Genomic DNA, 55790 nt, shown 5'->3' with positions numbered 1-55790 from the left:
ACCGCCCGGCGCGAGAGACCGCCCGTCATCGGCCGCCGGCCGCCCGACGCAGCCCCAGCTCGTCGAGAGCGGCCGTCTCCAGCCGCGCGGCTTCCTTGACCTGGGCCAGGCGGATGCCTTCGGCCACCTGCTCGTATTTCTTCTGCTCTTCGAAGGCCAGGGCCAGGGCGTCGCGCGCGCCGGCCTCCTCGACGGCGATGCGGTCGATGTCGGCCTGGATCATCGCCTTGCGGGTCCGCAGGCCCTCCCAGAAGCCGACCTGGTACCAGCCGGCCTCGGCGTCGTGGCGCGCGCGCTCGGCCTCGGCCTCGCCCTCGGCTTCGAGGAAGGCCAGCTTCATCTCCGACTGCATGCGGCGGTCGGCGATCTCGCCCAGGCGCTTCTGCAGGATCTCGACCTCGTAGGTCGAGAGTTTGATCAGGGACTGCGCCCAGCTCATGCGGCTTCACCGTTCAGGATGTGGGCGAGGATGTTGAAACTGTCGTCCAGGCTGGTGGCCTCGTCCTTGTCCTGGCCGAGGAACGCCTCGAGCGCGGGATTGAGGGCGATGGCCCGGTCGACCTGGGGATCGGCGCCGGCGCGATAGGCGCCGATGCGGATCAGTTCTTCCATGTTGGCGTAGGCCGACAGCGACTGGCGCGCCGACTTCACGATCTCCCGCTCGTGCGGCAGGTGGCAGCCGGGCATGGTCCGGCTGATCGACTTCAGCACATTGATGGCCGGGAAGCGCCCGCGCTCGGCGATCGCCCGCTCCATGACGATATGCCCGTCCAGGATCCCGCGCACGGCGTCGGCGATCGGCTCGTTGTGGTCGTCGCCGTCCACCAGCACCGTGAAGATGCCGGTGATCGGCCCGGCGGTCGTGCCGTCCGGCCGGATCGGCCCCGGCCCGGCCCGCTCCAGCAGCTTGGGCAGTTCGGTGAAGACGGTCGGCGTGTAGCCCTTGGTGGTCGGCGGCTCGCCGGCGGCCAGGCCGATCTCGCGCTGGGCCATGGCGAAGCGGGTGACGCTGTCCATCATGCACAGGACTTCCAGGTCCTGGTCGCGCAGGAACTCGGCGATGGCCAGGGTCATGTAGGCGGCCTGGCGGCGCTTCAGCGCCGGCTCGTCGGAGGTGGCGACCACGACGATGGCGCGCTTCAGCCCCTCCTCGCCCAGGGTCTCCTCGATGAACTCGCGGACCTCGCGGCCCCGCTCGCCGATCAGGCCGACGACCACGGCGTCGCAGTCCGACTGCTTGGCCAGCATCGACAGCAGCACCGACTTGCCGACCCCGGAGCCGGCGAACACGCCCAGGCGCTGGCCGCGGCAGCAGGTGGTGAAGACGTTCATCGAGCGCACGCCCAGGTCCAGGCGCTCGCCCACCCGGCCGCGCGCGTGGGCGGCCGGCGGCGCGGCGCGCAGCGGATAGGCGGCCATGCCCTGCGGCAGCGGCCCCAACCCGTCGATCGGCTCGCCGAAGGCGTCGATGATGCGGCCCAGCCAGGCCGTGGTCGGCCGCACGGCCGAGCCCTGCGGCTCGATGCGGATCTCCGCGCCCGGGGCTACGCCCTCGACCGGGCCGAACGGCATCAGCAGGGCGCGGGTCTCGCGGAAGCCGACCACCTCGGCGGCCAGCGGCTTATCGGCCCGCCGCTCGATCTCGGCGCGCGCGCCGACGGCCAGGCGCGTCAGACCGCCCCGGGCCTCGATCAGGAGGCCGTTCACGGCCGCGACGCGGCCCGACACGGTGAGCGGATCGATCCGCTCCACGGCGGCGACAAGACTACGCAAGCCCGAGAACCCCAGCGGCCAGATTCGACCAGCCGGCAGAATCCGCCCGGCGCCGTTAACTCCCGATGAAGATTCGGGGCCTGGTCACCGCAGCGCCGCCGCCAGCCGCGCGGTCTGGCGCGGATGCTTGGCCGCCAGCCTGGCGGCGGCGAGCGGCCGGCGCATCGCCGCGCCCAGCAGGATCGGCCGCGCGGCCCGCGCCAGGACCGGGCGGGCGTTGCGCGCCAAGGTCTCGCGGCCCAGGAACGCGGCGAGCCCGACCACCGCCAGCGCGCCCAGTCCCAGGGTCAGGCCCGGCCGCTTCTGGGCCTCGGCCGAGAGGCTGAACTTTCGGCCCGACAGGTGCTCGCTGTCGATCAGGCCGTCGACGCCCGGCTCATAGAGGTTGTCCCGCTCGACCTTGGGGCCGGCGCGCCGCGACAGGCGCGGCCCGACCCGGCCCAGCACCTTGTCGGTCAGCCCCGGAATGGTCGCCGCGCCGATCGTGATCGGCCGCCCGGCCGAGCCGACGCTGAGGTCGCGGATCGGATGCGTGGCGGCGTGCAGGATCGCGTCGGCCACCACGTCCGGCGAGTAGCGGGGCCGCGGCGCCGAGGCCGCCTTGTCCATCAGGTTGCGCGCGTGGTCGGCGAACGGCGAGGAGACGCTGCCCGGCTTGACCAGGCTGATCGAGATCGGCGCCTTGTCGCGCGCCAGCTCCATCCGCAGCGCGTCGGTGAACCCCTTCACGGCGTGCTTGGAGGCCGAATAGGCCCCCTGCAGCGGCGCGGCGAAGTCGGACACCGCGGCCCCGACATTGATCACCGCGCCCCCGCCGCCGCGATGGCGGAAGTGCTTCACCGCCTCCAGCGAGCCGTTGACCACGCCGAAATAGTTGGTCTGGAACAGCCGCTCGTGGTCCTCGGGCGCGGTCTCGGTCAGTTCGCCATAGAGCCCGACGCCCGCGTCGTTGATCCAGGTGTCGATCCGCTCGAACCGCGCCACGGCGGCGCGGGCGATCTTCTCGACGTCGTCGCGCTCGCCGACGTCGGCCACCACCGCGTGGGCGCGGCCGCCCTGGGCGTTGATGTCTTCGCAGATGGCGCGCAGGGCCTCGCCGTTGCGCGCGGCCAGCACCACGGCCGCGCCGGCCTTCGCGGCCTTGCGCGCGGTGGCCAGGCCGATGCCCGACGAGGCTCCGGTGATGACGATGACCTGGTCGGCGAGGGGCTTCAGTTTTACGGCCATGACGATCCTTTGAACTGCTGGCGCCTGAGGGGTTCCAGGTCCAAACGAGCCGCCGCCGCAGCCGTTCCTTGCCGCCGGATCGGTTAAGATCGACGGCGCGGCCGCAGCCGCCGTTCGCACCCCAAGTCCAATCACAAAAGATTCAACGGGCGCGCGACTCGCTCCGGGGTCCGGCGCTTGTCGGCGAATCCCGAACCGAGTTAACGATTCGTCCAAAGGCGCTTCACCATTAACCGGTCATAAATTAACTCGCTGGCAAGTTAACCGCGAGGATCGGGGCGGATTGCCCGAAATCGTAGGCTTAAGCGCTACCGTTCGAGGAGGAACTGATGCGCGTACTGTTGATCGAAGATGACAGCGCCACGGCGCAGAGCATCGAGCTGATGCTCAAATCCGAAGGGTTCAACGTCTATACGACGGACCTCGGCGAGGAGGGCGTCGATCTGGGCAAGATCTATGACTACGATCTTATCCTGCTCGACCTGAACCTGCCCGACATGAGCGGCATGGACGTTCTGCGCACCCTGCGGGTGGCGAAGATCAACACCCCGATCATGATCCTGTCCGGCACGGCCGAGATCGACACCAAGGTCAAGACCTTCGGCGCCGGCGGCGACGACTACATGACCAAGCCGTTCCACAAGGACGAGCTGGTGGCCCGCATCCATGCGGTGGTCCGTCGCTCCAAGGGCCACGCCCAATCGGTCATCAAGACCGGCGACATCACCGTGAACCTCGACGCCAAGACCGTCGAAGTGAACAACAGCCGCGTCCACCTGACCGGCAAGGAATACCAGATGCTGGAGCTGCTCTCGCTCCGCAAGGGCACCACGCTCACCAAGGAAATGTTCCTGAACCACCTCTATGGCGGCATGGACGAGCCCGAGCTGAAGATCATCGACGTCTTCATCTGCAAGCTGCGCAAGAAGCTGGCCGCCGCCGCCGACGGCAAGCACCACATCGAGACGGTCTGGGGCCGCGGCTACGTGCTGCGCGACCCGCACGAAAGCGCCGCGGCGGCCTGAACGGGCCCGACGCTTCACTAGACCGCCCAACGCCCGCCGCTCCTTCCGGCGGGCGTTTTCTTTTTGCGCACGTTCCGCGCTAGGCTCCGCCCAACAGGTTCGCGGGGAGGCGGCGTTGGGAAGAACTATCGCACTGGTCGTGTGCCTCGCGGTCGCGTTCCTGCTCGGTTGGGCGCAAGAGCGCACGCCCACGCCCCTGCCCGCCGACGCGCCCGCCACGGCGTTCTCCGCCGGCCGCGCCATGGCCGACGTCGAGATCATCGCCAAGGTCCCCCATCCCATCGGCAGTCCCGCCAATGCGGCCGTGCGCGATCACCTGGTCGCGCGGATGACCGCGCTGGGGCTGGAGCCCCAGGTCCAGCGCGCCCAGGTGCTGCGCCAGGAGCGGGGCTGGATCGCCGGCGGAACGGTCGAGAACGTCATCGGCGTCCTGCCCGGCCGCGACCGCGCCGCGCCGGCGGTGGCGTTGATGGCCCACTATGACAGCGTTCCCGGCTCGCCCGGCGCGGCCGACGACGCCGCCGGGACCGCGGCGGCCCTGGAGATCGTCCGCGCGATCAAGGCCAGGGGCCAGCCCGCCCGCGACGTCATCGTCCTGCTCACCGACGGCGAGGAGAGCGGCCTGCTGGGCGCCCAGGCCTTCTTCGACCAGCACCCGCTCGCCGGCCGCATCGGCTTCCTGCTGAACATGGAGGCCCGCGGCGGCGGCGGCCGCGCCCAGATGTTCCAGACCGGGGCGGGCAACGCCGGCACGATCGACCTCTTCCGCAAGAGCGCCGTGGCCCCGGTCGCCTCGTCGCTGACCGTCTTCCTCTACGAGCACATGCCCAACGACACCGACTTCTCGGTGTCCAAGGCCAAGGGCGTGGCGGGACTGAACTACGCCTTCATCGGCAGCCAGTTCGACTACCACGCCCCGACCTCGACGCCGGCCAATCTCGACCAAGGCTCGCTGCAGCACATGGGCGCCCAGGTGCTGGCCGCGACCGAGGCCGCCGCCTTCGCCGCCGCGCTGCCGGCCAAGGGGCCGAACCTCGTCTACGCCAACACCTTCGGCGACCATATCCTGGCCTATCCGCCGCCCGCCGGCTGGGCGGTGCTGGGGCTCGCCGCGGCCCTGCTGGCGGCCGGCGTCGCGCAGGCCCGCCGCGCCCGGGCCCTGCCTTGGCTCGACATGCTGAAGGGGGCCGGGGCCGGCCTCTACGCCCTGACCTTCGCCGCCGCCGCCTTCCGCCTGGCCCGCAAGGCCACCGGCGCGGATTTCGGCTTCCTGGAGCAGCACCACCTGCTGGCCCAGGCCGGCCGCTGGGAGGTCGCCCTGGCGCTGCTCGGCGTCGGCGCCCTGCTGCTGGCGGCGGCCGCGGCCGGGCGCGGGCGCATGCGCCTGGCCGGCGCGGTCCTGGCCCTGGCGGTCGGCGCCGCCGGCTCGGCCTTCGGCGCGCCCGACATGATCGGCCTGGCGCTCGGCGGCATCGCCGCGGCCCTGGCCCTGCTCAGCTTCGGCCGCCCGACCGGCCTGGCCGGCGGCTGGGCCGGAGTGCTGGCCAGCGGCCTGCTCGCCGCCGCGGCGTTGCAGGTCGCCGCCCCGCCCACCGCCTTCCTCGCCGCCTGGCCGCTGGCGCTCGCGGCCCTGGCCGCCGCGCTGACGGCGCTGGGCGTGCGGCGCACCCTGCCGTTCCTGGCGCTGCTGGCCCTGGCCGGCGCCCTTGGCCTCTCCTGGCTGCTGGCCTTCGCGCACGGGATCTACCAGGGCCTCGACCAGCCCGAGATGGCGGCCGCCGTGGTCTGGCTCGCCGCCCTGCTCCTCTGGCCGCTCGCCCAGCCCGGCGAAGGCCAGAAGGGCGCGCGCATGGCGGCGATGGCGGTGATCCTGCTGGGCGCGTTCGCCGTCGGCGTCGTCCGCCTCGACCCGCCCTGGACCGCGCGCCATCCGCAGGCGACCCACATCGCCTACTATGTCGAGCCGGGCCGCGCCTTGCGGATCAGCGATGCGCCCGGCCTGCCCGACTGGACGCGCGGCGTGCTCGCCGCCGACGGCGGCAAGGTCGAGAAAATCAAGCTTCCGGCCCTGCGCCGCAGCGCGCTCTGGGCGGCCAAGGCCGCGCCGGTGGCGACGCCGCCGGCCAGCGCCGAGTTCGCCCGCCAGCCCGACGGCTCCTATCGCCTGCATATCGCCCCGCCGCCGGGCGCGCGCACGATCATGCTGCGCCTGGACGCCAAGGCCAGGCTGGAGGACGCCGCGCTCAACGGACTTCCGATCGGGCCGCTCGCCGGGGGGACGGCCCGCATCGCGTGGGAGGCCCCGACCGAGGGCCTCGCCCTGACCTTCCGCGCCCCCAGCCCAGGGGCGATCGAGGTCGCCTATTCGACGGTGATCGACCAGTGGCCGGCCGACGCCAAGCCGCTGCCGGCCCGCCCCGCCGACATCATGGCCTTCGGAACCTCGGACGCGACCATCGTCGGCGGCGCCCGAAGGTTCACCTGGTAGAGCGCCCTACTTTTCGAAGGCGGCCGTGATCTTCAGGTCGACGTCGTCGCCGACCACCGGCAGGGCGTAGCCCAGGCCGAATTCGCTGCGCTTGATCTTGGCGGTGGCTTCGAAGCCGACCGTGGCGGCCTTGCTCATCGGGTTGGCGCCCGCGCCGGTCAGCTTGGCGTCCAGCACCACCGGCTTGGTGACGCCCTTCAGGGTCAGGTCGCCGGTGATCTTGGCGGTCTGGCCGTCGACCACGACCGAGGTCGAGACGAACTTGGCGGTCGGGAATTTCTCGACGTCGAGCATGTCCTTGCTGGCCAGGTGCTTGGTGAAGCCCGGCGAGGTGGTGACCGAGCCCGACATCGGGATGTCGATATCGACCTTGGCGGCCGACGGATTGGCCGGGTCGAGTGTCAGGCTGCCGGTCATCTCGCCGAACATGCCATAGAGGATCGAGAAGCCCATGTGGTTCAGCGACCACACGACCTGGGTGTGATGGCCGTCGACCTTGTAGGTCGCCGCGGCGATGCGCGAGACGTCCGGTACGCCGGGCTGCTGGGCGAAGGCCGGGGTGGCGATCAGCATCGCCATGCTCGCGGCCGCGAGAAGCTTCTTCATTGTCTGCAGTTCTCCGTAGTGGAAATGGCCCAGATCGATCCTAGATCGAGCCGCCCCTGCGATCCGTCAAGCACGGCCCGCCGTTTTCACAAGGCCGCCACGGGTCTGGCGCACCGCCCGGCGAACGCGCTATTGCCAGGATCAGTTCGCTTGCAAGGCCCGGAGGACGCCGCATGACCGCTCAGGAAGAGATCGTCATCTACCACAATCCGGCCTGCGGGACCTCGCGCAACACCCTGGCCCTGCTGCGCGAAAAGGGCCTGGAGCCCAAGGTGGTCGAGTACCTCAAGGAAGGCTGGACCAAGGAGCAGCTCGTCGCCCTGGCGGCCCGCATGGGCGTCTCCCCCCGCGCGTTCCTGCGCGAGCGCGGCACCAGGGCGGTGGAGCTTGGCCTGACCGATCCGGCCACCTCCGACGAGGCGATCGTCGCGGCCATGATCCTCGATCCGATCCTGGTGAATCGCCCTATCGTCGCGACGCCGAAGGGTGCGGCGCTGTGCCGTCCTGCCGAACTGGTCCTGGGTCTGCTCTAACCGGAGCCGTGGGCCAGATCGTCGGAATGGTTACCGGCGATTAACCATATCGGTAGAGAACGGTTAAGCCGTTCGCCAGCTACGACGCTTTTTTTGCTATGGCCCGGCAAGGCCATGCGGCATCGCCAGTACGGGGGCACGATGCAAGAGTTCGATCCGCGACGTCCGACATTCCGGCTGACTCCGCGCCTGGCCATCGCGGCCGCCGGCGTCGCCGCCCTGGGCCTGGGCTGGAAGCTCACCGCCGACGAGGTCGCGGCCCCGACCAAGCCGCCGCTGGATTCCGCCGCCATCACCGCCCTGCAGCATGCGGCCTTCACCCAGTCGGAGGCCCAGCCCGGCTTCGGCCGCCCGACCAGCGTCCCGGTCAAGGTGCTGCCCGGCGAGACCCTGGAATCCGCCGTCGCGCGCGCCGGCGTTCCGCGCGACGAAGCCCGCCGCGCCGTCGAGACCCTGGCCGAGGCCATGGACACCGTGCACATCAAGGCCGGCATGGCCTTCGACGCCGCCGTCGCCCTGCCGCGCGGCGAGCGCGGCCCCGCCCGGCTGGTCGGCCTGTCGATGCGCACCGGCCCGGCCCATTCCATCACCCTCTCGCGCACCTTCGACGGCGCCCTGCGCCTGCGCGAGATGGAAGAGAAGATCCGCGACGAGCAGATGATCGCCCGCGGCGAGATCACCGGCTCGCTCTACGAGAGCGCCTCGCGGATGGGGGCCAACCCCACGATCGTCGCCAGCATGGTCAAGCTGTTCTCGCACAAGGTCGACTTCGACCGCGACCTGAAGCCCGGCGACGAATTCACCATGGTCTTCGACCGCAAGGTGACCGAGAGCGGCCGCACCATCGAGACCGGCGCCCTGGAGTACGCCCAGATCAAGGGCGTGCAGTTCTACCGTTTCGAGCGCGCCAACGGCGACGTCCAGTATTTCGACGAGACCGGCAAGAACATCAAAGGCTTCCTGCTGCGCACGCCGGTCGACAACGCCCGCATGACCAGCCGCTTCGGCATGCGCCGCCACCCGATCCTCGGCTACAACCGCATGCACCAGGGCATCGACTTCGGGGCGGGCAGCGGCACCCCCGTCCTGGCCGCCGGCGACGGCGTGGTGGTCGAGGCGCGGCGCTGGGGCGGCTACGGCAACTGGGTGCGCATCCGCCATTCCGGCGGCTTCGAGACCGGCTACGCGCACCTCTCGCGCTTCGGCAAGGGCGTCAAGGCCGGCGCCCGCATCAGCCAGGGCCAGGTCGTCGCCTATGTCGGCTCGACCGGCGCCTCCACCGGCCCGCACCTGCACTACGAGATCTGGCAGAACGGCAAGCGCGTGAACCCGGTCGGCGCCAAGGTGCCGCAAGGCACGGTCCTGGCCGGCTCCGAACTGGCCGCCTTCCGCGCCCAGAAGGCCCGCATCGACAGCCTGGTCCGCGGCCAGGGCGCCGACGAGCCCGCCGCCCGCCTGGCGCTGGCGGACACCGACAAGGCCGCATCCACGGTCGCCGGCCTTCGACGATAGGTTGCCCTGAGGGAAGCCTCTCCACGGCTTCCAACCTGTCTCCCTGCGCACTAATGTGGCAGATCGAACCTCGTTCGCGCGGAGAGTCGCCTTGACCGCAGCCATCCAATCCAAGCCCCGCGCGCGCTACGCCGCCAAGCGCGACGCCATCATGGCGGCCGCCACCAAGGTGTTCGCCGACCAGGGCATGAGCGGGTTCACCCTGGCCGCCGTGGCCAAGCGGATGGACCTGCATCCGGTCAGCCTCACCTACTACTTCAAGCGCAAGGAAGACCTTGCCGCCGCCGTGCTGCGCGACACCATCGCCCGCTTCGCGCGGATGCTGGACGAGGCCGAGACCCACGCCACCCCGGCCGAGCGCCTCAGCGCCTTCGTCGCCGCCTATTTCGAGACCCGCCGCCGCATCGCCGTCGGCGAGGAGGAGGCCCTGGCCCCCTTCAGCGAGGTCTACCTGATCGAGGGCGAGCAGAAGCAGCCGGTCATCCAGAGCTTCGAGGCGCTCTATGTCCGCATCGGCCGCCTGCTGAAGTCCGACGACACCCCCTGGGTCAACGCGCCGCGCCGCCAGGGCCTGGCCCGCCTGGTCGTCAACCAGCTCACCTGGGCCGACACCTGGCTGCCCTCCTACGAGCCGCAGGACTATGGACGGGTGGCCGCCCGGCTCAGCGACATCATGATCGGCGGCCTGCCCGCCGCCGGCCAGCCCTGGCCCGACGGCCCGCTGCTGCCGCTGGGCGCGCCCAGCGCCGAGAACGACGAGGTGACCCGCGACCGCTTCCTGGTGGCGGCGACCAAGCTGATCAATCGCGAGGGCTATCGCGGCGCCTCGGTCGACAAGATCTCGGCCGAGCTCAAGGTCACCAAGGGCTCGTTCTACCACCACAACGCCGACAAGGACGAACTGGCGGTGGCCTGCTTCGGCGCCACCTTCGACCTCATCGACCAGGCCAAGCGCGAGGCCGCCAAGGCCGGCGCGAACTGGACCCGGCTGTGGCTGTCGGTGACCTCGCTGGGCATGCTCCAGGCCGAAAGCGGCGGCGGGCGGCTGCTGCGCCACCACGCCATGGCCGCTGTCCCGCACGCCATGCGCCGCCAGATGCTGGGCCGCTTCCAGCAGATCGCCCATTCCTTCGCGGGGATCATCTCGGACGGCGTCGCCGACGGCTCGATCCGGCCGGTCGACCCGCTGCTGGCCGCCCATGCGATGATGGTCACCTTCAACGCCAGCCTGCCGCTGGAGCCGCGCAAGCGCCCGGTGGTGACGGCCGGGGTGATGGAGGAATACCTCCGCCCGGCCCTGCTCGGCTACTTCGTGAAATAGCCCCCCGCAGCGGGGCGATGGCTCGCCTTTCCCGCCCCCGCCTCGCGGCCCACGAAAAAGCCCTCCCCGAGGGGAGGGCTTCCGACGTCTTGCGACGGCGAGGCTCTATCAGTCGAAGACGATGACCGAACGGGCCAGTTCGCCCTTCTTCATCTCGTCGAAGCCTTCGTTGACCTGCTCCAGCTTGATGCGCTGCGAGATCATCTCGTCCAGCTTCAGCTTGCCGTTCATGTACATGTCCACCAGGCGCGGCATGTCGACCGGGAAGCGGTTGGAACCCATCATCGAGCCCTGCAGCTTCTTTTCGCCCAGGAAGGCGAAGCCCGGCAGGGTGATCGACTGGCCGATCGGGATCATGCCGATGACGTTGGCGGTGCCGCCGCGGCGCAGCATGCCGAACGCCTGCTCGGCGGTCTTCGACAGGCCGATCGCCTCGAACGAGTGGTGCACGCCGCCCTTGGTCATCTCCAGCACTTCCTTGACCGCGTCGGTCTTGGAGGCGTCGATGAAGTCGGTGGCGCCGAACTGGTGCGCCAGGTTGCCCTTCGAGGCGACCATGTCGATGGCGATGATCCGGCCGGCGCCGGCGATCGCCGCGCCGTTGATCGCCGCCAGGCCGACGCCGCCGCAGCCGATGACCGCGACGGTCTCGCCGGGACGCACGCTCGAGGTGTGGATCGCAGCGCCCACGCCGGTCATCACCGAGCAGCCGATCAGGGCGGCGCGGTCCAGCGGCATGTCCTTGCGGATCGCCACGCAGGCGTGCTCGTGGATCAGCATCTGCTCGGCGAAGGACGACAGGTTCAGGTACTGCTGCATCGGGCCGGTGGTGGCCTTCAGGCGCGGCTCTTCCTCGGCGTCGCGCTTGGTGTCGGGCGACACGCACAGCGACAGGTGGCCGGTCAGGCAGAATTCACAGTGGCCGCAATAGGCCGACAGGCAGGTGATGACGTGGTCGCCCACCTTCACCGTGCGCACTTCCGAACCGACCTGCTCGACGACGCCGGCGCTCTCATGGCCCAGCACCGCCGGCAGCGCCGTCGGATAGGAGCCTTGCATGAAGTGCAGGTCGGAGTGGCAAAGGCCGGCGGCCTTGGTGCGGATCAGCACTTCGTGCGGACCCGGCTTGTTGATCTGGACGTCTTCGATCTGAAGCGGCTTGCCCACTTCGCGCAGCACTGCGGCTTTCATATACGGCGATCTCCCCAAGCGACGCCCGATCGGGCGGATTATCGAAGCCACGGTATGGCCGCGGCGCTCGTCACGCCAACCTTATCGCCGTTCAGGTGGCCGCGGCCAAGGACGTTTTTGGCCCGGGCCGCCCGAGCGGGCGCCGGGGAGCTCGCTTGGGGTTATCTGGGCGCCCAGACGTCGGCGCGGCTGGACGACGAGACGATGTCCGAGCCGGACGTGCTGAGGCTCGAGAGCGGGACCTGGGTGGTCTTGCCCTGGGACGACAGCGTCACCATTCCGCCGTCGACCTTGACGACGCGGCCGATCTCGGCGCCCGCGCCGTCCTTCACCGACGCGCCGGCCCGCAGATCCGACGCCTGGGCCGCGGTGTCCGCGGCGCGGCCGGTCTCGGCCATGGGCGGGGCTTCATAGTCGCGGGCCGGGCGGTTGGCCGAGGAGTCGATCGGCGGCGCGACGGCGGGACCGTGGTCGTAGGGCGCGGGCTGCTGGGCCACGGCGGGAACGGCGAGTACAGCCGTGGCGGCGGCGGCCAATAGGATTTTGGCGTTCATCTTGGGTCCTCCGGGATGCCCGCCCAGCGGCCTGCACAACCTGTCCCCGGCCCCGAAGTTCCCATCCCGGCCTCAATCGTGATCAGGCCCGCGCCGCGTCGCGCCCGATCCGCAGCCGCGGCCAGGCGAAGGCCGGCGGCTTGGGCCAGCGCAGGCGGAACGGCTTGCGGACCGGGATGCAGGCCTCCAGCGCGGCCAGCAACGGCTCCGCCGGCCCGTCGCTGATGAAGTGGTTGCCGCCGGCCACGCGCTGGAACCGGATCGGCCGGCGGGTCGGCGCCTGCAGGGCCAGGCGCTCGGCGATCTCGATGGGCGCGAAGTCGTCCTTGTCGCCGTGGATCACGTGCACCGGGATCCGCAGCCGGGCCAGGGCCGCGTGCAGCCCCCCGAGCTGCGCCGGCTGGCCGGAGACCTCCAGCACCGCATGGCGCAGGTCGCGCGGGATGATCTTCAGCAGCTTCGAGCCCAGCCTGACCAGCCAGCGCGCGGTCGGCCCGGCCTCGCCGAAATAGCCCGACAGCAGCACCAGGCCAGCCACCCGGCGCGGGTTCTGCTCGGCCATGATCGAGGCGATCGCCGCGCCGTACGACTGCCCGACCAGCAGCACCCGCTGGCCGGGCCGCGTGTGCAGCAGCGGCGCCAGGGCCTGGGCCTGCACCTGGATGTCGCCGACATACTCCACCGGCTCGGAGCCGGCGTAGCCGGGCCGGTCGACCACCACCATCTCGCGGTGCTGCGGCAGGGCCGCCAGGGCCGGCGCCCAGTATTCGGCCCAGGACGGCGCGCCGGTGACCACGACGATCTTCCAGGGCGCGGGCTTCTGCCTGGGCGTGGTCAGGGCCGAGATCTTCCAGCCGAACCCGCCGCCCGCCTCGAACCGGAAGCGGCGCACGATGCTGTCGGGATAGTCGTCGGACGTCGGCACATGCTCGGTGCGGCCGCTCGCAGCGCACGCGATGCACGCCCATCCCACGGACAATATGCCCCTGGGTCTCTTATGCGCCACGCTTAAGCTCCCAACTCGGATACCTGACCTGGGAGTGGAACGCAGAAGCGCGACAGCAGTTTCCGCCGCGCTCCCGCCGATCAGGCCGCCGCCGCGGCGATCCGGTCGCGCAGCTCGCGCTTCAGCACCTTGCCGGTCGGGCCGATCGGCAGCGCCTCGACGATCCGCACCTCGTCGGGCGTCCACCACTTGGCGACCCGGGCGGCGACGTGCGCCTTCAGCTCCTCCGGGTCGGCGCTCTGGCCCGGACGCAGCACCACCAGCAGCAGCGGCCGCTCGTCCCACTTCGGGTGCGGCATGCCGATCGCCGCGGCCAGGGCCACGGCCGGATGCGAGGACACCGCGTCCTCCAGGTCCAGGGTCGAGATCCACTCCCCGCCCGACTTGATCACGTCCTTGGCCCGGTCGGTCAGGCGCAGGTAGCCCTCCTCGTCGATGGTGGCGATGTCGCCGGTGTCGAACCAGCCGTCGCCCAGGAACACCTGCGCCCCTTCGTTCTTGAAGTAGGCCGACGAGACCCAGGGCCCGCGCACCTGCAGGGCGCCGACGCTGACCCCGTCGCGCGGCTGCTCCTTGCCGTCCTCGCCCATGATCCGCAGGTCGACGCCCCACAGGCCCCGCCCCTGCTTGAGCTTGCGGGCGTAGCTTGCCTCCTCGTCCTCGCCCGCGTGCCGGGGCAACGGCGTGTTGATGACGCCCAGCGGGCTGGTCTCGGTCATGCCCCAGATCTGGCGGACGGTCGCGCCGAGCTGGGTCTCGACCCGCCGCATCAGCGAGGCGGTCGGGGCCGAGCCGCCGATCGCCACGTTGCGCACGCTGGTCAGCTTCTGGCCGGTCTGGTCCAGGTGGTCGAGCACGCCGACCCAGATCGTCGGCACGCCCAGCAGGAAGCTCGCCTGCTCGGCCACCGCCAGCTCGCAGATCGAGGGGCCGTCCAGCAGCCGCCCGGGCAGCACCAGCTTGGCCCCGACCAGCGGCGCGGCGTAGGGCGTGCACCAGGCGTTGGCGTGGTACATCTGGGCGCAGGGCAGCACCGTGTCGCGGGCCGACAGGTCGAAGGCGTCCGGCGCCACCAGCGCCATGGCGTGCAGCACCGTCGAGCGGTGGCCGTAGAGCACGCCCTTGGGATGGCCCGTCGTGCCCGAGGTGTAGCAGAGACCCGAGGCCATCCGCTCGTCCAGCTCGGGCCATTCGAACCGCGGCGGATGGGCCGCGATCAGCTCCTCGTAGACCAGCGTCCCGGCCGGCGACTGCGGCGGCAGGTGCGCGCGGTCGGTCATGGCCACGAAGGTCTTCACGGTCGGCAGCTTCCCGGCCAGGTCGCCGACCAGCTCGCCGAAGCCGACGTCGAACAGCAGGATCGAGTCTTCCGCGTGATTGGCCACCCAGGCGATCTGGTCGGGATGCAGCCGCGGATTGATGGTGTGCAGGACCGCCCCGATCCCCGACACCGCGTAGTAGAGCTCGAAGTGGCGGTGCGTGCTCCAGGCCAGGGTCGCCACCCGGTCGCCGGGCTTCACGCCCAGGTCGATCAGCGCGTTGGCCATCTGCTTGGCCCGCGCCAGCGCGTCGCGGTAGGTGTAGCGATGGATCGGCCCCTCGACCGTCCGCGTCACGACCTCGCGGTCGCCGTGATAGGCCGCCGCATATTCGAGGATCGAGGGCAGGTTCAGCGCCCGGTCCATCATCAGGGCCAGCATTCCGCGGCTCCTCCCATTATCGTTGTTTAGCCTTTATCGTTGTTTGGGGAAGCCTAGTGCGCCGCCTGCCGGGGCGCCAGCCGTCGACGGGCCGGGTTTGTGGAAGCCCGCGCCGAGAACCTGACGATCAGGCCGCCATCCGCGCCTTGAAGACGCCGTCCGGCAGCTCGCCGGCCCGCTCCGGGTGGACGAAGAAATAGTCCTTCCACGGCGCCTCGACGTCGACGTCCGCGCACTCTTCCAGCCGGTCGCCGTTCAGGGCGAACATCCGGTAGCCGCGCGAGAGGAACACCTCCAGCACCGCCCCGGCCGTGCCGCCGAAATGGGCCTCCAGCATCAGCGGGTGGATCTCGATCAGCACGTGCGGGCGGTCGCGGTCGATGATCTGCTCGGCGCCCTTCAGGGCCTTCAGCTCCGCGCCCTCGATGTCCATGCGGATGAAGTCGACGCGGCCCAGGCCCTGGGCCTGGCAATAGCCGTCGAGGGTGGTGACCGCGGTCGGCTCGACCTCGGCGCCCATGTCCTCGAAGTCGGGGCGCACCGGGCTCTGCGGCCGCTGGGCCGCCACATAGGCATAGCCCCGCGCCTTGCGGCCCGAGGTCTTGATCGGCGTCACCAGCAGCAGGTCGCCGGGCACGTCGGCGACCGCGGCCTGGACCGGCGTCACATGCCCGGCGATCCCGTGCCAGGCCAGGCAGACCTTGAGCACCTCGAAGGTGAAGGCCGAGGGCTCGAAGGCGTGGATCTGCGCGGCCGGCGCCACCTGGGTCATGACGTAGCAGTGACGCCCGTCGCTGGCCCCCACGTGCAGGCACACCGGCGAGCCGCTGAGCAGGTCGGCCAGGTACGGGGTCTCGGGCTCGTGCTTCGCCCACGTCCTGTTGCGGCGCCAGGCGCGGTAGGCGTGACCGAGCACCCTGATAGAAGGCATGGGGACTTCCTCGTGGGCGGCCTCTTTACGCTGCGTCCCGCGTCACGGTCACCATGTAGTTGATGTCGCAGTCGGCCGAGCGCGACCAGCGGCCCGACAGCGGATCGAACGCCACGCCGAACGGTCCCTGCATCTCGACCGGCTCGCCGGCCAGGAAGCCGCGAAGCTCGTCGGGCTTGAGGAACTTGTTCCAGTCATGGGTCCCGGCCGGCACCCAGCGCAGCACGCACTCGGCCCCGACCTTGGCCAGGGCCAGGGCCTTCAGCGTGCGATTGAGCGTCGCCACGATCATCAGCCCCCCCGGCGCCAGCAGCCGCGCGCAGTTGCGCAGGTACTCGCCCGGGTCGGCGACGTGCTCGATCACCTCCATGTTCAGCACCACGTCGAACGGCGGCTCGCCGGCGGCCAGCAGGTCCTCGGCCGTGGTCGCCCGATAGTCGATCTCCAGCCCCTGCTGCGCGGCGTGGGCGCTGGCCGTGCCGATGTTGCGCTCCGAGGCGTCGACCCCGGTCACCTGGAACCCCAGCCGCGTCATCGGCTCGCACAGCAGCCCGCCGCCGCAGCCGATGTCCAGCAGCCGCAGCCCCTCGAACGGCCGGATGGCCTTGGGGTCGCGCCCGAACCGGGCCTGGACCTGCTCGCGGATGAAGGCCAGCCGCACCGGGTTGAACTTGTGCAGCGGGGCGAACTTGCCCTTGGGATCCCACCATTCGGCGGCGATGCGCGAGAATTGTTCGACCTCTTTCGGGTCGATCGAGGAAGCGGACGCGGTCGACATGCAACCCTTTTCCTACCGCGCGGCGCAGGGCGCCAGCCCCTATCGTCCGCCAGGCCCCGGAACGGGCGCCATCTTGCGCCGGGCGCGTCGTTTTCGCACCTGCACAGGCAGACATTGCCCCTGACCGCCTCCCCCGCTATTAGGCGCAGCCTTCCCTCTCAAGCGGAGCTCCTGCGCTGTCTCGGCTAGTGATGAAATTCGGCGGCACCTCGGTCGCCGACCTCGAGCGTATCCGGCGCGTCGGCCGGCTTGTGGCCGCCGAGGTCGCCGCCGGCCATAAGGTCGCGGTCGTCGTGTCGGCCATGGCCGGCAAGACCAACGAGCTGGTCGCCTGGACCGACGGCGCCGGCGCCGCGGCCCAGGGCCTGCCCTCGTCGGACGACGAGTACGACACCGTCGTCGCCTCGGGCGAGCAGGTGACCGCCGGCCTGCTGGCCATGACCCTGCGCAACATGGGCCTGCCGGCCAAGTCGTGGCTGGGCTGGCAGATCCCGATCATCGCCGACGACGCCCACGGCCGCGCCCGCATCGACGACATCCAGCCCGACAAGCTGGTCGCCGCCCTAGACAGCGGCCAGGTGGCGGTGATCGCCGGCTTCCAGGGCGTGACGCGCGACGGCCGCATCGCCACCCTCGGCCGCGGCGGCTCCGACACCAGCGCCGTCGCCATCGCCGCGGCGGTGAAGGCCATCCGCTGCGATATCTATACCGACGTCGACGGCGTCTACACGACCGACCCGCGCATCGAGAGCAAGGCCAGGAAGCTCGGCAAGATCTCCTACGAGGAGATGCTGGAGATGGCCTCCCTGGGCGCCAAGGTCCTGCAGACCCGCTCCGTCGAACTCGCCATGGCCCAGAACGTGCCGGTGCGGGTGTTGTCCAGTTTTGTCGAGCCTGGCGAAGCGCCCGGCCAAGGCACCATCGTGTGCGACGAGGAAGAGATCATGGAAAAGCGCATCGTGAGCGGCGTCGCCTACAGCCGTGACGAAGCCAAGATCAGCCTGTTCGGCCTGCCCGACCATCCGGGCGTCTCGTCCGAGATCTTCGGCGCCCTGGCCGACGCCAACGTCAATGTCGACATGATCGTGCAGAGCCACGCGCGCACCGCCGACACCGCGAACATGGAGTTCACCGTCGGCAAGCGCGACGCCCAGCGCGCCGTCGAGATCGTCCGCGCCCACCAGCCGCAGATCGGCTTCGACGACGTCCAGGTCAACGAGGACGTGGCCAAGGTCTCGGTCATCGGCGTGGGCATGCGCAGCCACACCGGCGTCGCCAAGACCATGTTCCAGGCCCTGGCCGACAAGGGCGTGAACATCCAGGTCATCTCGACCAGCGAGATCAAGATCAGCGTGCTGATCGACGCGGCCTACACCGAACTGGCCGTGCGCGCCCTGCACGCCGGCTTCGGCCTGGACCAGCTCTAAAGCTTCAGCAGCACCCGCCCGCGCTTGCCGCGGGCGGCGAACCGATCGAAGGCGGCGTCGGCGTCCGACAGGGCGTGGACGCTGTCGATCGCCGGCCGCAACGCGCCCGCGCGGGCGGATGCGCGCGCCGTCGCTGCGCGCCACGCCGACGAACTCGAAGCCGGTCAGCACCGGGCCGGGCCGGGCGGATGAGCCGCGCCGAGGCGATCGCGGCGCTCTCGCGCATCATGCTGGGCGCGCTGCGGCCTTGGCCCAGGTCAGCTTGAAGGCGCACCAGACGCCCAGCATCGCCAGCGGCAGCACGGCGACGAACACCCAAAGCCCCGCCGCATGCGCCGTGGCGTCGGTCAGGCCGCCCGAGAACCCGACCAGGTTGGCCACGGCGCCCGCCGCCGCCGCCCCGACCGCCGAGCCGGTCAGCCGCACGGTGGTCATGCCCGCCGCCCCGATCGCCCGCTCCTCGCCCTCCGGCAGCGAGGCCAGGATGCGCTGGCTCATGAACGCCCACGACAGGCCAAAGCCGCCGCCCAGGAACACGCCCGCCGTCACCACCCCGACGATCGACGCCGAGGGCATGGTCAGGGCCGCGAACAGCACGCCGAGGGTCGCCACCACCGCGCCCAGGCGGATCATCCGCGCCGGCCAGGCCCCGGTCAGGTGCGCGACCATCAGGCCCGTCACGGTCCAGGCCGCCGCCTCGCCGGCGATCACGTAGCCCGCCTCCAGCGCCGACAGCCCGGCCAACTGCTGCAGGATGGCCGGGCCATAGATCGCAAAGCCCATCGAGGCGACGGTCAGCAGGAACATGGCGGCGAACCCCGCGCCCGGAATGGCGCCCAGGTCGCCCGCTCCCTTGGGCAGCAGCCGCACCGGCGAACGGCCGTCGAGCCAGACCATCGCCATCAGCAGCGCGACGCCCAGGGCCGTCAGCATCCCGGAGCGGACGAAGTCGCGCGCCATGTCGGCCAGGCCGATGGCCGCCACGCCCGCGGCGATCAGCGCCAGTTGCGGCCAGGCGACCTTGGCCCCGTCGTCGCCCTGGTCACCGCGCGGCAGCATCACGAACGCGGCCCAGGCCACGCCCGCGCCCTGGATCGCGAACAGCCAGAACACCCAGCGCCAGGCGCCCAGGTCGGCGAAGATTCCGCCGATCAGCGGCCCCAGCAGGCTGGCCACGCCCCAGATCGCCGTGATCGAGGCGTAGACCCGCGGCAGCAGCCGGTCGGGGAACAACAACCCGATCGCCACCGAGCAGAACCCGACCACCCAGCCGCCGCCCAGCCCTTGCAGGACGCGGCCGACCAGGAAGCTGGCGATGTCCGGCCCGCCGGCGCTGAGCGCGCATCCGGCCGCGTAGAGCAGCGCCGCCGCCGCGGTCGCCCGGCGCAGGCCGAAGCGCAGCGCCAGCCGGCCCGAGCTCGCCCCGGCCAGCACCGACCCCAGCAGGAACCCCGCCGTCGCCCAGCCGAAATAGGCGTAGCCGCCGAGATCGGCCCCGACGCTGGGCATGATCGTCGCCGTGACCATCGAGTCCGCGGCGCTGATCCAGACGCCCAGGCAGATCAGGATGAAGCGCGGCAGCCGGCCCTCGCCGACGACATCGGCCCAGCTTCCATCCGCGCGTGCGGCCGACGTCATTTGACAACTCCAAACTTTACATATTTCGCACTAGACCCGGCCCGGCGGTTTTGCAATCATCTATTTGTCAAATGCGAACGACATCCGATCAGATCCTGCTGCTGCTGAAGAGCAAGGGACCGGCCCAGACCAAGGCGATCGCCGAGGCCATGGGTGTGACCCGCCAGGCGGCCCGCCTGCAAATGGAAAAGCTCCAGTCCGAGGGGCTGGTCGAGCATGTCGTCGAACGCATGGGGGTCGGCCGCCCCCGCCGTTCCTGGTCGCTCAGCGCCCTCGGAAACGAGCGCTTTCCCAACACCCACGCCCAGCTCACCGTCGAACTGCTGGAGGCGGTGCGCAGCGAGTTCGGCGAGGCGGGCCTGGACCGGCTGGTCGCCCGGCGCGAGCAGGCGACCGAGGTCGGCTATCGCAAGGCGTTGGCGAGCGCCGACACCCTGGAGCAGCGGCTGGAGCGGCTGGCCGGCGTCCGCGCCGCCGAGGGCTACATGGCCGAGTGGAGCCGCACGCCCGACGGCGCCTACCTGCTGATCGAGAACCACTGCCCGATCTGCGCGGCGGCCAGCGCCTGCCAGGGCTTCTGCCGCTCGGAACTGGCGCTGTTCCGCGCCATGCTGGCCCCGGCCCGGGTGGAGCGCGCCGAGCACATCCTGGCGGGCGCGCGGCGGTGCGCCTACCTTGTCACCCCATGGACATCGTCGCCTTCGAACACCTGACCGCCGCCCAGCGCGCCGACTGCGCGCGCATCCTGCGCGAGGCCTTCACCCACATCCCCGCCTATGACGAGGACGGCGACGCCGAGGCCGAGATCGAGACCTTCCTGACCGTCCCCGAGCGCTTCGCCATGGCCGCGCTCGACGGCGAGACGGTGCTGGGCTTCATCGGCGGCATCGACACCTACAGCCACGCGGCCGAGCTGCATCCGCTGGCCGTCGATCCGGCCCACCATCGCAAGGGCGTCGGCGCGGCGCTCACCGCGGCGCTGGAGGCGCGGGTCGCGGCCATGGGCAAGCTGACCGTCTATCTCGGCACCGACGACGAGTTCGGCGGCACCACCCTGTTCGGGGCCGACATCTTTCCCCAGGCGCTGGCCAAGCTGGCCCAGATCGCGCCGACCAACGGCCACCCGTTCTTCTTCTACCGCAAGCTGGGCTACGAGCCCGTCGGCGTGGTCCCGGACGCCAACGGCTTCGGCAAGCCCGACCTGCTGATGGCCAAGCGCGTCGCCCGCCCTTAGCCCCCGCCGGGCGTCGGCAGTTGGAACTGCGGCGACCAGTGGGTCGCCGTCCCCGCCGTCACGTACCAGGTCACCAGCAGCGCGCAGATCAGCGCGCCGGGCAGGTAGCTGCCGGTCCGCCGCCAGGTGAACACCGCGATCGCCCCCACCAGGGCCAGCAGCGGCACGAACTGGATCGCGATGATGGTGTTGAGCGGCTCGGACGCGATCGCCAGCCGCCCGGTGGCCAGCAGCGCCCCATACTGCACCGCCAGCAGCAGCATAAAGCCCAGGCACATGGCCAGGATCCCCGCCGCGTAGTGCGCGCCTCGCCGCTCGCCCGCCACCGCCAGGCTGCCGTGCAGGCCCCGCAGCGAGACGACAAAGAACACGGTCCACAGCGGCAGGTAGGCCAGCGCGAATCCCAGGTGACGCAGGTCCAGCGGCTTCAGGCCCAGAACCCAGAAGCGGTAGTCGACGTGCAGGTAGCGGTCGACCAGATGCAGCGAAACATAGCCCGCCCCGACGCTCAGCAGCGCGATCACCGCCGACCTCGGCCAATCGGCGCGCACGGCGCTCTTCGGCGCCTTCAGGACCAGCCCGGTCCCCAGCGTCAGCACGGCGCCCAGCAGCGCCCAGACCAATAGCTGGTTGGTGATCCACTGCGGGAAGACCGGCATCGGGAAGAACAGCATCCCCAGCTTCATGAACGGAAAGAAGGTGATCGCCGGCAGCGCCGCGGTCAGGGCGAAGGCCAGCCACCAGCGCCCGTCGCGGCGCGCCCGCCCCGGCTCTGGCGTCCTGGCCAGCCGGTGCAGCCAGCGCACGCCCAGCAGGATGTCGAACGCCGTCAGCATCAGGATCACCATCCCGGCGAAGGCGATCAGCGTGCCGACCTCCTTCCAGATCCAGACCTGCTGGCCCGCCGGCAGGGGGCGAGCCGCTCCGTCCAGGGTCCGCTGGAACCAGTCCACGGTCGGGGCGACGCCGCCGGCCGAGAAATGCTCCCAGGGATGGGTCACCGCCGGCACGTGCAGCACCCGCGCGGTTCCCGCCCCGATGTCGCCGTACACGCGGCCCGGCTCGATCGGGCCCGAGGTTGCAAACAGCGCCTGCATCGCCGGCGACTTCGGCGCATCGAAGCCCCGCGGGACCTGCCACATCAGTTCGGCGAACTCGTCATAGCCGCCGAACACCAGCGCCAGGTTGCGCAGGTCCGCCGTCGCCTTCGACCCGAACACCGCGCCGATCGCCGGGGTCGAGCCGACCAGAACCGCCGCCTTGTAACCCGCCGGATCGGACGCCGCCGCGCCGACCACCGGTCCGCCGCCCAGGCTGTGCCCGGCCAGCCCGATATTGGCCTTGTCCACCTGCGGCAGGCTCTTGAGGTATCTCAGCGCCGCCGGACCGCCGAAATCGTTCGCCCCGACGATGGCCGACGAATAGCCGTGGCCCGGCTGGTCCATCGCCACCACCACGAAGCCGCGCCGCGCCAGCTCGATGGCGAACGCCGACTGCATCTCGCGGGTGTTGATGTAGCCGTGGCTGAGCAGCACGCCGGGCGCCGGCCGGGCCGCCGTCGCCGAGGCCGGCGTATAGACCAGGGCCGACAGCGTGGTTCCGCGATCGCCTGCGAACCGGACGTCCCTCACCGTCACGTCGCCGGACGTCTGCACCAGCCACGCCAGCAGCGCGCCCGACAGGATCACGGCCAGGCCGCCCACGAATCCCAGCCACGCCTTGCCCATCGCCCGCCCCTCCCCTGACGAACATCGTTACCCGGAACTATGGGCAGCAGCGCCTGATCAGGCAACCGCCCGCCTGGCGCCTGTTTTCTGGGCGCCCGCGGCGGCCGTCCGCGGATCGGCCGGCCCGATCGCCGGCCCTGGCCATATGGCCACGCTCACAAAGTCGCGCGGTCCTGTTTTCGTCTCCGTTCCGACGCTCAAAGCTGCTAGGAGGCGATTAGGGAAAAGGGAGAGAAACTCGCCTGATGGCCATGCCGGGTGTCGCGGTTCGAGGACAACGCAGCCTGCTTCGGCAGATCCGCGAAGCGCTCGCGTCTGGCGGGCCCGCCCAGTCGCGCCTGGACATCGTCGTGCGGATCATCGCCGGCTCGATGGTCGCCGAGGTCTGCTCCCTCTATATGCGCCGCGCCAGCGGCGACATGGAACTGTTCGCCACCGAGGGCCTCGACCCCGGCGCCGTCCACGTCACCCGCATGAAGCCCGGCGAGGGCCTGATCGGCGAGATCATGCGCCTGGGCCGGCCGCTGAACCTTTCCGACGCGCCGAACCATCCGGCCTTCTCCTACCGGCCCGAGACCGGCGAAGACCCGTTCCACGCCTTCCTGGGCGTGCCGCTGCTGCGCGGCGGCCGCGCCATCGGCGTGCTGGTCGTCCAGAACCGCACCGAGCGGGTCTATACCGACGACGAGGTCGAGGACCTGCAGATCGTCGCCATGGTGCTGGCCGAGATGGTCGCCGGCAGCGAGCTGGAGGGCGAGCTCAAGGGCGTCGAGATCGCGCCCCACCGGCCCGAGCGGCTGATCGGTTCGAAATTCGCCGACGGCCTGGCGCTCGGCGTGGCTGTGCTGCACGAACCCCCGGTCGCGCCCTCGCAACTGCTGGCCGAGGACGTGGTCGCCGAGGAGGCGCGCCTGAAGACCGCGATCCTGGGCCTCCAGGCCCAGATCGACGACATGCTGACCGGCGAGCACGGCCTGGTCGACGCCTCCTTCGAGGTGCTCGAGACCTACAAGATGTTCGCCCACGACCGGGGCTGGAACCGCAACCTCGAGGACGCCGTGCGCAACGGCCTGACCGCCGAGGCCGCCGTCGAGCGGGTGCGTTCCGAGCACCGCGCCCGCCTGGGCCAGGCCCGCGACCCCTATCTGCGCGAGCGCCTGCACGACTTCGAGGACCTGGCCGACCGCCTGTTGCGCCACCTGTCCGGCGACGGCCACACCGCCCGCGACCTGCCCGAGAACGCCATCCTGATCGCGCGGAACCTCGGCCCCGCCGACCTGCTCGAATACGACCGCACCAAGCTGGCCGGCCTGCTGCTGGAGGAAGGCTCCTCGGCCAGCCACGCCGCCATCGTCGCGCGCGCGCTCGACATCCCCTGCGTCGGGCGCCTGCCCGGCCTGCGCGACAAGGTCTCCGAGGGCGACCCGGTCATCGTCGACGCCGAGACCGGCGAGGCCTATCTGCGCCCCCGCGTCGACGTGGTGAAGGCGCTCCAGGCCCGCCTGGAGGTCCGCCTGCAACGGCGCGCCGAGTTCGCCAAGCTGCGCGACACCCCGGCCTTCACCCGCGACGGCCACAAGGTCACGCTGCTGATGAACGCCGGCCTGGACGTCGACCTCGACATCCTGGGCGAGACCGGCGCGGAGGGCATCGGCCTCTTCCGCACCGAGTTCCAGTTCATGGTCGCCGAGGAGATGCCGCGCTTCAACGCCCAGACCGCGCTCTACGGCCGGGTGATGGACGCCGCCGGCGAGCGGCCCGTCACCTTCCGCACCCTCGACCTCGGCGGCGACAAGGTGCTGCCCTATCTGGAGGCCGAGCGCGAGGAGAACCCGGCCCTCGGCTGGCGCGCGATCCGCATGGGCCTCGACCGCCCGGCCCTGCTGCGGCTGCAGTTGCGCGCCCTGATCGCCGCCGCCCGCGGCCGGCCCCTGCGCATCATGTTCCCGCTGGTGGCCAGCGTGGACGAGTTCCGCGCCGCCCGCGCCCTGGTCGATCACGAGGTCGCCTGGGCCCAGCGCCGCGGCCGCCCCGCCCCCTCGCGCCTGGACGTCGGCGCGATGATCGAGGCGCCGGCCGTGGTCTGGCACCTGGACGCCCTGCTGCCGATGACCGACTTCGTCAGCGTCGGCACCAACGACCTGATGCAGTACCTGTTCGCCGCCGACCGGGGGAACCCGCGGGTGTCGGACCGCTACGACTTCCTCTCGCCCCCGGCCCTGCGCGCGCTGCAGACCATCCAGAAGGCCTGCGAGGAGACCGGCACCCCGGTCTCGGTGTGCGGCGAGATGGCCGGCCGGCCGCTGGAAGCCTTCACCCTGGTGGCGCTGGGCTTCGACCGACTGTCGATGCCGCCGGCCGGCATCGGCCCGGTCAAGCAGATGGTCCTGTCCTGCGATCGCGAGGCCGCCCGCCGCGGCGTCACCGCCCTGATGCGCAGCACCGCCGGCTCGGTTCGGAACGAGATCGAAACTCTCGCTCGAAAATTGTATTTGGCGATCTGAATACAGCGCGACGGGGGGCGTCGCGCCTACGCCCCCGCGTCCGATTAGCGCATTGAATCCCAATGCCTTGAATGATATTCACAACCCAATATTAAGACCTTTACTGTAAATCCGGCTGGGCGTGAGTTCGCCTTAAAATCGTAACGCTAGCAAGAGGCGCCAAGTAGCCATGCCGCTCGATACTGGCGGGGTTACAAGTCTGGATTTGCGTAATGGCGGCGATCGCGAGACCAGCCGCGCCGGCGCCCTGACGCCCACCCTGGAAGCCGGACCCGATATTGGCGCAGCGCTGAAGGCGGCGCGGGAATTCCGCGGCCTCAACCTGCAGGAACTGGCCGACTCCACGCGAATTCGCCGCAGCTATCTTGCCGCCATCGAGGAGATGCGACTGGACGAGCTGCCCTCGCGCCCGTTCACGATCGGCTATATCCGCGCCTACGCCGCCGCGCTCGGCCTCGACGGCGACGCCGCGGTCGAACGCTTCCGCCGCGACGAGCCGATTCCCGACACCGCCCTGCGCGCGCCGATCGGGGTCAGCGAATCCAAGGATCCGCGCCTGAGCCTGATCGTCGGCGGCGGCATGCTGGTCATCGCCGCCATCGTCCTCTGGAACGTCGCCCAGCGGGCGATGACCGCCGACGCGCCCCCGCCCCACACCGCGCCCGCCGCCGCCATGGCCAAGGCCAAGCTCGGCGCGCCCGCCGGCCCCGTCGCCCTGGGCGCCCCGCTGCCCGCGCCGGTCGAGTCGACCACCCCGACCCCCTATGAAACTCCCGGCCTGGCCGAGGCCACCGCCGCCGGCGGTTCGTCCGACGCCGTGGTCGCCGCCAAGCGGGCCGCGGCCCTGGCGCCCAAGAGCGAGGCCGCCGCCCCGGCCGAGCCCCTGCCCATCAGCTTCGTGCCGCGCGGCACGGTCTACGGCGCCGAGCCGGCGACCTCGCTGGTCACCCTCCAGGCCCGCAAGGGCGTCTCGCTGATCGTGCGCGGCAACGGCGGCGCGGTCTACTTCGCCCGCCAGCTCTCCGCCGGCCAGGCCTACCGCGTGCCGAACCTCAAGGGCCTGACCCTCGAGGTCACCGACCCCGCGGCCTTCCAGGTCTTCGTCGGCGGCCAGAGCAAGGGCCTGATGCCGGCCGCGACCATCGCCGCCGAGAAGCTTACGGGCTAGCCTCCCGCCCCCGTCTCGGCGAAGTTGCCGCCTCGTGCAGTACGGAGGTCAAGGCATGGTCGCGAGCGTCACCGACAGCGAAGCGGTCCCCAGCAACGCAGCCCAGATGGCCTCGCCGTCCTATCGGCTGGCGGCGATGGACGAGGACTTCCTGCTCGGCGATTCGATGCGGGGCGTCCGCTTCCTGCTGGAATACGCCAAGGCCGAGGACGCCCTGCGCGCCTGGGGCGTGCGCTCCACCATCGTCGTCTTCGGCAGCGCCCGCATCATTGCGAACGGCCCTGGACGCCACGCCGGCTGGTACGCGGCCGCCCGCGAGTTCGGCCGCATCGCCTCGCTGCGCGGCGGCGCCCTGCTCACCAACGGCGAGCCCCGCGACAACGTCATCGCCACCGGCGGCGGCCCGGGGATCATGGAGGCGGCCAATCTCGGCGCGCTGGACGCCGGCGCCCCCTCGGTCGGCTTCAACATCACCCTGCCGTTCGAGCAGGAGCCCAACGCCTATTCGACGCCGGACCTGACCTTCCGTTTCCACTACTTCGCCATGCGCAAGATGCACCTGGCCATGCGCGCCAATGCGCTGGTGGTGTTCCCCGGCGGCTTCGGCACCCTCGACGAGCTCTTCGAGATCCTGACCCTGCGCCAGACCGACAAGGCCCCCAAGATCCCCGTCGTGCTGTTCGACGAGGCCTATTGGCGCTCGGTGATCAACTTCGACACCATGATCGCCGAGGGCATGATCAAGGCCGCCGACCTCGATCTCTTCAAGTTCGCCGAGAGCGCCGAGGAGGTCTGGAGCGCCCTGCTGGAGGGCGGTCTCAAGCCGGGCGAGGACATCACCTGACCCGGGCGCCCGGGCGGCCTCGCGTTTTCCCGCGGAACGCCCTATTTTCCGCGGGTCATGACCGTGCAAGACCACACCCACGTCCGCCCCTGGCGCGCCATCGACCGGCGCGTCTCGCGTAAGATCCGCGTCGGCAAGGTGGAGGTCGGCGGCGACGCGCCGATCACGGTCCAGTCGATGACCAACACGCTGACGGCCGACGCCGCGGCGACCATCGACCAGATCCGTCAGTTGGAGGAGGCCGGCGCCGACATCGTCCGCGTCTCCTGCCCCGACGTGGAATCGACCGCCGCCTTCAAGACCATCGCCAAGGCGACCAAGCTGCCGCTCGTGGCCGACATCCACTTCCACTACAAGCGCGGCATCGAGGCGGCCCAGGCCGGCGCGGCCTGCCTGCGGATCAATCCCGGCAACATCGGCTCGCCCGCCCGCGTCAAGGAAGTCATCCAGGCCGCCCGCGACCACGGCTGCTCGATGCGGATCGGCGTCAACGCCGGCAGCCTCGAACCGCACCTGCTGGAGAAGTACGGCGAGCCCTGCCCCGCGGCCATGGTCGAGAGCGCCCTCGACCACGCCCGCATCCTGCAGGACAACGACTTCCACGAGTTCAAGATCAGCGTGAAGGCGTCCGACGTCTTCATGACCGTCGCGGCCTATCAGCAGCTCGCCGAGGCCATCGACTGCCCGCTGCACGTCGGCATCACCGAGGCCGGCGCCCTGCGCACCGGCACCGTCAAGTCCGCGATCGGCATGGGCTCGCTGCTGTGGGCCGGCATCGGCGACACCATCCGCGTCAGCCTCGCCGCCGATCCGGTCGAGGAGATCAAGGTCGGCTTCGACATCCTCAAGTCGCTGGGCCTGCGCCACCGCGGCGTGAACATCATCGCCTGCCCGTCCTGCGCGCGTCAGGGCTTCAACGTCATCCAGACGGTCGAGACGCTGGAGAAGCGCCTAGCCCACATCGCCACCCCGATGAGCCTCTCGATCATCGGCTGCGTCGTGAACGGCCCGGGCGAGGCGCTGATGACCGACGTCGGCTTCACCGGCGGCGGCAAGGGCGCGGGCATGGTCTATCTGGCCGGCAAGCCAGATCACAAGATGGACAACGACAAGATGGTCGACCACATCGTCGAACTGGTCGAGGCCAAGGCCGCCGAGCTCGCCCGGGCCGAACAGGCGGCCCTCGAAGCCGCCGAGTAGGCCGCTTCACTTCTTGTTTGCGAACATGGGCTTAACATCGCCCCGGTAAGTGCCCGAGGTGTGTGTTGTGACTTCGACTACTCCCGCAGCGAGCGATAACCGCCGCGCCGTCGTCCGCATCATGGCCTACGAGATCATGCGGATCAGTTCCTCCATGGCCAAGGTCCATGGCGGCGACATCATCGAGTATCTCGTCTTCACCGCCATCTGGGTGCTGAACACCAACCACCTGATCGGCGACCCGCGCTACAGCGAGCTGAAGTCCATTCCGCCCGATCCCCTGCGCAAGCCCGCCACCATGGACGACCTGCGCCGCACCGTGCCGATGCCCGACGACATCCTGCGGACCTATGTGGACCGCCTGCTCGCCCGCGGATACGTCGAGGAACGGCCCGGCGGCTTCGTGGCGCCGACCGCGGTGTTCGCCCAGCCTGAAATGCTCAATGGGTCGAACGAGCTCTACAGCCATGTGATGACCATGGTCCGCTCGATGCGCACCGCGGGTTTCGCCTTCGGCGACTAGCCGCGCCGGCGCCGATCGGGGCCTGGATGCGATTTCAAATTGAACATTGTCAAAGATGACGCCCGCGTCACCTCTTGCGCTCGCCGCTCAGCCTTGATTAGGTGCCCCGCCTAAACCCAGGGAGGGACACCATGTCCGCGGACGGCAACTGGAAGATCACGATCAACTCGCCGATGGGCGCTCAGGAGGTCGAGGCCTCGATCACCACCAGCGGCGACACCTTCACCGGCCAGACCAAGGGCCGCATGGGTGAGCAGACCATCGAAGGCAAGGTGTCGGGCGACACCCTGACCTGGTCGAGCGCCATCACCCAACCGATGCCGATGACGCTGGAGTTCACCGCCACCGTGGCCGGCGACTCCATGAGCGGCAACGTCAAGCTGGGCGCCTTCGGCTCGGCCCCGCTCACGGGCGTGCGCGTCTAGGACGTTTGCGCCGAAGCGGACACCGGTTCGGCGCATGGGCCCTCTCCTCGCGGAGAGGGCCTTTTTCGTTGGAGGCGGGCCGCGGGGAGGCTAGAGAAGCGTCCCTTCACTCACCAGCGACTGGAACCCCGTGCGTCTCCCCCAGGCCAGATTGGATCAGGTCCTCGACCGCTTCCGCGAGATCGAGGCGCGCATGGGCGCGGCCACCGACGGCGCCGAGATCGTGCGCCTGTCCAAGGAGCACGCCGAGCTGAAGCCGGTCGCCGACGCGGTGCTGGCCGTGGCCCGCGCCCGCGAGGAGCTGCCCGAGCTCGAGGAGATGGCCAAGGCCGGCGACGCCGAGATGGCCGCCCTGGCGCAGGACGAACTGGCCGCCCTGAACGAGCGCCTGCCGGGCCTGGAGCACGAGGTCGCCCTGCTGCTGGCCCCCAAGGACAAGGACGAGAACGCTTCGGCCATCCTGGAAGTGCGCGCCGGCACCGGCGGCGACGAGGCCGCCCTCTTCGCCGGCGACCTCTTCCGCATGTACCAGCGCTACGCCCAGAACCACGGCTGGCGGGTCGAGATCGACTCGATCTCCGAGGGCGAGGTCGGCGGCTACAAGGAAATCGTCGCCTCGATCACCGGCGACGGCGTGTTCGGCCGGCTGAAATTCGAGAGCGGCGTCCACCGCGTCCAGCGCGTGCCCGAGACCGAGGCCGGCGGCCGCATCCACACCTCGGCCGCCACCGTCGCGGTGCTGCCCGAGGTCGAGGACGTCGAGATCGAGATCCGCGACGCGGACCTGCGCATCGACACCTATCGCTCGTCCGGGGCCGGCGGCCAGCACGTCAACAAGACCGACTCGGCCGTGCGCATCACCCACCTGCCGACCGGCATCGTGGTCACCTCGTCCGAGAAGTCGCAGCACCAGAACCGCGCCCGCGCCCTGAAGGTGCTGCAGGCCCGGCTCTACGACCAGCAGCGCGAGGCCCTCGACACCGCTCGCGCCGACGCCCGCAAGAGCCAGGTCGGCTCGGGCGACCGCTCCGAGCGCATCCGCACCTACAACTTCCCGCAGGGCCGGGTGACCGACCACCGGATCAACCTGACCCTCTACAACCTCGCCAAGATCATCGAGGGCGAGGCGCTGGACGACGTGATCGACCCGCTGATCGCCGAGGACCAGGCCGCGCGCCTGGCCGCGCTGGAAGACGAGTTCAACTAGCGGCGCAGCGCGCTGCGCACCCGCTCGGCCTGGCGCAGGCTGTCGCTCACGGCCTTGTCCTTGATCTTCGAGATGTCCAGGTGGAACGCCAGGCCGACGCTGTCGGCCATGGCCGCGCCGCGCTCGCCCATCGGCCTGGCCGGACCGATGGTGGTGTCCAGCGCCGTCTGGTGCTCGATCTCGGCGTTGATCTCGGCGCCCACCAGCACGACCATCACCGAGAACCAGATCCAGGTCATGAAGGCCACCACCGCGCCCAGCGAACCGTAGGTCACGTCGTAGTGGGCGATGTTGTTCAGGTACCAGGAAAAGCCCAGCGACCCGACCAGCCAGAACACCGCCGCCAGCACCGCGCCCACGCTCACCCACCGCCAGCGCGCCCGCGCCCGGCACGGCGCGTGGCGATAGATCACCCCGAACGCCCCGGCCGCCATCGCCAGCAGGATCAGCCAGCGCAGCGGGATCCAGACCAGCGCCAGCTCCTCCAGCCCCAGGGCCTCGAACACGATCGGGGCTGCGACCAGCACCGCGCACATCACCACCAGGAACAGCAGCGCCCCGAAGGTGAAGACGTAGGTCAGGGCGATCCGCGTGAAATAGTTGCGCTTCTCCTCCTCGTCATAGGCGATGTTCAGCCCGTCGAAGAGCGCCTTCATCCCGGCGTTGGCCGACCACACCGACAGCAGCAGGCTGACCACGAACGCCGCCGACAGCGTCGCCGAGGGCCGGCTGGCCAGCCGCAGCATCTGCTCGCCGACGATGTTGATGACCTCGGCCGGGAACACGCTGGCCATGCTGTCCAGTTGCGCCTGCACCGCCCCGACGTCGGCGATCAGCCCGTAGAGCGAGACGAACACCCCCATGGCCGGGAACAGCGCCAGCAGCGTGTAGAAGGTCACCCCGCCCGCCACCGAGGGCAGCCGGTCGCGCCCGATCTCCTGATAGGTGCGCCAGGCGATGTCCTTCCAGCCCAGCGGCGGGATCGCATGCGGCCCGCGGGCGGTGCGGCCGCGGCGCGGTTCGGCGGCGGCGAACGCCTCGGGCGTGGCGATCGCATCGACGCTCAGCCGGCCGCGGACCCGCTGGTGGCTGCGCCGCCAAAGCTCGGTCATGGCGACCAGTCCGACCCAGGGCGCCGCGCGCCAGAAGATCCCCACGGCGCGGTCCCACGCCGATCGATCCTTCCCTTCGGACATCCGCACCCTTTCCTCGCCGCCCCAGACAGGCTGGAACACCCCGATCTTGCCAGCGTTCCGCGCCGCGGGCAGCTACCGGCGCGGGCGCGACTATGCGAAGACTTCGCCAGTTCGCCGACAGACCTGGGGATCAAGGCTTCATGACCGGCCACATCGCAGCGCTCTATCGCCATCCGGTGAAAGGCTTCACCCCCGAGCGCCTGGACCACGCCGAGCTCACCGCCGGCGGCCCCTTCCCGTGCGACCGGCTCTACGCGGTGGAGAACGGCCCCTCGGGCTTCGATCCGGCCGCGCCGGGCTACATCCCCAAGCAGAAGTTCACCGTGCTCATGGCCATCGCCCAGGTGGCCAAGGCCCGCACCCGCTACGACGAGGCGAGCGGCGTCCTCACCGCCGCCGCCGCCGGCCATCCGGACTTCCAGGGCTCCCTGCTGCAGCCGGAAGGGCGCGCGGCCTTCGAGGCCTGGCTGACCGCGCTGCTGGACGAGGAGGTCCGCGGCGACCTCAAGGTCATCGACGCGCCGGGCCACCGCTTCATGGACCACCCGCAGGGCCACGTCTCGATCATCAACATGGCCAGCGTCCGCGACCTGGAGGCCAGGATCGGCCGCCCCGTCGATCCGCTGCGCTTCCGCGGCAACCTCTGTGTCGAAGGCTGGCCGGCCTGGGTCGAGAACGGGTGGGAGGGCCGCCAACTGATGGTCGGCTTCGCCCGCGCCAAGGTGTTCAAGCCGATCGTGCGCTGCGCCGCCACCCACGTGAACCCGACCACGGCCGAGCGCGACATGGATGTGGTCAAGGCGCTCTTCGACAACTATGGGCACATGAACCTGGGCATCTATGTCCACGTTACCGACTCGGGACGGATCACGGTCGGCGACGCCGCCACCATGCCGTCCCTGGAGCCCGCCGCATGACGCTCACCCTCCTGCAAGCCTGGCAGTCGGCCAAGACTCGGCTGGAAGCCGTGGGCCTGACGGGGCCGGTGATCGACGCGCGCCTGCTGGTGGAGGCCGCCGCCGACGCCACCCGGGCCGACATCGTCACCGATCCCCACCGCGCCCTGACGCCGCAGCAGGAGGCGCGCCTGGCCGACTACGTCTCGCGGCGCGAGCGGCGCGAGCCGGTCAGCCACATCCTTGGCCGCAAGGGCTTCTGGAAGGTCATGCTGGCGGTCAACGCCGACGTGCTGACCCCGCGCCCGGAGACCGAGGTCATCGTCGACTACGTGCTCAAGCAGTTCCCCGAGCAGATGGCCTTCGACATCCTCGACCTCGGCGTCGGCTCGGGCGCGATCATCCTCTCGATCCTGGCCGAGCGGCCCGCCGCCAAGGGCCTGGCCACCGACATCTCCGACGAGGCCCTGGCCGTGGCGCGCGAGAACGCCGCCAACCTCGGCCTGGCGGGCCGCGTCGCCTTCGCGCGCGGCGACTGGACCGCCGGCCTGCAGGACGCCAGCTTCGACGTCGTCGTCTCCAACCCGCCCTATATCGCCAGCAAGGTGATCGAGACCCTCGACCCCGAGGTGAAGCACTTCGACCCGCGCATCGCCCTCGACGGCGGCGACGACGGCCTGGACGCCTATCGCCATCTGGCCCCGGAAATCATGCGCGTGCTCAAGCCCGGCGGCCTGTTCGCCGTGGAGATCGGCTACGACCAGAAGGAGCCGGTCGAGGCCCTGTTCACGGCCGCCGGCGGCAGTGAAGTCTGGACGATCAAGGATTTGTCTACTCACGACCGTGTCGTGGTGGGCGTGAAAAACCCCTTGGAAACCCGCAAGTGAATCGCTAAGTCTTTATCTCGTCTCCACCCAATTCGCCGGTGCTCGAGGTTGAGGACGCCCTGAGAAGTCAGGACGTACAACCGCTCCGGCAGGCGCGCAGGCTTAGCGTGTCTCGCGCCTCAAGGTCAGGGCGGACGACGGAGAACACTTACGTCTTCAACACGGACTTACGGGCGAGAATGCCCGATCAAGGCGAGAGGATAGACCGCGCGCTTACCGGCGAGACCGAAGCGGCGGCGGACACAACGAATGAGAGATTTCAAGGGTATGAAGCGCCAGCGCGGCCGCAATCGTGGCGGTGGCGGCGGCGGAAAGCCTCAGCAGCAGAACGCGAACAGGGCCTTCGACTCCAACGGCCCTGACGGCGTGAAGGTGCGCGGCAACGCCCAGCACGTTTTCGAGAAGTACCAGCAGTTGGCTCGCGACGCCTCGTCGTCCGGCGACCGCGTGCTGGCCGAGAATTACCTGCAGCACGCCGAGCACTACTTCCGCACCGTGCGCGCCATGCAGCCGACCAAGCCCGCCGCCGAAATCCTTGGCCGCGACACCTATTCCGGCGGCCTCGACATCGATTTCGAGGACGAGAGCGGCGCCCAGGCGGCGGCGGAAGCCGAAGCGGCGGCCGGCGAGGCTGAAGGTTCCGAAGGCGGCGAAGGCGAAGGCCAGCAGGCCCGCGGCGAGCGCTGGCGCGACCGTGACGATCGCCAGGACCGTCAACGCGACGAGCGTCCCCGCGAGCGCGACGACCGCCCGCGGAACGATCGCTTCGAAGGCCGCAACCGCGACCGCAACGACCGCTATCGCGATCGGGACGAGCGTCCCCGTGACGACCGGCCTCGCGACGATCGGCCCCGTGATGAGCGCCCCCGCGACGATCGGCCGCGTGACGAGCGTTCGCGCGACGACCGCCCCCGCGACGACCGTCCGCGGGCCGAGCGCGAGGATCGCCGCGATCGCGACGAGCGTCCGCGCGGCGAGCGTTTCGAAGGCCGCCGCGACCGCGAGGATCGCCCCGAACGCCCGGAACGCGCCGAGCGGCAGGACCGTCCCGAGCGTGACCCGCTGGCCGTGGTCGAACCCAAGGCCGCGCCGCTGGTCCCCGTCGAGGACAAGGCCTCGCCCGTGCTGCGCGACGAGGACGGCGGCGAAAGCCACGCCCCGGCCTTCCTGAAGGCCCCGCGCACGCCCCGCGCCCCCAAAGCCGAGGCTCCGGCCGCCGCCGAGGGCGAAGAGAAACCCAAGGCCCGCCGCCGCCGCGCCCCGCGCAGCTTCGAAGGCGGCGAAGCTTCCTCCAACGAGACCGAGGAAGCCTAGGAGCCCGCGCGAAACCGACCTGGATGCTCCCCCTGGGGGAGGTCGCCCTATTTTTCCTTCCCCGCTTCGCAGGGGAGGAAAAGCGGCCATATGCCGTCATCCTTGCGCCAGGCCTCCGATCGTCATCCCCGGCCGCGCATGCGTGCCGGGGATCCATACGCACCGGCGATTTTCGGCAAGGCCCGATGTCCATGGATGGCCGGGACCCGCCGGCCCGGCCATGACGAGCCATGGAGAAATGCGATCAGCCCCTCCCTCGCGGGAGGGGTTTTTCGTTTGGGGATCAGAACCTGTAGCCGACGCCCATGCGGAAGCTGCGGCCCGGCAGCGGGGCCAGGTCCTTGAGGAACGAGGCGTGCTCGCGCGCTTCGGCGTCGTTGAGGTTCCGACCCTCGAGGAACAGCCGCAGCTTGCGGTCCGCGAACGGCGCCGCCGACAGATAGACGTTCAGCACGCGGTAGCCGTCCGTAGGCAGCTCGTACTCGGCGACGCGGTCCTGTTCGCCCACCTGGCGCAGCTCCAGCTTGCCCGTCCACCAGCCGCCGTCGAACACCGCCCGCCCGGTCGCCGACCACGGCGGAATGCGGGCCGGCGGGCCAAGGTCGGTATCGCCGCGCACGTAGTCGGCCGCGCCTTCCAGCCTGAAGCTGCGCTCGCCGTCCTGCCAGAGCCGGTACGAGATCTCGGCCTCGGCGCCATAGAAGGTCGCGTCGGTCTGCACGTAGTCGAAGATGGCGAAGCCGCTCTCCTCGTCGACCTCGCCGTTCGCCCGCAGGTCGATGAAGCCGTCGTACTTCACGGCGAAGGCGTGCAGGTCCATCTCCCACGGCCCCGAGCCATAGTGCGCGGTCGCATCCAGCGAGTACGAGACCTCGGAGTCCAGGTCGGGGTTCCCGACCTCGAAGCCGCGGGTGGCGGCGTGGGCGCCGTCGGCGAACAGTTCCGCCTCGGTCGGCGCCCGCGCGGTCCGCGAGGCCGACAGCCCCAGGAACCAGCCCTCGGCTGGCCGCAGGAAGCCGCCGATGCTGGCCGAGACGTTGGTGAAGTCGCGCGAGGCCGCGTCGGTCTCCAGCTCGCGCCGGTCCAGGCGCAACCCGCCCTCGACGCCCCAGGCGTCGTTGTCCAGGCGCTGCAGGGTGAAGACGCCCAGCTCGTGCGTCTCGGTCGACGGCACATAGGCTTCGTCGCCGTTGGCGTCGAGCTTGCGCGACAGGGCCTGCAGGCCGACCGCGCCCTGCCAGCCGCCGCGCGCCTTCTGCACCAGCTCGGCGCGCGCTTCCCAGCCCTCGGACAGGAACTGGGTGCCCACCTCGCCGCCTTCGAGCTCGACATGCTCATAGTCCGCATAGCCGGCGGAGACCTTCAACTGGTCGAACGGGCCGAGGTCGAGATTGAGCCCGCCGCGCAGGTCGTAACGGGTCTGCTTCAGGTCGATCTGAACGCCGCCCTCTTCGCCTTCTTCGTCCTCATGGTCATGATCATGGTCGTCGTGGGCCTCGTGCGTGTGGCCGGGCACGCCATAGGTGGTGTCGGTGCGCTTGACCGCCACGCCCAGGAAACCCTTGTCGCCGACATAGGACACGCCGCCGCCATAGGCGTTCAGCTCGACCGCGGTGTTGGCGACGCTCGAGGGCTCCTTGCCCAGGTACTCCTCGCCCTCGGCGGCCATGAACCGCCGCGACTCCGCCGGCGAGGGAATGTCGTAGTCCGAGCTCTCGCGGTGCAGGCCGTCCAGGCTGAACACCCAGCCGCCGACGCCCGCCTTGACCGAGGCCGAAACCGCCGAGCCCTCGTCCACGCTGGTGCCGGACGCGAGCAGCCGGCCGTGCACCCCCTCGACCTTCTTGCTGGAGATGCGGTCGTCGATGATGTTGACGATGCCGCCGATCGCCGAGCCGCCATAGGCCAGGGCCGAGGGGCCGCGCAGCACTTCGATCCGCTCGGCCTCCTGCGGGTCGTTGGCGACCTGGTGGTCGGGCGACAGCGCCGAGGCGTCGATCATGCCCACGCCGTTGCTCAGCACCAGCACCCGCGGCCCGGCCAGGCCGCGGATCACCGGGCGGCTGGCCCCCGGCCCGAAGAAGGTCGAGCGCACGCCCGGCAGGCCGGCCAGCACGTCGCCCAGACCCGCCGACGGCGCGGCGTCCAGGTCGTCGCGCTTCATCACCTCGACGCTGGTCGTCACCGAATCCATGGAAACCACATAGGGCGCGGCGGTGACCACGAACTCGGACACCTCCTTGGGCGCCTCGGCGTGGGCCGATCCGGCGGTCAGCGCGGCGACGCCCGCAGCGGCGAGAAGGTGGGTCTTGGTCATGGGAACGCCTCGGGCATACTGATGGCGGTGGACTTGAATCCGCCCCGCCCTGTTACGAAATAACAGAGACCGTTATGAGATAACATAACCGCCCGTCAAGCGGCTTTGCTTGCCGGGCGCGCGAGAGGCAGGTAGCCAGGGGTCATGGGAACCGAATGTCATCATGCGGACGGCGCGCATCCGGGGCTGAAGGGTCATGCCCTGAGCCACGCGCTCGGCGTGGCCGAGAGCCGCTGCGCCGCCACCCAGGAGCGCCTGACCACCCCGCGCCGGCGGGTGCTGGAACTGCTGCTGGAGGCCGACGGCCCGCAGAAGGCCTATGACCTGATCGCCGCCTTCGGCGCCCACGGCGAACCGGCCAAGCCGCCGACCGTCTACCGCGCCCTGGAGTTCCTCGAGCGCCTGGGCTTCGCCCACCGCATCGAAAGCCTCAACGCCTACGTCCCGTGCCGGATCGACGGCGCCGAGCACCGCGCCGCCTTCCTGATCTGCGACTGCTGCGGCGCGGCCGAGGAATTCGAGCCGGACTTCACCGCCCAGCTCGCCGCCGCCGAGGCGGCGGGCTACCAGGTCGCCACCATCACCCTGGAAGCCCGCGGCCGCTGCGCCGCCTGCCGCGCCGGCTAAGGCCGGTGATCGAAGTCACCCCCACCATCAGCATCTCCGAGGACGAGATCACCGAGCGGTTCATCCGCTCGGCCGGCCCCGGCGGCCAGAACGTCAACAAGGTCTCCACCGCCGTGGAGCTGCGCTTCGACGTGCGCGGCTCGCCGTCCCTGCCCAACGACGTGGCGGTGCGGCTGATGCGGCTGGCCGGGCGCAAGCTCACCCAGGACGGCGTGCTGGTGCTGACGGCGATGAGTTTCCGCACCCAGGAGCGCAACCGCGCCGACGCCCAGGAGCGCCTGCTCGAACTCATCCGCAAGGCCGCCGAGCCGCCGCCCCCGCCCCGCAAGAAGACCCGGCCCACCCTCGCCTCCAAGAAACGCCGGGTGGAAACCAAGGTGCGCCGCGGCGGGGTCAAGGCCATGCGCGGCAAGGTCCGGGGCGACGACTAGGGGTTAACCCTTGGCGGTGGGGCTTCCGGATGCGTAATGTGCGCGCGCCATGTCACCTATTCGCCTGATCTCCGCTTCCGCCGCCCTGCTGTTCGTCGCCGCCTGCGCTCCGACCCTGGGCCCGCCCCCGCCTCCGCCGCCCGGATCGGGCCCGGCCAGCGCCGGCGTGTTCCGCGCCGAGGACTTCTCGTGGTCCGCCGTTCCCGGCCCCGGCCGCGTCGACGGCCGCCTGACCTACAAGGCCGGCCAGACCCGCTACTCCTGCACCGGCGCGGGCGTGGTGCTGACGCCCGAGACGCCCTGGACGCGGCGGCGGATGAGCATCCTCTACACCTCGGCCGACCGCGCCGCCCTGCCGGCCGACGAGGTCCGCGCCCGCACGCCCTCGGCCCCCAGCGGCGACTATTCGGCCTTCGTCAAGCGCACGGTCTGCGACGCGGGCAGCGCCTTCAGCTTCTCGGGCCTGGCCAACGGCGCCTGGTACGTGATCACCGTGGCCAAGCCGGTCGGCGGCGAGGGCCCCGACATCGCCGTCATGCGCCGCGTCGAAATCCGCGGCGGCCGCGCGGTGAAGGTCGAGCTGTAGTTCCCGTATCGCCATCCTTGGACGAATGAAGAACGCCCCGGAGATCGCTCTCCGGGGCGTTCGCCTTAGTGGACCTTGGCCCGTCCGATCTCCAGGCCCTCGGCGCTGGCGCCGACCTGGATGACCGAGCCGTCCTCCAGGTCGCCCGCCAGCAGCTTGCGGGCGATCGGATCGACCAGCTCCTTCTGGATCACGCGCTTGAGCGGCCGCGCGCCGTAGACGGGGTCGTAGCCCTTGTCGGCCAGCCAGTGCATGGCCGCCGGGTCCAGCACGATCGACATGCGCCGGTCGGCCAGCAGCTTCTCGACCCGCTGAAGCTGGATGCCGACGATGTTGTCCATCTCCGCGCGGCCCAGCCGCTTGAAGAGGATGATCTCGTCGATCCGGTTCAGGAACTCGGGCCGGAAGTGGCGACGGACCACGTCCATCACCATCGGCCGCGCGTCCTCGACGTCATCCCCCTCGCCCTGGCTGGCGAGGAACTCCGACCCCAGGTTCGAGGTCATGATCAGGATGGTGTTGCGGAAGTCGACCGTGCGGCCCTGGCCGTCGGTCAGGCGCCCGTCGTCCAGCACCTGCAGCAGCACGTTGAACACGTCCGGGTGCGCCTTCTCGACCTCGTCGAACAGCACGACCTGGTAGGGCCGCCGCCGCACCGCTTCGGTCAGCGCCCCGCCCTCGTCGTAGCCGACATAGCCGGGAGGCGCGCCGATCATGCGGCTGACCGAGTGCTTCTCCATGTACTCGCTCATGTCCATCCGGGTGATGGCGTTCTCGTCGTCGAACATGAAGCCGGCCAGGGCCTTGGTCAGCTCGGTCTTGCCGACGCCGGTGGGGCCCAGGAACAGGAACGAGCCGATCGGGCGGTTGGGGTCCTGCAAGCCGGCGCGCGCGCGGCGCACCGCGTCGGACACCGCGACCAGCGCTTCCTCCTGGCCGACCACCCGCTTGCGCAGGGCGTCCTCCATGGCCAGCAGCTTTTCGCGCTCGCCTTCCAGCATCTTGTCGACCGGGATGCCGGTCCAGCGGCTGACCACGGCGGCGATCTGCTCTGCGTCGACCACCTCGGGGCTGACCGGGTTCTCGGCCGCGGCGGCCTCCTCCTCGGCCAGGCGGCGCTCGAGCTGCGGGATCTCGCCATAGGCGATCTCGGACGCCCGCTGCAGGTCGCCGCGGCGCTGGGCGGTCACCAGTTCGGCGCGCAGCCGGTCCAGGGCCTCGCGGGCCTGGGCGGCCTGGCCGACCTTTTCCTTTTCCGCGCGCCAGCGGGCGGTCATCTCGGCCGACTGGCCTTCCAGGTCGTCGAGTTCCTCCTCCAGCTTCTCCAGCCGGGCCTTGGAGGCGGCGTCGGTTTCCTTGGCCAGCGCCTCGCGCTCGATCTTGAGCTGCACGATCCGGCGGTCGATCTCGTCCAGTTCCTCGGGCTTGGAATCGACCGCCATCCGCACGCGGCTGCCCGCCTCGTCGATCAGGTCGATGGCCTTGTCGGGCAGGAAGCGGTCGGCGATGTAGCGGTTCGACAGGGTCGCGGCGGCCACGATGGCGCTGTCGGAGATGCGCACCCCGTGGTGGACCTCGTACTTCTCCTTCAGCCCGCGCAGGATCGAGACGGTGTCCTCCACGGTCGGCTCGCTGACGAACACCGGCTGGAAGCGACGGGCCAGGGCCGCGTCCTTCTCGACGTGCTTGCGGTACTCTTCCAGCGTGGTGGCGCCGACACAGTGCAGTTCGCCGCGCGCCAGGGCGGGCTTGAGCAGGTTGGAGGCGTCCATCGCCCCGTCGGTCTTGCCGGCCCCGACCAGGGTGTGCATCTCGTCGATGAACAGGATGATCGAGCCTTCGGCCTGGGTGACCTCGTTCAGCACCGCCTTCAGGCGTTCCTCGAACTCGCCGCGATACTTCGCCCCGGCGATCAGCGCGCCCATGTCCAGCGCGTGGAGCTGCTTGTCCTTCAGGCTTTCGGGCACGTCGCCATTGACGATGCGCAGGGCCAAGCCCTCGACGATCGCGGTCTTGCCGACGCCGGGCTCGCCGATCAGCACGGGATTGTTCTTGGTGCGGCGCGACAGCACCTGGATCGTGCGGCGGATTTCCTCGTCGCGGCCGATCACCGGGTCGAGCTTGCCGTCGCGGGCCACCTGGGTCAGGTCGCGGGCATAGCGCTTGAGCGCGTCATAGCCTTCCTCGGCCGAGGCGCTGTCGGCGGTCTTGCCCTTGCGCATCGCCTTGGCGGCCTCTTCCAGGGCCGCGGCGTTGGCGCCGGCGTCCTTCAGGGCCTTGGCCGCCTCCCCGCCTTCCTTGGCGATGGCGATCAGCAGCCGCTCGGTGGTGACGAAGGCGTCGCCGCCGGCCTTCGCGCCGGTTTCGGCCGCGGCGAAGACCCGCGCCGTCTCCGGCGCCATGTAGAGCTGGCCCGAGCCGCCCTCGACCTTCGGGCGCTTGGCCAGCAAGGTGTCGACGGCCTTGTCGGCCTCGTCGGGGCGCCCGCCAGCGCTCTGGATCAGAGCGCGGCTGAGGCCGTCCTTTTCTTCAAGCAGAACCTTCAGCAGGTGCTCGGGACCGAGCTGCTGGTGACTGCGCGCCAGCGCCAGGCTCTGGGCCGACTGGATCGCCTGCTTGGCGCGGTCGGAATAGAGATCGATGTTCATGCGTTCCCCTCGATAGGCGGATTGGCGCGGCCGCCTTCATCAAGCACGGCCTCGCCTCGACGGGATGTAGTGTGGCGAAATCGCCACACAACAGGGCGGCTCCCGAAATCAGCCCGGCGGGTTGTTCTTCTCCAGGAACATCGTCACCGCATTGAGCATGCGCAATCGGGTTTCGCCCCGAGACAGCCGGTGGTCTTCGCCTCCGCCGCCTACTGGCGCGCCAGCTCCGCCGCGCCGACGGCGTCGCCGTCCAGGGCCTGGTCGGCGTCCATGGTCACGCTCACCGTCCGCAGGGCGCCGGTGAACCGGAAGGGCTCGGCATAGTCGCCCACGGCGCTGCCGCGGTCGCGGCCGATGTCCAGGCCCGACCACGAGATCAGGGTCATGAACCCCAGGTGCGTCGCCATCTCGCCGGCCGGCTGGCCGTCGATGCTGAGGATGAAGCGGCGCCCGTCGCCCTGCAGGCACTGCACGCCCAACCGCCGCCGGCCCGGCGGGATCTCGTCCTGCGAACTGACCGTCGCCCGCAACCCGCCGACGTTCAGCGTGTGATGCAGCCGCCCGTCCCGGACGAACAGCGAATAGCCGCTGGTCGCGTCGCCGTGCGCGATCAGCACGCCCTCGTCGCCCGCCGCCAGGTTGACGTCGGCCTCGATGAAGTAGGAGCGCGAGCGCACGTCCGGCGCGCAGTCGCCCGGCACGTGGCCCATGCCCTTGTGGAACACGAACCGCTTGCGCGCGCCCTGGTGGCGCAGGGCGTTCTCGGCGAAGCGCGGCCCGAACCGGTCGTCCAGCGGCAGCACGTTGCAGCGCTCGGCCTGCGCCCACCACTCGTCGACCAGCGCCTTCAGCCGCTCGGGCTCGCGCTCGGCCAGATCCTGCGTCTCCGAGAAGTCGGCGTCCAGGTGATAGAGCTCCCAGACGTCCTGGTCGAAGGCCGCGCCGGGCGGATGGAACGCCACCGCCTTCCAGCCGTCCTTCCAGAGCCCGCGGTGGCCGAACATCTCGAAATACTGCGGCGAGGCCTTGGCCGGCGCGGCGGCGTCGCGCAGCGAGGCGGCGAAGCTCTCCCCCTCCATCGGCATCTGCGGGACCCCGGCGATGACCTCGGGCGAGGTGATGCCCAGCACCTCCAGCAGGGTCGGCATCAGGTCGCAGGCATGGGCGAACTGGCCCCGCGTCTCGCCGCGCGCGGCGATGCCGTTCTTCCAGGAGATCACCAGCGGGTCGCGGATGCCTCCGCCGTGGGTGTTCTGCTTGTAGCGCCTAAGCGGCGTGTTCGAGGCCTGCGCCCAGCCATGCGGGAAGTTCGAGTGGCTGTCGGGACCGCCGATGTCCTCGATCCGGGCCAGCTTCTCGGCCATCGGCTCGAACTTCATGTTGTAGGGCCCCATGGCGTTGACGAAGCCCAGCGGCCCGCCCTCCTGGCTGGCGCCGTTGTCGGACAGCACCAGGATCAGGGTGTCGTCCTTGACCCCCGCCTCCTCGAGGAAGGCCACCAGCCGCGCCAGGTGCCGGTCGGCGTGGTCCAGCATCCCGGCGAAGGCGCTCTGCAGGCGGGTGAACACCCGCTGCTCCTCCGGCGAATGCTCGGCCCAGGGCTTCACCCCGTCGTTGCGCGGCGGCAACTGGGTGTCGGGCGGCACGATCCCCAACGCCTTCTGGCGTTCCAGCCGCCGTTCGCGCTCGACGTCCCAGCCGGCCTCGAACACCTCGTCATAGCTGCGGATGATGTCCATCGGCGCCTGGTGCGGCGCGTGGCACGCCCCCAGGGCCAGCCACAGCAGCCACGGCTGGTCGGGCGCGTCGGCGATGTGGTCGGCGACGAAGCGGATGCTCTCGTCCACCAGGTCCTCGGTCAGGTGATAGCCGTCGCGGTAGCCGCCCGGCGGGTCGATCGGGGTGTTGTCGCGCACCAGCTCGGGCGAGAACTGGTCGGTCTCGGCGTCCATGAAGCCGTAGTAGCGGTTGAAGCCCCGGCCCAGCGGCCAGCCGTCATAGGGCCCGGCCGCCCCGGTCTGGTTGACCGGCGTCGCATGCCACTTGCCGACCATGTAGGTCCCATAGCCCTGGCCGCGCAGGATCTCGGGCAAGGTCCCGGCCTCCCTGGCGATCTTGCCGCGATAGCCGGGGAAACCGCTGTCGAAATTGGCCAGGCAGCCCATCCCCACCGAGTGGTGGTTGCGGCCGGTCAGCAGCGCCGCGCGCGTGGTCGAGCACATCGCCGTGGTGTGGAAGCCGGTATAGCGCAGCCCCTCGGCCGCCAGGGCGTCGATGGTCGGCGTCCTGATCGGCGAGCCGTAGCAGCCGAAATCCGAGAACCCGACGTCGTCGAACAGCACCACCAGGATGTTGGGCGAGCCGGCCGGCGGCTTCACCTTCGGCGGCCAATAGGGGACGGAGTCGGCCAGGGTGCGCCCGACCTTCGCTGCGCCATGCGATCCAGACATATGACAGACTCCATGCCAATTTAACGAGTTGTGGCCCGAACACCCCGCCTTGGCAAGCGGCGTTCTGCAACCCAAGGCCGGCCTGCGGGGTTTGTGGAGCGACCGATCCGCGCGCGGACCTTTCCTCCCCGAAAGACGAGCTTCCCATGATCCGGCTGACGATTCTGGCGGCGACCACGGCCGCAACCGCCCTCCTGTCCACCCAGGCGCACGCCGCCGGCTTCTACCTCCAGGAGCAGTCCGTGAAGGGGACCGGCCGCGCCTATTCCGGCGAGGTCGCCGACCAGGGCGTCTCGTCCCTGTGGTGGAACCCGGCCGCCATCGCCCGCTCCGGCCGCGAGGCCTATGTCGGCCTGCACGCCGTGTTCGTGGACGCCAGCGTGACCGACCAGGGCTCGACCATCACCTATCCGAACGGCCTCACCCTGCCGGTGCAGGGCGAGCCGCGCGCGCCCAATCCCATCCAGAACGGCGTCGCGCCCAACTTCGCCATCGCCGCCCCGATCGGCGACCGCTTCGCCCTGGGCCTCTCGGTCGCCGCCCCCTTCAACTTCACCACCGAATACCGCAACGCCTCCTGGGCCCGGTACGACGCCCTGACCTCGCGGCTGACCACCGCCGACATCCAGGTCACCGGCGCGATGAAGGTCACCGACTGGCTCGACGTCGGGGTCGGCGTCGACGCCCAGTACACCGACGCCAAGCTGCAGACCGCCTATCCAAACCTTTCGCCGCTGCTGGCCGACGGCGTCTCCCAGCTCAGCGGCGACGGCTGGGACTTCGGCTGGACCGTGGGCGCACAGGCCTATCTCGGCCCGGTGACCCTGGGCGCCAGCTACCGCTCGGCCATGGACCACGACCTCGACGGCGACGTGCTGGTCGCCGGCCTCGTCGGCCCGCTGGCCCCGGTCAACCGCCAGGTCGGCGGCTCGGCCAGCTTCACCACGCCCTGGATCGCCACCCTCGGCGCCCGCTGGCAGGCCACCGACCGGCTGGCCCTCAACGCCCAGGTCCAGCGGATCGGCTGGGGCGAGTTCGAGGCCATCGACGTGCAGTTCTCCGGCGGCGGCGGCGAGACCCTGTTCCAGGGCTACGAGGACGTGACCTCAGGCGGCGTCGGCCTCGACTACGCCGTCAGCGACAGGCTGACCCTGCGGGCGGGCGTGCAGTACGACCCGACCCCGACGCCCGACAGCGACCGCACCGCCCGGGTTCCCGACGGCGACCGCTGGCTCTACGGCGTCGGCGCCACCGCCACGGTGCTGGACGGCCTGAAGCTCGACGCGGCCCTGGCCTATATCGACTTCGCCAACTCCGACATCCACCACGACACGGCCTTCTACGAAGGCACCGCGGCGGCCACCACCACCCGCCTGCGCGGCGAGGTCGAAGGCGCCGGCTACGTGATGTCGCTGGGCCTCAGGAAGACGTTCTGATCTCGCCACCGCGTGTCATCCCGGTTTGCGAAGCAAGACCGGGACCCATTCGCGCCGAGTCAGCAGGACCACCGCCGCCATCAGGTGTTCATGGATCCCGGTCTTCGGCTGCGCCGAAACCGGGATGACACCCATATGAACCCTACCTCTGGTTCGCGTAGAGCTTCACCACCTCGTAGAGGAAGTCGCGGCCCTCATAGAGCGAGCGCACCCGCAGCTTCTCGTTCAGGCCGTGCGCGCCGTTGCCGCCCAGCTCGCTGAAGAAGCCGGTCAGGCCGTAGGTCGGCACGCCCACGGCGTTCAGGAACCGCCCGTCGGTGGCGCCGGTGGCCATCACCGGAACCACCGGCACGCCCGGCCACAGCCTGGCCGCGACGCTCTCCACCGGTCCCATGATCTGCCGGGACAGCGCCGGCGGCGGGGGGACGGGGCTGGGCTCGCCGACCGTGGTCACCTTGATCGCCGGATCGGCCAGCACCTTGATCAGCGTCTCGCGGGTGGCCTCCACGCCCTCGCCGGGCAGGATCCGGCAGTTCACATTGGCCCGCGCCCGCTGCGGCAAGGCGTTGGGCGCGTGGCCGGCGTCGACCATGGTCGCCACGCAGGTGGTCCGCATCATCGAGTTGCGGCCCGCATCGCGCGCCACGTTCGCCACCGCCGCGGCGTCGGAGGGGTCCCTGGCGACGGCGGCCATCGCCTCGCCCATCGGCCCGCCCTCGATCTTGGCCATCTGCAGGAAGTTGGCCCGCACCGCCTCGTTGAGCTTCACCGGGAAGTCGTACTCGCCCAGCCGCGCCAGGCCCTGGGACAGGTGATAGATCGCATTGTCGCGCACCGGCGCCGAGGAGTGCCCGCCCGGATTGGTCACTTCCAGGGTGTAGTCCTGATAGACCTTCTCGCCGGCCTGGACGCCTAGCGAGACGCGCTGTCCCTGCGCATCCAGCCGCCCGCCCGCGCCCTCGTTCAGCACGAAGGCGGCGTCCATCAGCTCGCGGTGGTTCTTGATCAGGTACTGCACGCCGTTGAAGGTGTCGGGCGTCTCCTCGCCGCAGGTCAGCGCCATGCGGAGGGTGCGGCGCGGCTTGAAGCCCTCGGTCTTGTAGCGGGCCAGGGCGTCGGTCCAGACCGCCGCCTGGGCTTTGTCGTCGCTGGCTCCGCGAGCGTAGAAGAAGCCGTCCTCCTCGACCAGCTTGAACGGGTCGCGCTCCCAGTCGGCGCGATTGGCCTCGACCACGTCGATGTGGGCCAGCAGCAGGATGGGCTTGGCCTTGGCGTCGGTCCCCTTCAGCGTCGCCACCAGGTTGCCGTCCTTGGGCCGGTCCGGCGGGACGATGATCTTCAGGTCCTCGTCGGCGAACCCCGCCGCCTTCAGCCGCGCGGCCATCGCCTCCGAGGCGGCGGTGCAACTGCCCGCCGACAGGGTGGTGTTGATCTCGATCAGCTCCTTGTAGAGCTCGCGGAAGGCCAACTGGTCGGGACGCGGGTCCTGCGCCAGCACAGGCGAGGCGACGGCGGCGGCCGCCAAGGCGGCGGCGGTGAAGATACGGATCATTGACGCTCCCCATGAACTGGGCGCGAGCCTATGGGGCGCCAGGCGCCGCCGCAATGGCGCAGGCCTAAGATGCTCCCCCTCTGGGGGAGCTGTCAGCCGCATGGGGCGTCAGTTCACGTCCGACTTCTTCGGCGCCGCCGGCGGCAGCGGCGCGATCGGCACGCCGTCCGCCTTCAGCGCCTTGATCTCGGCCGGGCTGGCCTCGCCATAGATGCCGCGATCCTCCGAGCGTCCCTCGTGGATGGCCCGCGCCTCGCCGGCGAAGGCGTCGCCGACATAGTCGAAGTTCTCCTCGACGTGGGCGCGCACCTTGCCCATCGCCTCCATCACCATCGAGCGCATCTGCGGCGAGAGGTCGGGCGAGGCGGTCTTCTTCGTGCCCGCCACCGACGGCGCCATGATCTGCTTGCCGACCGCCGTGGTGTCGCAGACCGGGCACGCGACCAGCCCGCGTGCGGACTGGTCGTCGAAGTCGGCGGACGAGCCGAACCAGCCCTCGAACTCGTGGGCGTGCTCGCAGATGAGCGCATAGCGGATCATAGGATGGATATAGGCGCCTCGAAGGCCCGCGCATTGGGCAGGGCCGGGATCGCCGCCCGCGCCTTGGCCGCGGCGGCCAGGTCCAGGTCGGCGATCAGCACGCCCGGCTCGTCGTGGTCCAGCTTGCCCAGCACCTCGCCCCACGGGCCGATGGCCAGGGTCCGCCCCCAGGTGCCGCGGCCGTCCTCGTGGAAGCCGCCCTGGGCCGGGGCCAGAACGAAGCTGCCGGTCTCGATCGCCCGCGCGCGCAGCAGCGTCTCCCAGTGCGCCTCGCCGGTCGGGCGCGTGAACGCCGCCGGCGTCACGATCACCTCCGCGCCGGCCAGCGCCAGGGCGCGGTAGAGCGCCGGAAAACGCACGTCGTAGCAGACCGTCAGGCCCAGCTTCAGCTCGCCGGCCCGCGCCGCCACCGCCCGCTCGCCCGGCTCATAGGTCTCGCTCTCGCGGGCGCTCTCGCCGGTCGGCAGGTCGACGTCGAACATGTGCAGCTTGTCGTAGGTGGCGCTGATCGCGCCCTGCGGATCGATCAGCGCCGCGCGGTTGGCGGCCTTGCCGTCCGCCCGCTTCACCAGCGCCGAACCGACCAGGAGGCTCACCCCCAGCTCTGCGGCCAGGGCCTGCAGCTCGCGCACCACCGGGTCGTCCTCCAGCAGGCTCAGTTGCGGCGCCAGGGCCGCCTTGTCCCGCTGCAGGATGTTGGTCCCCTCGGGCGTGGCGATGAAACTGGCGCCCTCGCCCGCCGCCTGCCGGATCAGCGGCGTCACATGCGCCAGCGCCGCGGCGTGGCTGGCGGGGGTTCTGGTCTGGATCAGGCCGACGCGTATGGTCATGGCCCTACCCGATAGGTCAGCCGAGCGGCTTGCTCAAGCGTCTGACGCATACGCCTCTGCTAGGCGGCCAGCAGCGCGTCCAGCTTGCCGTCGTACTCCAGCGCCATCATGTCGTCGCAGCCGCCGATATGGCGATCGCCGATGAAGATCTGCGGGAAGGTCGCCCGGCCGTTGGCGCGCTGGACCATCTCCTGGCGCTTCTCGGGATCGAAGGCGGCTTCGATCTCCTGGAACGCCACGCCCTTCTTCTCCAGCAGCGACACCGCGCGGATGCAGTAGGGGCAATAGGGCTTGGTGTAGATGGTGACTTCGGCCATGGCTCGTCTGATGCGGATGGGGGACGGGTCCGTTCTATATGGAACGGCTTGAGGCTTCTTTAACCCTCGCGACCACTGCGGCATTCACGCGCAGCGCGCCGGCGGCCAGCAAGGCCCGCGCGCAGCCCTCCAGGGTGGCGCCGGTGGTCATGACGTCATCGATCAGCAGGATCGTCCTGCCCGCCACCAGCCGGGCCTTGCCCGGCGGCACGGCGAAGGCCGCCGCCACGTTGCGGCGCCGCCCGCTCCCCGACTTGCCGCCCTGGGGCGCCGTGGCCCGCACCCGCGCCAGCGCGTCGGGCAGATAGGCCACGCCCGACAGCCGGCTCAGCGGCCGCGCCATCTCGGCGGCCTGGTTGTAGCGCCGGCCCAGCAGGCGCGAGCGGTGCAGCGGCACCGGGACGATCGCGTCGGCCTCCCCCAGCAGGTCGCGCGCCGAGCGGCTGATCCAGCGCGCGAACAGCGGCGCCAGGTCCGTGCGGTCCGCGTGCTTCAGTTGCAGGATCGGCCCGCGCGAGGTCTCGTCATAGAGACAGGCGGCCCGCGCCCGCGCGAACGCCCGCGGCCTGGCCATGCAGTCGGCGCAGCGCACCCCCGCGCCCAGGTCGTATTCGAACGGCGTTCCGCAGCCGTCGCACAGCGGCCCGTCGATGAACGGAATGCGGCTCCAGGCCTGCGCGCTCAGGCCCTCGCTCATCGCCAGCGCGCCGCCGTCGAGCGATTGGGGTGGGAAAAGCAGGTCCAGCGCGGTACGAACCGCCGCCTTCGCGCGCGGCCCGGGTTTCCACCGGGCGTCCGCATCGCCATCTAGAAAGCCCATGTCCGCCCCGCCCCGCCTCTTCGACCGCGACCTGCTCCGCGCCCGCCTGGACCGCGCAGCCCCCGGCTACGCCGCCGCCGACTTCCTGAAGGCCCGCGCCGCCGAGGACGCCGTCGTCCGCCTCGAAGCGATCATGCGCGACTTCCCGCGCGCCGTCGATCTGGGCGCGCGCAACGGCCACTTCGCCCGGTTCCTGGCTAGGAGCGACGCGGCCGGACGCGTCGGCGTCCTGGTCGAGGCCGACCTCTCGCCGCGCATGCTGTCGGGCCGCCCCGGCCTGCGCCTGGTGGCGGACGAGGAGCGCCTGCCCTTCGCGCCGGGCGGGCTCGACCTCGTCGTCTCGACCCTGGCCCTGCACTGGACCAACGACGTGGTCGGCGCCCTGATCCAGATCCGCCGCGCCTTGAAGCCCGACGGCCTGTTCATCGGCTCGCTGCTGGGCGGCGCGACCCTGACCGAACTGCGCCAGTCGCTGCTGGCGGCCGAGGCCGAGCTGACCGGCGGCGCCGGCCCCCGCGTCTCGCCCTTCGCCGATCCCTACGACGCCGCGGGCCTGCTGCAGCGCTCGGGCTTCGCCCTGCCGGTGGCCGACGTCGACCGCGTCACTGTCCGCTACGCCCACCCGCTGAAGCTGCTGGCCGACCTGCGCGCCATGGGCGAGACCAGCGTCCTGGCCGAGCGCCACCCCAAGCCCCTGACCCGCCGGGTCCTCGCCCGCGCCTGCGAGATCTACGCCGAGCGCTTCGCCGAGCCGGACGGCCGCGTGCCCGCCACCTTCGAGATCCTGACCCTGACCGGCTGGGCGCCCGACCCCAGCCAGCAGAAGCCCCTCAAGCCCGGCTCGGCCAAGATGCGCCTGGCCGACGCCCTGGGCGTGGTCGAGAACCCGCTGCCGCGGGAAGAGGACTAGCTGCGTCAAACCTGGGCGCCGGGCGCGTTCGACGCCATACACGGCCAAGCCGGGTCGCTTTTTGGCCATCTGTGCGTTTTAAGTCGCCCTTGGCTCGACCCTAAACGACTACAGGAACCCCCTATATGCGTATTGCTATCCTGGCCGCCGGCCTGATCGGCGCCGCTGTCGCCGCCACTTCCGTTCAAGCCCAGACCGCTGAAGCCGCTCCGGCCGCCGAAGCTCCTGCGGCGGGCGGCTTCTCCGACGCCGACCTGATGGCCTTCGGCTCGGCCATGGCCGAGATCCAGAAGATCAACGGCGAATACACCCCCAAGCTGGCCGGCGCCGACGGCCCGACCAAGGCCGAGATCCAGAAGGAAATGATCGGCAAGATGGGCGCGGCCGTGCAGGCCAGCGGCCTCTCGCCGCAGAAGTACAACGACATGTCGGCCGCCGTGCAGAAGGACTCCGCCCTGCGCGCGCGCCTGACCACGGTGCTCAACGCCGAACCGGCCGCCTGAGCCGGGCCAGCGCCTTTCGAAGGGCCGCCCCGGTTCGCCGGGGCGGCCTTTTTCATGCCCGCAGGCTGGGCCGCCGCTCTGCGTCCAGCGCCACCACCAGGTCGGCCCGGCCGGGCATCTCCTCCAGGATCCAGCGGGTCAGCCGCTCATAGTGGGCGATGAAGGCGCCGACCTGCGCGTCGCTCATCACCCGCGAGGCGTCGCCGCCCTCGCGCGCCAGCCGCTCGCGCAGCTTGCGTTCCTGCTCGATCCGCCAGTCCAGCACCACCTCGAAGCTCGGCGCCTGCAGCAGGATCAGCAGGTCCAGCGCCCTGAACAGCGCCTGGTAGGGGCCGGCCAGGGCCGCATTGACGTATCGCCGCCAGACGCCGTCGGGGTCGCGCTCGGCCTCCAGCGCGTTGACCGGCGCGGCCAGGGCCTGCGGCGGCTGCGGCGCGGCCCCCACGCACCAGCCCTCGAACAGCACCACGTCCGCCGGCCCCGCAAAGGCCGTCCCGGCCTCGCGGCGATCGTCGCGCGCCTTGTCGAACGCCGGCAGCTCGTGCAGCCCGGGTCGGCGCAGCTCCGCCAGCAGCCGCGCGCCCAGGGCCACGTCATGCGTGCCCGGAACCCCGCGCACCGCCAGCAGCGGATGCGCCTCCCGCGCCAGCGCCTGGCGCTGGCCCCGGGTGAGGTAGAGGTCGTCCAGCGAGAACAGCGCCACCGTCAGGCCGCGTTCCTCCAGCAGCCGGCGCAGCACCGCGGTCAGGGTCGACTTGCCGCTGGCCTGGGCCCCGCAGATCCCGACCACGATCCCGCCGGGCCGCCCCGCCGCCGCGATCTTCCCGGCCAGCGGCGCGGCCACGTCGCGCACCACCTGCGCATAGCGCTCGGGCAGGCGCTCGGCCGCCATGAACCGCGCCAGCCAGGCCTCAGTCGTCATGGGCGACCGCCGTCCTGATCCGCCCGGCGATGTCCTTGAGCTGCTTCTTGCGGGCCGAGGCCGCGCGCCAGGCCATGGCGATGGTCCGTTTCGGCTGCGGCTCGGGAAACCGGGCCAGCGCGATGCGCGGATCTGCGATGTCCCTCGCCGCCATCTGCGGCAGCAGGGTCACCCCCTGGCCGTGCGCCACCAGTTGCAGCAGCGTCGTCAGGCTGGTGGCGCCGAAGGTCGACAGGTCGCTGATCGCGCAGACGCCCAGCGCCTGCTCGCGCAGGCAATGGCCTTCCTCCAGCAGCAGCAGCCGCTCGGACGGCAGGCTGCGCGGGTCCTCGGCGGCCAGCGGCGCGGCGGCCGGGCTGGCCAGCAGGAACGGGTCGTCGAACAGCGGGGCGGCCTCGATCCCCTCGCCCGCCAGCGGCAGCGCCGCGATCACCGCGTCCAGCTCCCCGGCCGCCAGCTCGGTCAGCAGTTGCGCCGTCTGCGTCTCGCGCACCTTCAGCTCCAGGTCCGGGATCGCCGCCTGCAGCACCGGCAGGATCGTCGGCAGCAGATAGGGCGCGACGGACGGGATCACGCCCAGCGACAGCCGCCGCGAATGCGCGCCGCGCCGCTCGCGCGCGAAGTCCTCCAGGTCCCTGACCCCGGCGATCAGGGCGCGGGCGCGCTCGGCCAGGGCCACGCCCTCGTCGGTCAGGCTCGCCCCCGTTCGCCCGCGCTCGACCAGCACCAGGTTGAGCTCGGCCTCCAGGTCGCGGATCTGCATGGACAGCGCCGGCTGCGTCACATGGCACGCCGCCGCCGCCCGCCCGAAATGGCGCTCATCGGCCAGGGCGGTCAGGTAGCGGAGCTGTCGCAGGGTCGGCATCGGAATAAGTTAGCCTTATTGCGCCTACCCGCAACCGACGTCCGCCTTATCGAAAAGGCCGGGCCGCGCCCCTGGTGCGACATTTCGCCCTAGCCGGCGCGGAATATCGCGCTGGCGTCGCCTTCGGACTCGCGCTCAACTTTGAAGCGTCCAGTGCACAGCCTGCGTTTGGACCTCGTCGAAGACTAGCTAGCTTCGGCTCTGAGAGGCCCGCGGTGATCCGAGCTCACCGCGGGCCTTTTTCATGCGCTCAGACCAGGTCGCGCAGCCACGCCACCAGCGGCGCGTCGGCCGGCGGCATCGGATAGTCGGCCAGCTTGACCGGCTTCACCCAGGCGATCCCCGAATGCTCCTTGGCGGTGACGAACCCGTCCCATCGCCGCACCAGATAGAGCGGCATCAGCAGGTGGAAGTCCTCATAGGTGTGGCTGGCGAACACGAAGGGCGCCAGGCAGGCGTGCGAGACCTGGATCCCCAGCTCCTCGTCCAGCTCGCGGATCAGGCACTGCTCGGGGGTCTCGCCCGGCTCGACCTTGCCGCCCGGAAACTCCCACAGCCCGGCCAGTTGCTTGCCCGGCGGCCGCTGGCAGATCAGCACCCGCCCGTCGGAATCGATGAGCGCCGCCGCGGCGACGAGGACCATGCGCTTGGTGTCGGACATGCCTGCTTCCTCGCGGGATGCGCGGGGGAATGCAAGCGGCGTTCAGGACCAGAGCTCGAACGGCTCGTCGATTTCCTCGCCCGCCAGGAACGTCTCCAGCAGCGTCGGCAGGCGTCCGGGATAGAAGCGGCCCGGATGCGAACGGATCTCGTCCGGCCGCCACCAGCGGAAGTCGGTGTAGTCCTCCTTTTCGTAGTCCAGGCGGCCGGCGTCGTCGATCGCCGGGCCAGCGCCGTCCAGGGCGACCTCGACCACGACCTCGTGCTGCAACCGCCGCGCCTGCCGATACCGGAACGTCGCCGTACGCCGCCACAGCGGGGGCCCGACCTGATCGGACCGCGCAGCGATCCCGGTTTCTTCCCTCAGCTCGCGCAGCGCCGCGTCCAGATAGGTTTCGCCCGGATCGATGCCCCCGCCCGGCAGCTCCCACCACTCTCCCTGCTCGGGCGCGGTGACGTCGCGGGTGCGGAACAGCAAGATGCGGCCGGCCGCGTCACGGACCACGACGCGCACCGCGTGGCGCTCGGTCAGCGGCAGATCATCGGGCAGTTCGATCATCGGCGGACTCAATCCCTTGCCAAACTTGACTTTCCGCAGCCTACCGGTCATATCCCTGCTGCGCCGCAACATTCGTGGCGCTATCGGCGCTCCAGCCGCGTGATGGTTCCAGCCACTTCGGACCCAGCTGTCGAGCGCCCTGAAGAGATCGCATAGATCGCCCCGCCACGCGGGGGCTTTCCACAAATGACCCGCGTCTTCGCGACCCTCGCAGCCTGCGAGCGGCCGCACTCGGCGCATCCGTGAAAGACACTCGTTTGACCAAATTCACCGACCTCGGCCTCGACAAGATGCTGCTCAAGGCCCTCCACGACGAGGGCTATGAGAAGCCGACCCCGATCCAGGCCCAGGCCATCCCCGGCGTCATGGCCGGCAAGGACCTGCTCGGCATCGCCCAGACGGGCACCGGCAAGACCGCCGCCTTCGCCCTTCCCATCATCCACCGCCTGGCCGCCGACAAGAAGCCGGCCCCGCGCCGCGGCTGCCGCGTGCTGGTGCTCTCCCCGACCCGCGAGCTGGCCACCCAGATCGCCGAGAGCTTCAAGGCCTACGGCAAGCACATGAACCTCAGCGTCGCCGTGATCTTCGGCGGCGTGAAGTACGGCGGCCAGATGCGCGCCATGGCCCCGGGCGTCGACGTCCTGGTCGCCACGCCGGGCCGCCTGCTCGACCACCTGCAGGAAAAGACCGTCACCCTCCAGGGCGTCGAGATGTTCGTCCTCGACGAGGCCGACCAGATGCTCGACATGGGCTTCATCGTGCCGATCCGGCAGATCGTGAAGCACCTGCCGCGCCTGCGTCAGAACCTGTTCTTCTCGGCCACCATGCCCAGCGAGATCGAGAAGCTGGCCGGCGAGCTGCTGCGCCCCAACCCGACCAAGGTCTCGGTGACCCCGCAGGCGACCACGGTCGAGCGCATCAAGCAGCAGGTCATCTTCGTCGAGACCGCCCGCAAGCGCGCCCTGCTCTGCGAGATGTTCGCCGAGCGCGACTTCAAGCGCGTGATCGTCTTCACCCGCACCAAGCGCGGCGCCGACCGCGTGGCCAAGTCGCTCGAGGCGGCCGGCGTCGAGGCCGCCGCCATCCACGGCGACAAGAGCCAGGGCCAGCGCGAACGCGCCCTCGCCGCCTTCAAGGCCGGCGAAGTCCGCGCCCTGGTCGCCACCGACATCGCCGCCCGCGGCATCGACATCGACGCGGTCAGCCACGTCATCCAGTACGAGCTGCCCAACGTGCCCGAAGCCTATGTCCACCGGATCGGCCGCACGGCCCGCGCCGGCGCCGACGGCTCGGCCGTGGCGTTCTGCGCCGACGACGAGCGCAACCTGCTGAAGGACATCCAGAAGGTCACCCGCCAGACCATCCCGTCCTTCGACCGCCGCAACGACCGCGGCCTGCACGTCATGACCCAGGCGATGCCGGAAGTGGCGGCCGAACGCGCCGAGGCCGGCCGCAAGAACGCCGACCGCAGCGGCGGAGGACGCAACGGCGGCGGCGGACGCAAGCCGCAGGGCCGCAGCGACCTGCCCGCGGGCCTGCGCAAGCAGCGCAACCGTCCGGCCAAGGCCGCCGCCAGCGGCGGCGACCGCCACCCGCACGGCGCCCGCATCCAGGGCGAACGCGCCTCGACCAAGCCGATCGACCAGTCGCAGTTCAAGGGCCCCAAGCGCGACAAGGCCCAAGGCGCCGGCCAGGCCGGCCGCTGGACCCCGCTGGACTAAGGAACGCTCAGTAGATGCTCTCCCGCTGGGGGAGCATCCACCCATGTCATCAAGCCAGTCGAGCTTTGGGGGCGGGGCGGAGCCTCGTTCGGCAGGCCCGGCGCGAATGGGTCCCGGACAAGCCCTGCGGGCTTTCCGGGATGACACGGGAAGCGCGCCCACAACAAATGCGCCAAAGGCGCACTCCACCCCTCGCACCACGCCCGCCACCCCCACGGCGCCTTCGTGCTCTTCGTGTCCTTCGTGGTCTTGGTGTTTCAA

The 55790-nt window shown here is 70.7% G+C and carries 51 protein-coding genes (1 of these 51 running past the window's edge); 25 read left to right on the top strand and 26 right to left on the bottom strand.

What is annotated here, in order from left to right; translation table 11 throughout:
• From RTL41_RS05945 to RTL41_RS05930, 4 genes are all read right to left on the bottom strand, one after another.
• Nucleotides 1–29, bottom strand: the start of a protein-coding gene (locus tag RTL41_RS05945; protein WP_312162336.1) for an endo-1,4-beta-xylanase. It extends 1027 nt beyond the left edge of the window; 29 of the gene's 1056 nt are visible here — the first part of the coding sequence; it begins with the start codon at nt 27–29; its stop codon lies beyond the left edge, outside the window.
• Entirely contained in the window at nt 26–439 is a 414-nt protein-coding gene (locus RTL41_RS05940) for a flagellar export protein FliJ (RefSeq protein WP_312162333.1), read from the bottom strand. Before RTL41_RS05940 ends, RTL41_RS05945 begins: the two co-directional genes overlap by 4 nt.
• Nucleotides 436–1773: a flagellar protein export ATPase FliI gene (gene fliI, locus RTL41_RS05935; RefSeq protein ID WP_312162330.1), complete on the bottom strand. Its 1338-nt coding sequence runs from the start codon at nt 1771–1773 to the stop codon at nt 436–438. The genes RTL41_RS05940 and fliI overlap by 4 nt, the downstream gene beginning before the upstream one ends.
• Nucleotides 1774–1857: 84 nt before the next feature.
• Nucleotides 1858–3000: an SDR family oxidoreductase gene (locus RTL41_RS05930; protein ID WP_312162328.1), complete on the bottom strand. Its 1143-nt coding sequence runs from the start codon at nt 2998–3000 to the stop codon at nt 1858–1860.
• Nucleotides 3001–3329: 329 nt separating this feature from the next.
• On the opposite strand from RTL41_RS05930, the gene ctrA reads away from it, so the two are divergent.
• Nucleotides 3330–4025, top strand: coding sequence for a response regulator transcription factor CtrA (gene ctrA, locus RTL41_RS05925; protein WP_183773298.1), 696 nt, complete (start codon nt 3330–3332; stop codon nt 4023–4025).
• Between the two features lie 115 nt (nt 4026–4140).
• The gene (locus RTL41_RS05920; protein ID WP_312162324.1) at nt 4141–6513 is read left to right on the top strand and encodes a M20/M25/M40 family metallo-hydrolase; all 2373 of its coding nucleotides are present in this window, start codon (nt 4141–4143) and stop codon (nt 6511–6513) included.
• Between the two features lie 6 nt (nt 6514–6519).
• On the opposite strand, the gene RTL41_RS05915 is transcribed toward RTL41_RS05920, so the two are convergent.
• Entirely contained in the window at nt 6520–7119 is a 600-nt protein-coding gene (locus RTL41_RS05915; protein ID WP_312162322.1) for a YceI family protein, read from the bottom strand.
• A gap of 173 nt (nt 7120–7292) precedes the next feature.
• On the opposite strand from RTL41_RS05915, the gene arsC reads away from it, so the two are divergent.
• From arsC to RTL41_RS05900, 3 genes are all read left to right on the top strand, one after another.
• Nucleotides 7293–7652, top strand: coding sequence for an arsenate reductase (glutaredoxin) (arsC, locus tag RTL41_RS05910; protein WP_312162320.1), 360 nt, complete (start codon nt 7293–7295; stop codon nt 7650–7652).
• 141 nt (nt 7653–7793) lie between these two features.
• Nucleotides 7794–9164: a M23 family metallopeptidase gene (locus RTL41_RS05905; RefSeq protein ID WP_312162318.1), complete on the top strand. Its 1371-nt coding sequence runs from the start codon at nt 7794–7796 to the stop codon at nt 9162–9164.
• 91 nt (nt 9165–9255) lie between these two features.
• Entirely contained in the window at nt 9256–10485 is a 1230-nt protein-coding gene (locus tag RTL41_RS05900) for a TetR/AcrR family transcriptional regulator (protein WP_312162316.1), read from the top strand.
• Nucleotides 10486–10593: 108 nt separating this feature from the next.
• On the opposite strand, the gene RTL41_RS05895 is transcribed toward RTL41_RS05900, so the two are convergent.
• From RTL41_RS05895 to ubiG, 6 genes are all read right to left on the bottom strand, one after another.
• The gene (locus tag RTL41_RS05895; protein WP_312162314.1) at nt 10594–11676 is read right to left on the bottom strand and encodes a Zn-dependent alcohol dehydrogenase; all 1083 of its coding nucleotides are present in this window, start codon (nt 11674–11676) and stop codon (nt 10594–10596) included.
• A 161-nt stretch (nt 11677–11837) separates the two neighbouring features.
• Nucleotides 11838–12230 carry a hypothetical protein gene (locus tag RTL41_RS05890; protein WP_312162312.1) on the bottom strand — a complete coding sequence of 131 codons (393 nt, stop codon included), beginning with the start codon at nt 12228–12230 and terminating at the stop codon, nt 11838–11840.
• Between the two features lie 82 nt (nt 12231–12312).
• Nucleotides 12313–13155 (bottom strand): alpha/beta hydrolase, encoded by an 843-nt coding sequence (locus tag RTL41_RS05885; protein ID WP_312162310.1) that lies wholly within the window; start codon nt 13153–13155, stop codon nt 12313–12315.
• Between the two features lie 161 nt (nt 13156–13316).
• A complete protein-coding gene (locus tag RTL41_RS05880) occupies nt 13317–14936 on the bottom strand; it encodes a long-chain fatty acid--CoA ligase (RefSeq protein WP_312162308.1) in 1620 nt (539 codons plus the stop codon).
• A 127-nt stretch (nt 14937–15063) separates the two neighbouring features.
• Nucleotides 15064–15867, bottom strand: a complete 804-nt coding sequence (locus RTL41_RS05875) for an FkbM family methyltransferase (protein WP_312162306.1) — start codon at nt 15865–15867, stop codon at nt 15064–15066.
• A gap of 25 nt (nt 15868–15892) precedes the next feature.
• Nucleotides 15893–16645: a bifunctional 2-polyprenyl-6-hydroxyphenol methylase/3-demethylubiquinol 3-O-methyltransferase UbiG gene (gene ubiG / locus RTL41_RS05870; protein ID WP_312162304.1), complete on the bottom strand. Its 753-nt coding sequence runs from the start codon at nt 16643–16645 to the stop codon at nt 15893–15895.
• Nucleotides 16646–16821: 176 nt separating this feature from the next.
• On the opposite strand from ubiG, the gene RTL41_RS05865 reads away from it, so the two are divergent.
• Nucleotides 16822–18072, top strand: coding sequence for an aspartate kinase (locus RTL41_RS05865; protein ID WP_312162896.1), 1251 nt, complete (start codon nt 16822–16824; stop codon nt 18070–18072).
• A gap of 225 nt (nt 18073–18297) precedes the next feature.
• Here RTL41_RS05865 and RTL41_RS05860 read toward each other — a convergent pair whose 3' ends face one another.
• Nucleotides 18298–19710, bottom strand: a complete 1413-nt coding sequence (locus RTL41_RS05860; RefSeq protein ID WP_312162302.1) for an MFS transporter — start codon at nt 19708–19710, stop codon at nt 18298–18300.
• A 71-nt stretch (nt 19711–19781) separates the two neighbouring features.
• On the opposite strand from RTL41_RS05860, the gene RTL41_RS05855 reads away from it, so the two are divergent.
• Nucleotides 19782–20423 (top strand): metalloregulator ArsR/SmtB family transcription factor, encoded by a 642-nt coding sequence (locus RTL41_RS05855; RefSeq protein ID WP_312162300.1) that lies wholly within the window; start codon nt 19782–19784, stop codon nt 20421–20423.
• On the top strand, nt 20396–20944 hold the full coding sequence (locus tag RTL41_RS05850) for a GNAT family N-acetyltransferase (RefSeq protein WP_312162298.1): 549 nt from the start codon (nt 20396–20398) through the stop codon (nt 20942–20944). Before RTL41_RS05855 ends, RTL41_RS05850 begins: the two co-directional genes overlap by 28 nt.
• On the opposite strand, the gene RTL41_RS05845 is transcribed toward RTL41_RS05850, so the two are convergent.
• Nucleotides 20941–22671, bottom strand: a complete 1731-nt coding sequence (locus tag RTL41_RS05845) for an alpha/beta fold hydrolase (protein ID WP_312162297.1) — start codon at nt 22669–22671, stop codon at nt 20941–20943. The two genes, RTL41_RS05850 and RTL41_RS05845, sit on opposite strands and share 4 nt — an antisense overlap.
• Nucleotides 22672–22916: 245 nt before the next feature.
• On the opposite strand from RTL41_RS05845, the gene ptsP reads away from it, so the two are divergent.
• The 7 genes from ptsP to prfA all read left to right on the top strand — a co-directional run bounded on the left by ptsP (nt 22917) and on the right by prfA (nt 30542).
• Entirely contained in the window at nt 22917–25175 is a 2259-nt protein-coding gene (gene ptsP, locus RTL41_RS05840) for a phosphoenolpyruvate--protein phosphotransferase (RefSeq protein ID WP_312162295.1), read from the top strand.
• A gap of 169 nt (nt 25176–25344) precedes the next feature.
• Nucleotides 25345–26343, top strand: coding sequence for a helix-turn-helix domain-containing protein (locus RTL41_RS05835; RefSeq protein ID WP_312162293.1), 999 nt, complete (start codon nt 25345–25347; stop codon nt 26341–26343).
• Nucleotides 26344–26398: 55 nt separating this feature from the next.
• Nucleotides 26399–27187 carry an LOG family protein gene (locus RTL41_RS05830; protein WP_312162291.1) on the top strand — a complete coding sequence of 263 codons (789 nt, stop codon included), beginning with the start codon at nt 26399–26401 and terminating at the stop codon, nt 27185–27187.
• A gap of 57 nt (nt 27188–27244) precedes the next feature.
• Nucleotides 27245–28387: a flavodoxin-dependent (E)-4-hydroxy-3-methylbut-2-enyl-diphosphate synthase gene (gene ispG, locus RTL41_RS05825; protein ID WP_312162289.1), complete on the top strand. Its 1143-nt coding sequence runs from the start codon at nt 27245–27247 to the stop codon at nt 28385–28387.
• A gap of 67 nt (nt 28388–28454) precedes the next feature.
• On the top strand, nt 28455–28910 hold the full coding sequence (locus tag RTL41_RS05820) for a hypothetical protein (RefSeq protein WP_312162287.1): 456 nt from the start codon (nt 28455–28457) through the stop codon (nt 28908–28910).
• Nucleotides 28911–29041: 131 nt separating this feature from the next.
• Complete coding sequence (locus RTL41_RS05815) at nt 29042–29335, top strand: hypothetical protein (protein ID WP_312162285.1); 294 nt, start codon at nt 29042–29044, stop codon at nt 29333–29335.
• Between the two features lie 130 nt (nt 29336–29465).
• Nucleotides 29466–30542 carry a peptide chain release factor 1 gene (gene prfA / locus RTL41_RS05810; RefSeq protein WP_312162282.1) on the top strand — a complete coding sequence of 359 codons (1077 nt, stop codon included), beginning with the start codon at nt 29466–29468 and terminating at the stop codon, nt 30540–30542.
• Here the strand turns inward: prfA and RTL41_RS05805 are convergent.
• Nucleotides 30539–31738, bottom strand: a complete 1200-nt coding sequence (locus RTL41_RS05805) for a YihY/virulence factor BrkB family protein (protein ID WP_312162281.1) — start codon at nt 31736–31738, stop codon at nt 30539–30541. The two genes, prfA and RTL41_RS05805, sit on opposite strands and share 4 nt — an antisense overlap.
• A 140-nt stretch (nt 31739–31878) precedes the next feature.
• Here RTL41_RS05805 and RTL41_RS05800 point away from each other — a divergent pair, with 140 nt between their 5' ends.
• From RTL41_RS05800 to RTL41_RS05790, 3 genes are all read left to right on the top strand, one after another.
• Complete coding sequence (locus tag RTL41_RS05800; RefSeq protein WP_312162279.1) at nt 31879–32655, top strand: MOSC domain-containing protein; 777 nt, start codon at nt 31879–31881, stop codon at nt 32653–32655.
• Nucleotides 32652–33521, top strand: coding sequence for a peptide chain release factor N(5)-glutamine methyltransferase (prmC, locus tag RTL41_RS05795; RefSeq protein ID WP_312162277.1), 870 nt, complete (start codon nt 32652–32654; stop codon nt 33519–33521). The genes RTL41_RS05800 and prmC overlap by 4 nt, the downstream gene beginning before the upstream one ends.
• A gap of 249 nt (nt 33522–33770) precedes the next feature.
• Nucleotides 33771–34835 (top strand): DUF4167 domain-containing protein, encoded by a 1065-nt coding sequence (locus tag RTL41_RS05790; protein WP_312162275.1) that lies wholly within the window; start codon nt 33771–33773, stop codon nt 34833–34835.
• A gap of 283 nt (nt 34836–35118) precedes the next feature.
• Here the strand turns inward: RTL41_RS05790 and RTL41_RS05785 are convergent, their stop codons facing one another.
• On the bottom strand, nt 35119–37152 hold the full coding sequence (locus tag RTL41_RS05785) for a TonB-dependent receptor (RefSeq protein WP_312162273.1): 2034 nt from the start codon (nt 37150–37152) through the stop codon (nt 35119–35121).
• Between the two features lie 144 nt (nt 37153–37296).
• On the opposite strand from RTL41_RS05785, the gene RTL41_RS05780 reads away from it, so the two are divergent.
• From RTL41_RS05780 to RTL41_RS05770, 3 genes are read left to right on the top strand one after another with little or no spacing between them, the layout of a single operon-like run.
• A complete protein-coding gene (locus RTL41_RS05780; protein ID WP_312162272.1) occupies nt 37297–37779 on the top strand; it encodes a Fur family transcriptional regulator in 483 nt (160 codons plus the stop codon).
• Nucleotides 37780–37784: 5 nt separating this feature from the next.
• A complete protein-coding gene (gene arfB / locus RTL41_RS05775) occupies nt 37785–38210 on the top strand; it encodes an alternative ribosome rescue aminoacyl-tRNA hydrolase ArfB (protein WP_312162271.1) in 426 nt (141 codons plus the stop codon).
• Between the two features lie 49 nt (nt 38211–38259).
• Nucleotides 38260–38796 (top strand): hypothetical protein, encoded by a 537-nt coding sequence (locus RTL41_RS05770; RefSeq protein ID WP_312162269.1) that lies wholly within the window; start codon nt 38260–38262, stop codon nt 38794–38796.
• Between the two features lie 65 nt (nt 38797–38861).
• Here the strand turns inward: RTL41_RS05770 and clpB are convergent, their stop codons facing one another.
• Together clpB and RTL41_RS05760 are read right to left on the bottom strand one after the other, a co-directional pair.
• Nucleotides 38862–41444, bottom strand: coding sequence for an ATP-dependent chaperone ClpB (clpB, locus tag RTL41_RS05765; RefSeq protein WP_312162267.1), 2583 nt, complete (start codon nt 41442–41444; stop codon nt 38862–38864).
• Nucleotides 41445–41653: 209 nt separating this feature from the next.
• The gene (locus tag RTL41_RS05760) at nt 41654–43894 is read right to left on the bottom strand and encodes an arylsulfatase (protein ID WP_312162265.1); all 2241 of its coding nucleotides are present in this window, start codon (nt 43892–43894) and stop codon (nt 41654–41656) included.
• 146 nt (nt 43895–44040) lie between these two features.
• Here RTL41_RS05760 and RTL41_RS05755 point away from each other — a divergent pair, with 146 nt between their 5' ends.
• Nucleotides 44041–45330, top strand: a complete 1290-nt coding sequence (locus RTL41_RS05755; protein ID WP_312162264.1) for an outer membrane protein transport protein — start codon at nt 44041–44043, stop codon at nt 45328–45330.
• Nucleotides 45331–45472: 142 nt separating this feature from the next.
• On the opposite strand, the gene RTL41_RS05750 is transcribed toward RTL41_RS05755, so the two are convergent.
• From RTL41_RS05750 to RTL41_RS05730, 5 genes are all read right to left on the bottom strand, one after another.
• Complete coding sequence (locus RTL41_RS05750; protein ID WP_312162263.1) at nt 45473–46882, bottom strand: M20/M25/M40 family metallo-hydrolase; 1410 nt, start codon at nt 46880–46882, stop codon at nt 45473–45475.
• 108 nt (nt 46883–46990) lie between these two features.
• Complete coding sequence (locus RTL41_RS05745) at nt 46991–47422, bottom strand: DUF1178 family protein (RefSeq protein ID WP_312162261.1); 432 nt, start codon at nt 47420–47422, stop codon at nt 46991–46993.
• Nucleotides 47419–48252 carry a carbon-nitrogen hydrolase family protein gene (locus RTL41_RS05740; protein ID WP_312162258.1) on the bottom strand — a complete coding sequence of 278 codons (834 nt, stop codon included), beginning with the start codon at nt 48250–48252 and terminating at the stop codon, nt 47419–47421. The genes RTL41_RS05745 and RTL41_RS05740 overlap by 4 nt, the downstream gene beginning before the upstream one ends.
• Before the next feature lie 59 nt (nt 48253–48311).
• Nucleotides 48312–48569, bottom strand: coding sequence for a glutaredoxin 3 (gene grxC / locus RTL41_RS05735; protein WP_312162257.1), 258 nt, complete (start codon nt 48567–48569; stop codon nt 48312–48314).
• Nucleotides 48570–48603: 34 nt separating this feature from the next.
• Complete coding sequence (locus RTL41_RS05730; protein WP_312162255.1) at nt 48604–49389, bottom strand: ComF family protein; 786 nt, start codon at nt 49387–49389, stop codon at nt 48604–48606.
• Here RTL41_RS05730 and RTL41_RS05725 point away from each other — a divergent pair.
• On the top strand, nt 49388–50299 hold the full coding sequence (locus RTL41_RS05725; protein WP_312162253.1) for a methyltransferase domain-containing protein: 912 nt from the start codon (nt 49388–49390) through the stop codon (nt 50297–50299). The genes RTL41_RS05730 and RTL41_RS05725 overlap by 2 nt on opposite strands.
• A gap of 125 nt (nt 50300–50424) precedes the next feature.
• Entirely contained in the window at nt 50425–50802 is a 378-nt protein-coding gene (locus tag RTL41_RS05720) for a DUF4168 domain-containing protein (protein ID WP_312162251.1), read from the top strand.
• A gap of 52 nt (nt 50803–50854) precedes the next feature.
• Here the strand turns inward: RTL41_RS05720 and RTL41_RS05715 are convergent, their stop codons facing one another.
• The 4 genes from RTL41_RS05715 to RTL41_RS05700 all read right to left on the bottom strand — a co-directional run bounded on the left by RTL41_RS05715 (nt 50855) and on the right by RTL41_RS05700 (nt 53808).
• A complete protein-coding gene (locus tag RTL41_RS05715) occupies nt 50855–51724 on the bottom strand; it encodes a kinase (RefSeq protein ID WP_312162248.1) in 870 nt (289 codons plus the stop codon).
• Nucleotides 51714–52589, bottom strand: coding sequence for a LysR substrate-binding domain-containing protein (locus RTL41_RS05710; RefSeq protein WP_312162246.1), 876 nt, complete (start codon nt 52587–52589; stop codon nt 51714–51716). The genes RTL41_RS05715 and RTL41_RS05710 overlap by 11 nt, the downstream gene beginning before the upstream one ends.
• Before the next feature lie 250 nt (nt 52590–52839).
• Complete coding sequence (gene mutT, locus RTL41_RS05705; RefSeq protein WP_312162244.1) at nt 52840–53250, bottom strand: 8-oxo-dGTP diphosphatase MutT; 411 nt, start codon at nt 53248–53250, stop codon at nt 52840–52842.
• A 42-nt stretch (nt 53251–53292) separates the two neighbouring features.
• Nucleotides 53293–53808, bottom strand: a complete 516-nt coding sequence (locus RTL41_RS05700; protein ID WP_312162243.1) for an NUDIX domain-containing protein — start codon at nt 53806–53808, stop codon at nt 53293–53295.
• A 257-nt stretch (nt 53809–54065) separates the two neighbouring features.
• Between RTL41_RS05700 and RTL41_RS05695 the strand changes: the two genes are divergently transcribed.
• On the top strand, nt 54066–55529 hold the full coding sequence (locus RTL41_RS05695) for a DEAD/DEAH box helicase (RefSeq protein WP_312162241.1): 1464 nt from the start codon (nt 54066–54068) through the stop codon (nt 55527–55529).
• Nucleotides 55530–55790: the final 261 nt, after the last annotated feature.

The sequence above is a fragment of the Phenylobacterium sp. genome, assembly GCF_031984885.1.
Lineage (GTDB): Bacteria > Pseudomonadota > Alphaproteobacteria > Caulobacterales > Caulobacteraceae > Phenylobacterium.
The sequence above is the reverse complement of the archived record's forward strand: the minus strand, read 5'-3'. Positions and strand labels throughout refer to the sequence as shown.

Excerpts from the sequence above, each read along its gene's own strand:
- RTL41_RS05940 (WP_312162333.1), bottom strand. The coding sequence starts at position 439 with ATGAGCTGGGCGCAGTCCCTGATCAAACTCTCGACCTACGAGGTCGAG.
- RTL41_RS05930 (WP_312162328.1), bottom strand. The coding sequence starts at position 3,000 with ATGGCCGTAAAACTGAAGCCCCTCGCCGACCAGGTCATCGTCATCACC.
- ctrA (WP_183773298.1), top strand. The coding sequence starts at position 3,330 with ATGCGCGTACTGTTGATCGAAGATGACAGCGCCACGGCGCAGAGCATC.
- RTL41_RS05915 (WP_312162322.1), bottom strand. The coding sequence starts at position 7,119 with ATGAAGAAGCTTCTCGCGGCCGCGAGCATGGCGATGCTGATCGCCACC.
- arsC (WP_312162320.1), top strand. The coding sequence starts at position 7,293 with ATGACCGCTCAGGAAGAGATCGTCATCTACCACAATCCGGCCTGCGGG.
- RTL41_RS05905 (WP_312162318.1), top strand. The coding sequence starts at position 7,794 with ATGCAAGAGTTCGATCCGCGACGTCCGACATTCCGGCTGACTCCGCGC.
- RTL41_RS05895 (WP_312162314.1), bottom strand. The coding sequence starts at position 11,676 with ATGAAAGCCGCAGTGCTGCGCGAAGTGGGCAAGCCGCTTCAGATCGAA.
- RTL41_RS05890 (WP_312162312.1), bottom strand. The coding sequence starts at position 12,230 with ATGAACGCCAAAATCCTATTGGCCGCCGCCGCCACGGCTGTACTCGCC.
- RTL41_RS05880 (WP_312162308.1), bottom strand. The coding sequence starts at position 14,936 with ATGCTGGCCCTGATGATGGACCGGGCGCTGAACCTGCCCTCGATCCTC.
- RTL41_RS05875 (WP_312162306.1), bottom strand. The coding sequence starts at position 15,867 with ATGCCTTCTATCAGGGTGCTCGGTCACGCCTACCGCGCCTGGCGCCGC.
- ubiG (WP_312162304.1), bottom strand. The coding sequence starts at position 16,645 with ATGTCGACCGCGTCCGCTTCCTCGATCGACCCGAAAGAGGTCGAACAA.
- RTL41_RS05860 (WP_312162302.1), bottom strand. The coding sequence starts at position 19,710 with ATGACGTCGGCCGCACGCGCGGATGGAAGCTGGGCCGATGTCGTCGGC.
- RTL41_RS05855 (WP_312162300.1), top strand. The coding sequence starts at position 19,782 with ATGCGAACGACATCCGATCAGATCCTGCTGCTGCTGAAGAGCAAGGGA.
- RTL41_RS05850 (WP_312162298.1), top strand. The coding sequence starts at position 20,396 with ATGGACATCGTCGCCTTCGAACACCTGACCGCCGCCCAGCGCGCCGAC.
- RTL41_RS05845 (WP_312162297.1), bottom strand. The coding sequence starts at position 22,671 with ATGGGCAAGGCGTGGCTGGGATTCGTGGGCGGCCTGGCCGTGATCCTG.
- ptsP (WP_312162295.1), top strand. The coding sequence starts at position 22,917 with ATGGCCATGCCGGGTGTCGCGGTTCGAGGACAACGCAGCCTGCTTCGG.
- RTL41_RS05835 (WP_312162293.1), top strand. The coding sequence starts at position 25,345 with ATGCCGCTCGATACTGGCGGGGTTACAAGTCTGGATTTGCGTAATGGC.
- RTL41_RS05830 (WP_312162291.1), top strand. The coding sequence starts at position 26,399 with ATGGTCGCGAGCGTCACCGACAGCGAAGCGGTCCCCAGCAACGCAGCC.
- ispG (WP_312162289.1), top strand. The coding sequence starts at position 27,245 with ATGACCGTGCAAGACCACACCCACGTCCGCCCCTGGCGCGCCATCGAC.
- RTL41_RS05815 (WP_312162285.1), top strand. The coding sequence starts at position 29,042 with ATGTCCGCGGACGGCAACTGGAAGATCACGATCAACTCGCCGATGGGC.
- RTL41_RS05805 (WP_312162281.1), bottom strand. The coding sequence starts at position 31,738 with ATGTCCGAAGGGAAGGATCGATCGGCGTGGGACCGCGCCGTGGGGATC.
- RTL41_RS05800 (WP_312162279.1), top strand. The coding sequence starts at position 31,879 with ATGACCGGCCACATCGCAGCGCTCTATCGCCATCCGGTGAAAGGCTTC.
- prmC (WP_312162277.1), top strand. The coding sequence starts at position 32,652 with ATGACGCTCACCCTCCTGCAAGCCTGGCAGTCGGCCAAGACTCGGCTG.
- RTL41_RS05790 (WP_312162275.1), top strand. The coding sequence starts at position 33,771 with ATGAGAGATTTCAAGGGTATGAAGCGCCAGCGCGGCCGCAATCGTGGC.
- RTL41_RS05785 (WP_312162273.1), bottom strand. The coding sequence starts at position 37,152 with ATGACCAAGACCCACCTTCTCGCCGCTGCGGGCGTCGCCGCGCTGACC.
- RTL41_RS05780 (WP_312162272.1), top strand. The coding sequence starts at position 37,297 with ATGGGAACCGAATGTCATCATGCGGACGGCGCGCATCCGGGGCTGAAG.
- RTL41_RS05770 (WP_312162269.1), top strand. The coding sequence starts at position 38,260 with ATGTCACCTATTCGCCTGATCTCCGCTTCCGCCGCCCTGCTGTTCGTC.
- clpB (WP_312162267.1), bottom strand. The coding sequence starts at position 41,444 with ATGAACATCGATCTCTATTCCGACCGCGCCAAGCAGGCGATCCAGTCG.
- RTL41_RS05760 (WP_312162265.1), bottom strand. The coding sequence starts at position 43,894 with ATGTCTGGATCGCATGGCGCAGCGAAGGTCGGGCGCACCCTGGCCGAC.
- RTL41_RS05755 (WP_312162264.1), top strand. The coding sequence starts at position 44,041 with ATGATCCGGCTGACGATTCTGGCGGCGACCACGGCCGCAACCGCCCTC.
- RTL41_RS05750 (WP_312162263.1), bottom strand. The coding sequence starts at position 46,882 with ATGATCCGTATCTTCACCGCCGCCGCCTTGGCGGCCGCCGCCGTCGCC.
- RTL41_RS05745 (WP_312162261.1), bottom strand. The coding sequence starts at position 47,422 with ATGATCCGCTATGCGCTCATCTGCGAGCACGCCCACGAGTTCGAGGGC.
- RTL41_RS05740 (WP_312162258.1), bottom strand. The coding sequence starts at position 48,252 with ATGACCATACGCGTCGGCCTGATCCAGACCAGAACCCCCGCCAGCCAC.
- grxC (WP_312162257.1), bottom strand. The coding sequence starts at position 48,569 with ATGGCCGAAGTCACCATCTACACCAAGCCCTATTGCCCCTACTGCATC.
- RTL41_RS05725 (WP_312162253.1), top strand. The coding sequence starts at position 49,388 with ATGTCCGCCCCGCCCCGCCTCTTCGACCGCGACCTGCTCCGCGCCCGC.
- RTL41_RS05730 (WP_312162255.1), bottom strand. The coding sequence starts at position 49,389 with ATGGGCTTTCTAGATGGCGATGCGGACGCCCGGTGGAAACCCGGGCCG.
- RTL41_RS05720 (WP_312162251.1), top strand. The coding sequence starts at position 50,425 with ATGCGTATTGCTATCCTGGCCGCCGGCCTGATCGGCGCCGCTGTCGCC.
- RTL41_RS05715 (WP_312162248.1), bottom strand. The coding sequence starts at position 51,724 with ATGACGACTGAGGCCTGGCTGGCGCGGTTCATGGCGGCCGAGCGCCTG.
- RTL41_RS05710 (WP_312162246.1), bottom strand. The coding sequence starts at position 52,589 with ATGCCGACCCTGCGACAGCTCCGCTACCTGACCGCCCTGGCCGATGAG.
- mutT (WP_312162244.1), bottom strand. The coding sequence starts at position 53,250 with ATGTCCGACACCAAGCGCATGGTCCTCGTCGCCGCGGCGGCGCTCATC.
- RTL41_RS05700 (WP_312162243.1), bottom strand. The coding sequence starts at position 53,808 with ATGATCGAACTGCCCGATGATCTGCCGCTGACCGAGCGCCACGCGGTG.